This is a genomic window from Vibrio chagasii (assembly GCA_041879415.1).
GTDB lineage: Bacteria > Pseudomonadota > Gammaproteobacteria > Enterobacterales > Vibrionaceae > Vibrio.
The window spans coordinates 1-57,671 of sequence record CP090853.1; the positions used below are offsets into that span (position 1 = coordinate 1).

At 44.8% G+C, this 57,671-nt stretch carries 60 protein-coding genes, 1 tRNA gene and 1 riboswitch (1 of these 62 running past the window's edge); of the genes, 33 read left to right on the plus strand and 28 right to left on the minus strand.

Going from position 1 to position 57,671, the window contains the following annotated elements:
- Positions 1 to 336 precede the first annotated feature (336 nt).
- The 3 genes from L0991_22080 to L0991_22090 form a co-directional block, all read right to left on the minus strand.
- Entirely contained in the window at positions 337 to 1,590 is a 1,254-nt protein-coding gene (locus tag L0991_22080; GenBank protein ID XGB65471.1) for an HD-GYP domain-containing protein, read from the minus strand.
- Positions 1,591 to 1,673: 83 nt separating this feature from the next.
- On the minus strand, positions 1,674 to 2,081 hold the full coding sequence (locus L0991_22085; GenBank protein ID XGB65472.1) for a VOC family protein: 408 nt from the start codon (positions 2,079 to 2,081) through the stop codon (positions 1,674 to 1,676).
- 470 nt (positions 2,082 to 2,551) lie between these two features.
- A tRNA-Leu gene (locus L0991_22090) sits at positions 2,552 to 2,636 on the minus strand.
- A gap of 194 nt (positions 2,637 to 2,830) precedes the next feature.
- Between L0991_22090 and L0991_22095 the strand changes: the two genes are divergently transcribed.
- A complete protein-coding gene (locus L0991_22095; protein XGB65473.1) occupies positions 2,831 to 3,307 on the plus strand; it encodes an RDD family protein in 477 nt (158 codons plus the stop codon).
- Between the two features lie 60 nt (positions 3,308 to 3,367).
- Here the strand turns inward: L0991_22095 and lptG are convergent, their stop codons facing one another.
- The gene (gene lptG / locus L0991_22100) at positions 3,368 to 4,438 is read right to left on the minus strand and encodes an LPS export ABC transporter permease LptG (protein ID XGB65474.1); all 1,071 of its coding nucleotides are present in this window, start codon (positions 4,436 to 4,438) and stop codon (positions 3,368 to 3,370) included.
- A 3-nt stretch (positions 4,439 to 4,441) separates the two neighbouring features.
- Positions 4,442 to 5,542 carry an LPS export ABC transporter permease LptF gene (gene lptF / locus L0991_22105; protein XGB65475.1) on the minus strand — a complete coding sequence of 367 codons (1,101 nt, stop codon included), beginning with the start codon at positions 5,540 to 5,542 and terminating at the stop codon, positions 4,442 to 4,444.
- A gap of 192 nt (positions 5,543 to 5,734) precedes the next feature.
- Here lptF and pepA point away from each other — a divergent pair, with 192 nt between their 5' ends.
- The 5 genes from pepA to L0991_22130 all read left to right on the plus strand — a co-directional run bounded on the left by pepA (position 5,735) and on the right by L0991_22130 (position 12,445).
- Positions 5,735 to 7,255, plus strand: coding sequence for a leucyl aminopeptidase (gene pepA, locus L0991_22110; protein ID XGB65476.1), 1,521 nt, complete (start codon positions 5,735 to 5,737; stop codon positions 7,253 to 7,255).
- Between the two features lie 99 nt (positions 7,256 to 7,354).
- Complete coding sequence (locus L0991_22115; protein ID XGB65477.1) at positions 7,355 to 7,804, plus strand: DNA polymerase III subunit chi; 450 nt, start codon at positions 7,355 to 7,357, stop codon at positions 7,802 to 7,804.
- Between the two features lie 102 nt (positions 7,805 to 7,906).
- Positions 7,907 to 10,780, plus strand: a complete 2,874-nt coding sequence (locus L0991_22120) for a valine--tRNA ligase (GenBank protein ID XGB65478.1) — start codon at positions 7,907 to 7,909, stop codon at positions 10,778 to 10,780.
- Positions 10,781 to 11,011: 231 nt separating this feature from the next.
- A complete protein-coding gene (locus tag L0991_22125) occupies positions 11,012 to 11,410 on the plus strand; it encodes a DUF2061 domain-containing protein (GenBank protein XGB65479.1) in 399 nt (132 codons plus the stop codon).
- A 129-nt stretch (positions 11,411 to 11,539) separates the two neighbouring features.
- Complete coding sequence (locus L0991_22130) at positions 11,540 to 12,445, plus strand: bifunctional helix-turn-helix transcriptional regulator/GNAT family N-acetyltransferase (GenBank protein ID XGB65705.1); 906 nt, start codon at positions 11,540 to 11,542, stop codon at positions 12,443 to 12,445.
- An 8-nt stretch (positions 12,446 to 12,453) separates the two neighbouring features.
- Here L0991_22130 and L0991_22135 read toward each other — a convergent pair whose 3' ends face one another.
- Together L0991_22135 and rraB are read right to left on the minus strand one after the other, a co-directional pair.
- The gene (locus L0991_22135) at positions 12,454 to 13,248 is read right to left on the minus strand and encodes a hypothetical protein (GenBank protein ID XGB65480.1); all 795 of its coding nucleotides are present in this window, start codon (positions 13,246 to 13,248) and stop codon (positions 12,454 to 12,456) included.
- A gap of 124 nt (positions 13,249 to 13,372) precedes the next feature.
- Positions 13,373 to 13,789, minus strand: a complete 417-nt coding sequence (gene rraB, locus L0991_22140) for a ribonuclease E inhibitor RraB (GenBank protein ID XGB65481.1) — start codon at positions 13,787 to 13,789, stop codon at positions 13,373 to 13,375.
- A gap of 576 nt (positions 13,790 to 14,365) precedes the next feature.
- On the opposite strand from rraB, the gene arcA reads away from it, so the two are divergent.
- The 5 genes from arcA (at position 14,366) to L0991_22165 (ending at position 18,942) form a co-directional block, all read left to right on the plus strand.
- Complete coding sequence (arcA, locus tag L0991_22145; GenBank protein ID XGB65482.1) at positions 14,366 to 15,586, plus strand: arginine deiminase; 1,221 nt, start codon at positions 14,366 to 14,368, stop codon at positions 15,584 to 15,586.
- 157 nt (positions 15,587 to 15,743) lie between these two features.
- Positions 15,744 to 16,745 carry an ornithine carbamoyltransferase gene (locus L0991_22150; GenBank protein ID XGB65483.1) on the plus strand — a complete coding sequence of 334 codons (1,002 nt, stop codon included), beginning with the start codon at positions 15,744 to 15,746 and terminating at the stop codon, positions 16,743 to 16,745.
- Positions 16,746 to 17,014: 269 nt separating this feature from the next.
- Positions 17,015 to 17,944, plus strand: a complete 930-nt coding sequence (gene pyrB / locus L0991_22155) for an aspartate carbamoyltransferase (GenBank protein XGB65484.1) — start codon at positions 17,015 to 17,017, stop codon at positions 17,942 to 17,944.
- Between the two features lie 12 nt (positions 17,945 to 17,956).
- The gene (gene pyrI / locus L0991_22160) at positions 17,957 to 18,418 is read left to right on the plus strand and encodes an aspartate carbamoyltransferase regulatory subunit (GenBank protein ID XGB65485.1); all 462 of its coding nucleotides are present in this window, start codon (positions 17,957 to 17,959) and stop codon (positions 18,416 to 18,418) included.
- 134 nt (positions 18,419 to 18,552) lie between these two features.
- Positions 18,553 to 18,942 carry a RidA family protein gene (locus L0991_22165; protein ID XGB65486.1) on the plus strand — a complete coding sequence of 130 codons (390 nt, stop codon included), beginning with the start codon at positions 18,553 to 18,555 and terminating at the stop codon, positions 18,940 to 18,942.
- A gap of 107 nt (positions 18,943 to 19,049) precedes the next feature.
- On the opposite strand, the gene L0991_22170 is transcribed toward L0991_22165, so the two are convergent.
- From L0991_22170 to mlaF, 8 genes are all read right to left on the minus strand, one after another.
- Positions 19,050 to 19,775: a 1-acylglycerol-3-phosphate O-acyltransferase gene (locus L0991_22170; GenBank protein ID XGB65487.1), complete on the minus strand. Its 726-nt coding sequence runs from the start codon at positions 19,773 to 19,775 to the stop codon at positions 19,050 to 19,052.
- Positions 19,776 to 19,927: 152 nt separating this feature from the next.
- On the minus strand, positions 19,928 to 21,193 hold the full coding sequence (murA, locus tag L0991_22175; protein XGB65488.1) for a UDP-N-acetylglucosamine 1-carboxyvinyltransferase: 1,266 nt from the start codon (positions 21,191 to 21,193) through the stop codon (positions 19,928 to 19,930).
- 8 nt (positions 21,194 to 21,201) lie between these two features.
- A complete protein-coding gene (gene ibaG / locus L0991_22180; protein ID XGB65489.1) occupies positions 21,202 to 21,456 on the minus strand; it encodes a BolA family iron metabolism protein IbaG in 255 nt (84 codons plus the stop codon).
- Between the two features lie 13 nt (positions 21,457 to 21,469).
- A complete protein-coding gene (locus L0991_22185; GenBank protein ID XGB65490.1) occupies positions 21,470 to 21,778 on the minus strand; it encodes a lipid asymmetry maintenance protein MlaB in 309 nt (102 codons plus the stop codon).
- Positions 21,778 to 22,392, minus strand: a complete 615-nt coding sequence (locus L0991_22190) for a phospholipid-binding protein MlaC (protein XGB65706.1) — start codon at positions 22,390 to 22,392, stop codon at positions 21,778 to 21,780. The genes L0991_22185 and L0991_22190 overlap by 1 nt, the downstream gene beginning before the upstream one ends.
- A gap of 49 nt (positions 22,393 to 22,441) precedes the next feature.
- Entirely contained in the window at positions 22,442 to 22,933 is a 492-nt protein-coding gene (mlaD, locus tag L0991_22195; GenBank protein XGB65491.1) for an outer membrane lipid asymmetry maintenance protein MlaD, read from the minus strand.
- A 2-nt stretch (positions 22,934 to 22,935) separates the two neighbouring features.
- Positions 22,936 to 23,715 carry a lipid asymmetry maintenance ABC transporter permease subunit MlaE gene (gene mlaE, locus L0991_22200; GenBank protein XGB65492.1) on the minus strand — a complete coding sequence of 260 codons (780 nt, stop codon included), beginning with the start codon at positions 23,713 to 23,715 and terminating at the stop codon, positions 22,936 to 22,938.
- Position 23,716: 1 nt separating this feature from the next.
- A complete protein-coding gene (gene mlaF, locus L0991_22205; protein XGB65493.1) occupies positions 23,717 to 24,511 on the minus strand; it encodes a phospholipid ABC transporter ATP-binding protein MlaF in 795 nt (264 codons plus the stop codon).
- 265 nt (positions 24,512 to 24,776) lie between these two features.
- Between mlaF and L0991_22210 the strand changes: the two genes are divergently transcribed.
- The 12 genes from L0991_22210 to mgtE all read left to right on the plus strand — a co-directional run bounded on the left by L0991_22210 (position 24,777) and on the right by mgtE (position 34,049).
- Positions 24,777 to 25,742 (plus strand): calcium/sodium antiporter, encoded by a 966-nt coding sequence (locus L0991_22210; GenBank protein ID XGB65494.1) that lies wholly within the window; start codon positions 24,777 to 24,779, stop codon positions 25,740 to 25,742.
- Between the two features lie 34 nt (positions 25,743 to 25,776).
- Positions 25,777 to 26,748 (plus strand): arabinose-5-phosphate isomerase KdsD, encoded by a 972-nt coding sequence (gene kdsD / locus L0991_22215; protein XGB65495.1) that lies wholly within the window; start codon positions 25,777 to 25,779, stop codon positions 26,746 to 26,748.
- Complete coding sequence (gene kdsC / locus L0991_22220; protein ID XGB65496.1) at positions 26,748 to 27,305, plus strand: 3-deoxy-manno-octulosonate-8-phosphatase KdsC; 558 nt, start codon at positions 26,748 to 26,750, stop codon at positions 27,303 to 27,305. The genes kdsD and kdsC overlap by 1 nt, the downstream gene beginning before the upstream one ends.
- Complete coding sequence (gene lptC / locus L0991_22225) at positions 27,302 to 27,865, plus strand: LPS export ABC transporter periplasmic protein LptC (protein ID XGB65497.1); 564 nt, start codon at positions 27,302 to 27,304, stop codon at positions 27,863 to 27,865. The genes kdsC and lptC overlap by 4 nt, the downstream gene beginning before the upstream one ends.
- Complete coding sequence (gene lptA, locus L0991_22230) at positions 27,846 to 28,340, plus strand: lipopolysaccharide transport periplasmic protein LptA (GenBank protein XGB65498.1); 495 nt, start codon at positions 27,846 to 27,848, stop codon at positions 28,338 to 28,340. Before lptC ends, lptA begins: the two co-directional genes overlap by 20 nt.
- A 2-nt stretch (positions 28,341 to 28,342) precedes the next feature.
- Positions 28,343 to 29,068: an LPS export ABC transporter ATP-binding protein gene (gene lptB / locus L0991_22235; GenBank protein ID XGB65499.1), complete on the plus strand. Its 726-nt coding sequence runs from the start codon at positions 28,343 to 28,345 to the stop codon at positions 29,066 to 29,068.
- A 54-nt stretch (positions 29,069 to 29,122) separates the two neighbouring features.
- On the plus strand, positions 29,123 to 30,583 hold the full coding sequence (locus tag L0991_22240; protein XGB65500.1) for an RNA polymerase factor sigma-54: 1,461 nt from the start codon (positions 29,123 to 29,125) through the stop codon (positions 30,581 to 30,583).
- A 61-nt stretch (positions 30,584 to 30,644) separates the two neighbouring features.
- On the plus strand, positions 30,645 to 30,932 hold the full coding sequence (gene hpf, locus L0991_22245; GenBank protein ID XGB65501.1) for a ribosome hibernation promoting factor: 288 nt from the start codon (positions 30,645 to 30,647) through the stop codon (positions 30,930 to 30,932).
- Position 30,933: 1 nt separating this feature from the next.
- Positions 30,934 to 31,395 carry a PTS IIA-like nitrogen regulatory protein PtsN gene (gene ptsN, locus L0991_22250; protein ID XGB65502.1) on the plus strand — a complete coding sequence of 154 codons (462 nt, stop codon included), beginning with the start codon at positions 30,934 to 30,936 and terminating at the stop codon, positions 31,393 to 31,395.
- 1 nt (position 31,396) lies between these two features.
- Entirely contained in the window at positions 31,397 to 32,266 is an 870-nt protein-coding gene (gene rapZ / locus L0991_22255; protein XGB65503.1) for an RNase adapter RapZ, read from the plus strand.
- A gap of 3 nt (positions 32,267 to 32,269) precedes the next feature.
- The gene (locus L0991_22260) at positions 32,270 to 32,545 is read left to right on the plus strand and encodes an HPr family phosphocarrier protein (GenBank protein ID XGB65504.1); all 276 of its coding nucleotides are present in this window, start codon (positions 32,270 to 32,272) and stop codon (positions 32,543 to 32,545) included.
- 148 nt (positions 32,546 to 32,693) lie between these two features.
- Complete coding sequence (mgtE, locus tag L0991_22265) at positions 32,694 to 34,049, plus strand: magnesium transporter (GenBank protein XGB65505.1); 1,356 nt, start codon at positions 32,694 to 32,696, stop codon at positions 34,047 to 34,049.
- Between the two features lie 95 nt (positions 34,050 to 34,144).
- Here mgtE and pmbA read toward each other — a convergent pair whose 3' ends face one another.
- Positions 34,145 to 35,488 (minus strand): metalloprotease PmbA, encoded by a 1,344-nt coding sequence (gene pmbA, locus L0991_22270; GenBank protein XGB65506.1) that lies wholly within the window; start codon positions 35,486 to 35,488, stop codon positions 34,145 to 34,147.
- A 118-nt stretch (positions 35,489 to 35,606) separates the two neighbouring features.
- Here pmbA and L0991_22275 point away from each other — a divergent pair, with 118 nt between their 5' ends.
- A complete protein-coding gene (locus tag L0991_22275) occupies positions 35,607 to 36,131 on the plus strand; it encodes a ribosome-associated protein (protein ID XGB65507.1) in 525 nt (174 codons plus the stop codon).
- A 78-nt stretch (positions 36,132 to 36,209) separates the two neighbouring features.
- On the opposite strand, the gene thiQ is transcribed toward L0991_22275, so the two are convergent.
- From thiQ to mpl, 5 genes are all read right to left on the minus strand, one after another.
- Entirely contained in the window at positions 36,210 to 36,914 is a 705-nt protein-coding gene (thiQ, locus tag L0991_22280) for a thiamine ABC transporter ATP-binding protein (GenBank protein XGB65707.1), read from the minus strand.
- 10 nt (positions 36,915 to 36,924) lie between these two features.
- Positions 36,925 to 38,520 (minus strand): thiamine/thiamine pyrophosphate ABC transporter permease ThiP, encoded by a 1,596-nt coding sequence (gene thiP, locus L0991_22285; GenBank protein XGB65508.1) that lies wholly within the window; start codon positions 38,518 to 38,520, stop codon positions 36,925 to 36,927.
- A gap of 82 nt (positions 38,521 to 38,602) precedes the next feature.
- Positions 38,603 to 39,595, minus strand: coding sequence for a thiamine ABC transporter substrate binding subunit (thiB, locus tag L0991_22290; GenBank protein XGB65509.1), 993 nt, complete (start codon positions 39,593 to 39,595; stop codon positions 38,603 to 38,605).
- Positions 39,596 to 39,648: 53 nt separating this feature from the next.
- Positions 39,649 to 39,768: riboswitch (TPP riboswitch) on the minus strand.
- Positions 39,769 to 39,811: 43 nt separating this feature from the next.
- A complete protein-coding gene (locus tag L0991_22295; protein XGB65510.1) occupies positions 39,812 to 40,435 on the minus strand; it encodes a UbiX family flavin prenyltransferase in 624 nt (207 codons plus the stop codon).
- 38 nt (positions 40,436 to 40,473) lie between these two features.
- Positions 40,474 to 41,832 (minus strand): UDP-N-acetylmuramate:L-alanyl-gamma-D-glutamyl-meso-diaminopimelate ligase, encoded by a 1,359-nt coding sequence (mpl, locus tag L0991_22300; GenBank protein XGB65511.1) that lies wholly within the window; start codon positions 41,830 to 41,832, stop codon positions 40,474 to 40,476.
- Positions 41,833 to 42,103: 271 nt separating this feature from the next.
- On the opposite strand from mpl, the gene fbp reads away from it, so the two are divergent.
- Positions 42,104 to 43,114, plus strand: coding sequence for a class 1 fructose-bisphosphatase (gene fbp, locus L0991_22305; protein ID XGB65512.1), 1,011 nt, complete (start codon positions 42,104 to 42,106; stop codon positions 43,112 to 43,114).
- Between the two features lie 92 nt (positions 43,115 to 43,206).
- Here the strand turns inward: fbp and L0991_22310 are convergent, their stop codons facing one another.
- From L0991_22310 to L0991_22325, 4 genes are all read right to left on the minus strand, one after another.
- Entirely contained in the window at positions 43,207 to 43,563 is a 357-nt protein-coding gene (locus L0991_22310) for a DUF2799 domain-containing protein (protein XGB65513.1), read from the minus strand.
- A gap of 81 nt (positions 43,564 to 43,644) precedes the next feature.
- The gene (locus L0991_22315) at positions 43,645 to 44,001 is read right to left on the minus strand and encodes a gamma-glutamylcyclotransferase (protein XGB65514.1); all 357 of its coding nucleotides are present in this window, start codon (positions 43,999 to 44,001) and stop codon (positions 43,645 to 43,647) included.
- A gap of 74 nt (positions 44,002 to 44,075) precedes the next feature.
- Entirely contained in the window at positions 44,076 to 47,861 is a 3,786-nt protein-coding gene (locus tag L0991_22320; protein ID XGB65515.1) for a translocation/assembly module TamB, read from the minus strand.
- Positions 47,858 to 49,570: an autotransporter assembly complex protein TamA gene (locus tag L0991_22325; protein ID XGB65516.1), complete on the minus strand. Its 1,713-nt coding sequence runs from the start codon at positions 49,568 to 49,570 to the stop codon at positions 47,858 to 47,860. The genes L0991_22320 and L0991_22325 overlap by 4 nt, the downstream gene beginning before the upstream one ends.
- 193 nt (positions 49,571 to 49,763) lie before the next feature.
- Between L0991_22325 and msrA the strand changes: the two genes are divergently transcribed.
- On the plus strand, positions 49,764 to 50,393 hold the full coding sequence (msrA, locus tag L0991_22330) for a peptide-methionine (S)-S-oxide reductase MsrA (protein ID XGB65517.1): 630 nt from the start codon (positions 49,764 to 49,766) through the stop codon (positions 50,391 to 50,393).
- Positions 50,394 to 50,502: 109 nt separating this feature from the next.
- Here msrA and L0991_22335 read toward each other — a convergent pair whose 3' ends face one another.
- Positions 50,503 to 50,703 carry a DUF1107 domain-containing protein gene (locus L0991_22335; protein XGB65518.1) on the minus strand — a complete coding sequence of 67 codons (201 nt, stop codon included), beginning with the start codon at positions 50,701 to 50,703 and terminating at the stop codon, positions 50,503 to 50,505.
- Between the two features lie 252 nt (positions 50,704 to 50,955).
- Between L0991_22335 and L0991_22340 the strand changes: the two genes are divergently transcribed.
- The 7 genes from L0991_22340 (at position 50,956) to L0991_22370 (ending at position 56,554) form a co-directional block, all read left to right on the plus strand.
- Positions 50,956 to 51,507 carry a YtfJ family protein gene (locus L0991_22340; GenBank protein XGB65519.1) on the plus strand — a complete coding sequence of 184 codons (552 nt, stop codon included), beginning with the start codon at positions 50,956 to 50,958 and terminating at the stop codon, positions 51,505 to 51,507.
- A gap of 90 nt (positions 51,508 to 51,597) precedes the next feature.
- The gene (locus tag L0991_22345) at positions 51,598 to 51,888 is read left to right on the plus strand and encodes a DUF2607 domain-containing protein (GenBank protein ID XGB65520.1); all 291 of its coding nucleotides are present in this window, start codon (positions 51,598 to 51,600) and stop codon (positions 51,886 to 51,888) included.
- 41 nt (positions 51,889 to 51,929) lie between these two features.
- A complete protein-coding gene (locus tag L0991_22350; protein ID XGB65521.1) occupies positions 51,930 to 52,652 on the plus strand; it encodes a DUF2796 domain-containing protein in 723 nt (240 codons plus the stop codon).
- 140 nt (positions 52,653 to 52,792) lie between these two features.
- Positions 52,793 to 53,509, plus strand: coding sequence for an ABC transporter ATP-binding protein (locus L0991_22355; GenBank protein ID XGB65522.1), 717 nt, complete (start codon positions 52,793 to 52,795; stop codon positions 53,507 to 53,509).
- Positions 53,506 to 54,765 carry an ABC transporter permease gene (locus L0991_22360; protein XGB65523.1) on the plus strand — a complete coding sequence of 420 codons (1,260 nt, stop codon included), beginning with the start codon at positions 53,506 to 53,508 and terminating at the stop codon, positions 54,763 to 54,765. The genes L0991_22355 and L0991_22360 overlap by 4 nt, the downstream gene beginning before the upstream one ends.
- Before the next feature lie 13 nt (positions 54,766 to 54,778).
- Complete coding sequence (locus L0991_22365) at positions 54,779 to 55,294, plus strand: DUF3299 domain-containing protein (protein ID XGB65524.1); 516 nt, start codon at positions 54,779 to 54,781, stop codon at positions 55,292 to 55,294.
- Between the two features lie 351 nt (positions 55,295 to 55,645).
- Positions 55,646 to 56,554 (plus strand): TIGR03899 family protein, encoded by a 909-nt coding sequence (locus L0991_22370; GenBank protein ID XGB65525.1) that lies wholly within the window; start codon positions 55,646 to 55,648, stop codon positions 56,552 to 56,554.
- A gap of 146 nt (positions 56,555 to 56,700) precedes the next feature.
- Here L0991_22370 and cysC read toward each other — a convergent pair whose 3' ends face one another.
- A complete protein-coding gene (gene cysC / locus L0991_22375) occupies positions 56,701 to 57,321 on the minus strand; it encodes an adenylyl-sulfate kinase (GenBank protein ID XGB65526.1) in 621 nt (206 codons plus the stop codon).
- Positions 57,322 to 57,345: 24 nt separating this feature from the next.
- Positions 57,346 to 57,671 carry the 3' end of an SLC13 family permease gene (locus L0991_22380; GenBank protein ID XGB65527.1) on the minus strand. Its footprint extends 1,399 nt past the window's final position, so the window shows 326 of its 1,725 coding nt (coding positions 1,400-1,725); its start codon lies beyond the right edge, outside the window — the gene reads right to left on this strand; its stop codon occupies positions 57,346 to 57,348.

Genomic DNA, 57,671 nt, shown 5'->3' on the forward strand with positions numbered 1-57,671 from the left:
CTCTTCGTTGTGACTTGCGTCACTTCGTAAGAGGCGGCCATTCTAGCGACTTAATTCTCAGTGTCAAACACTTATTTTGAATTAATTTCTACTTTCTAAAAGTAGGAGTGAATTATCACTCAAAGCTAGTTGCCTTCACTAACATTCTTCGCTGAAGCCTTGTGGCGTCTGCCGTGTCAGTGAGGCGGCATTATAGAGACGCCGCTCATATTGGCAAGCATTAAATGCATTTTTTATTGAAAAAAGAGGTTAAGCGAAGACATTTCAACCAAGAGCTTATTTGTACCACTTTAAGCCCAACTTTCGAACAAATTACTCACAACACCCTGTGGATAACTACTCACCACTATCAAAGAAGTAAGACAATCGAGACCTAGGATTTAGATACTCTCTCACTTGTTCAGGCAGTTTGTTGGGATTAACCGCATTAACTATCTTTATATCTTTAGCAAGCAGGTCGATTACCGGTGCTTGTGTTCTTGGCACGCTAGGGTCATAGGTCAACACATTAGGATAAAGCATATGCTTGGCATTTACCGAAATCACAATACCAATTGAATCATTGGAAAGCTGGACCACTGTTCCTGGCGGGTACACTCCCATAAACTTAACCAATAGACTTAAGTTGTCTTGGCTATATAGGTGTTTGCAGTTCTTATATAAGTGGGAAAGCGATAAATAAGGGATCATTGGCTGTGACTGTGTTTTGCCATGGCACAAGTTATCGAATGCATTGGCCACCGCCACTATCTTGGCAAACTCATCAATCTCTTCTTCCTTTAAACCTTCTGGGTAACCAGAACCATCATTCATCTCATGATGCTGAGCAATTACCTTTTTAGCTGTTTCAGGAAAATCATCTATTGCAGAAACGATATCTGCACCATACTTAGTATGGAGCTTTAAGTAGTTCTCTTCTGGCACCGTCAATGCGCTCTGCTTTCTTAATATAGCTACAGGTATTTTGATTTTGCCCACGTCATGGAATAACGCAGCAAAAGAGAGATCTTTCAGTTGTTGTGTGTTGTAGCCTTTGGCCTTGCCGATCATCATGGCAACAACAGCAACATTTAATGTGTGGAAGTAGATATCTTCAAAGTCAGCTTTACCATTCATCAGATGAAGTGTGACGTTATCATCACATACTAATGTTTCGACGATATCATCAACGAGGGATTTCACCTCTCCTACCGCATCTAAAGGACGATTGCGAATTTTGGTCATGACTGAACGCATTCGAGCAAGTGAACGCTCAAACTCTTTCTCACAATTACTCACTCTGCGTCGGTAAGAACTTAAAGTTTCAATGCGATCATGCTTTTCTTTCCACATTTTTTCAGCTTCAAGACTAACCTGATTGTCATCACCTGATTCCAACTCAACCACATGGTTAACTGGCAAAGGTGAAGTATCACTTTGATTAAGGTTTATATAGACGTGTTTGATACCAAGATGTCGAATGATCTTAACCTGAGCATCGTCTTTTATTTTAAAGCTATTGAATAGAAACGGGTGTTCATTCCACTTGACGGGAAGTCGTATATGTAGACCGGGCTGAATGCGATCTACGGTAATTTTTATGCTGCCCATTTTTATATATAACGTTGATTAATAATCTCTATTTATAATTCTAATAAAACCAAGCAGCAATTTCACCATCCTATTTCACAGGTTCAGTTTAAAGAATCGCAATGCACCATCCATCTTATACCGAACTTATCTTCAACTTTGCCAAACCTAGCCCCCCAAAACGTGTCTGCAAGTGGCGTCATAATTCGCCCGCCCTGAGTTAGTTTTTCAAAGATCTGTTCTTGGGTCGCGGTATCATCTGTAACAAGAGAAAGTGCAAGGTTGTTCCCTTCAAGTTCTTTAGCTTTAACCCCATCAGACATCATCAGCTTCATACCAAAGGCTTCGAATTCAGCATGCATAACCCAATCAGGCTTCGCCCCCTCTATTACCTGTGGAGCATCACTAAAGAGTTGTTTCGATAAGACCACTCCACCAAAGCATCTATGATAAAAATCCAACGCCTCGCTACAACGACCATCGAAAAATAAGTAAGGGGTTACTGTCAGCATATCTTTCTCCTCTATTGCTACTTTAAACATAGACAATAGAAGTGAGAATTACAGGTAACAGGCTGATTTAAGATAATTAATTTATTGAAGGTTATTAACACGATGGGAATCAATGAGATTTATGAGTGAAACATCAAGATTTAACTGATTCGTAGCTTGCACTCAAGCCGACACGCTGGATTTCAAATTCACAAACGCCCAAAACGACGAAAGGTCGCTATAAAAGCGACCTTTCTTTATATGACACCGGTTTAGGCGGACTGATTGGACAAACATTCCTGCCGCTAGCACGAAGGCAACGCTTTCCGAACTCCAGACACAACAAAGCCCCAACTTTCGTTGAGGCTCTATCTTAAAATGGTACCGGTAGGTGACTTGACTGGGCTTGCATCCAAGCCGACACGCTGGATATTAAATTCACAAACGCCTAAAACGACGAAAGGTCGCTATAAAAGCGACCTTTCTATATATGGTACCGGTAGGCGGACTTGAACCGCCACGCCCGAAGGCAACGGATTTTGAATCCGTCGTGTATACCAATTTCACCATACCGGCATTATCGTGGGCATTGCCCTGTCGATGTTTGGCATTATACGTATGCAAGATGATGTGGCAAGTATAAAAACTTGAATTCACGTGTGTTTGCCGATAATTTCGCCACTAAGTCATAAGCTGTGCGTCATGTCTCTTTTCACGCTCAGCCTTAAACTATATTCTGACGCCTAAATTTTTGAAGAAGTAATAACACCATGACATCTACCAACACATTGCCACCAGCAGGAATGATGCGCCGATTCGGTGCTTTGTTCTATGACGCCCTTATCGTAATCGCTATTGAAATGATGGCGGCTGGCGTCATTATCGCTTTACTGCATGCGCTTATGGCTCTTGGCATTTTTGACCACAGTGGTTATGCCGATGTCAGTGACTTCCTAACCAACCATCCTATCTGGAGCCCGGTTTACACATTTTATCTAGTAGCTGTTTGGGTTTACTTCTTTGTGTTCTTCTGGACTAGAGCTGGTCAAACTCTGGGAATGAGAGCATGGAAACTTCGCGTTCAAAACAAAGATGGCTCTGCGATTACTGTCACTCAAGCTCTTATTCGCTTAGGAACTTCTGGTTTTGGTCTAGCCAATCTATGCGTTCCCTTAGATCCTCAAAAACGTGGCTTTCACGATATCTGGGCGAAAACAGAAGTGGTTGTATTACCTCAAGCGCGATAGCGTTTCTAAACAGCTTCAACCAAGATCAAAAAAGGAAGGCGTTATGCCTTCCTTTTTTATTTATAGTTTCCGCCTCAAGAGCATCACAGCTATTCCGAGGAATACCACACTTGGGGCTATTGCACCAAAGGCCGGAGGTATTTGATACACCAAACTCACAGGACCAAAGAACTCACTGGATATATAGAAGGTAAAACCAGCGATAACACCAGATAGGATCCTTGCCCCCATGGTCACACTACGCAATGGACCAAAGATAAACGACAGTGCCATCAGCATCATCACCGCGATAGAGATTGGCTGGGTTATCTTTCTCCACAACGCCAGTTCATAACGAGCCGCGTCTTGTTCTGACGCTTTCAGATAAGATACGTAATCATACAAACCACTTAATGACAGCTCTTCTGGTTTAACCGTCACGATCGCAAGCTTGTCTGGTGCGAGTGATGTTTTCCAAGTGTATGTTGGCAAATTCTCTTTGGTTATCTGCAGTTCATTTTCAAACGAAGTGACGACAACATCTTTCATCGTCCAAACGTTGTCTCCAACGTAATCAACCTCTTTAGAATAGATAGCGGTTTTCAAAGCCTTATTTTCATCAAAGCGCCACATGTTCATGCCATATAGCTTGTCATCGTCAATTTTGACAATAAAGATGAAATCATTGGCATCACGAGCCCAGACACCGCTTTGAGTGGAGATGATATTCCCCCCTGCAATCGATATGGTTCTTAAGTCACGAGCCATCTTTTGTGCTTGAGGTGCCCCCCACTGCCCTAATAGCGTCACCACTATCATTAATGGAATCGCAGTCTTAAGTACCGACAAACCGATATCTAACTTAGAGAAACCCGCCGCCTGCATTACTACTAACTCAGAGCTCGCCGCAAGCATACCCAATCCGATCAATGCACCAAGCAAGGCTGCCATTGGGAAGAACATTTCGATATCTCGCGGGATACTTAACAAAACAAAGTACAGAGCTTGAAGCAGATCGTAGGTACCGCGACCCACTTTTCTCAGCTGCTCTACATACTTGATAATCCCTGAGAGGCCAACAAACGTCACCAATACCAGTGACGTGGTTGCGATGATGGTTCTGCCTATATATAAATCGAGAATCTTAAACACGGCTTAAGCCAACCTCTTATTCTTGAATTTTTCTTTCAAACGCCTTACCGGCACGCTATCCATAAAGTTTGCACCAATCGCGACAATTAACAACAACGCATTGATTGGCCACATGCCGACTACTGCAGGGATACTGCCCTCTTCTATTGCTGATTTAGTTGCACTGATTGCCAAGAAGTAGGTCAGGTAAATCAAAATTGCAGGACCAATCTTAGCGAAGCGTCCCTGTCTTGGGTTTACCGCCGAGAGTGGCACAACAAGCATGGTCAACAATGGAATACAGAGTACCAATGAAATTCGCCATTGCAATTCAGCTTTTGCGCTGTTGTTTGGATTACCGACAAGATCAAGTGTTGGAATCGCTTCCCAATCACGACCTTTCTTCTCAACTTCTCGCTGACCAATCAAGCCTTCATACTCTTCGAAGTGTGTCACCATATAATCAAGACGAGTTGGAACACCTTCATGACGAGTACCATCGTACATCACGATAACTTGGCGACCGTCACTGAGCTCTTTTACATCACCCGATTTCGAGTACATCACACTTGGAAGCACTGAATCACGCGGACGCATTTGAGCAACGAACACGTTTTCTAGCTTATTACCGTCGATATCATCGATGAACACCACAGACGAACCATCTGGCGTTCCTTCAAACTTACCCTTTGGTAGCAAATCAACACTGTTCTCTGCTGCCACTTCTTCATACATCTGTTCAACCTTGTCTTGCGACCAAGGGGACAACCAGAATGAGTTAAAAGCGGCAACCGATGCGGTAATCAAAGCTAAGTACAGTGCCGATTGAATCAGGAATTTGTTACCGATACCGGTCGCGTTCATGACCACTATTTCACTTTCAGCGTAAAGACGACCAAAAGTGAGCAAAATACCAATATAGATACTGAGCGGAAGCATCAATAAGCCCATCGCAGGCATATTAAGGCTAACGATCGACAAGATTAGACTCGCAGGGATAGCACCATCAGAGGCGTCCGCTAACACACTGATGAATTTTTGGCTGAGAAACACGAGAAAGAGAACAAAAAAGATCGCAAATTGGCTCTTGATTGTCTCGCGGATCAAATATCTAACAATAATCACGCTCAAATTACCTATACAAAACTTGTTTTTTTGATTGAATCACTATAATTTCCCGTTGAACCTTTTATTTTTTTAAATTTTTAGCTAAGTGTTAGCGTTCTTCTTTAAGGTTAGTTCCATTATAGGATCCAACAAGTAAGAACTCATTATCTAACATTTAGTTCGATTTGTCTTCAGGATGTAGGAGTACGCATGGAGTTCAGTGTAAAAAGTGGCAGCCCAGAGAAACAACGCAGCGCATGTATCGTTGTCGGTGTATTCGAACCGCGCCGCCTTTCTCCAGTAGCCGAGCAATTAGATAAGATTAGCGATGGCTACATTAGTTCACTGCTTCGTCGCGGTGACCTAGAGGGTAAACCTGGCCAGATGCTACTACTGCATCAAGTACCTGGTGTACTTTCAGAACGTGTTCTACTTGTAGGCTGTGGTAAAGAGCGTGAGCTAGGCGAACGCCAATACAAAGAAATTATTCAGAAAACCATCAGCACACTAAACGAAACAGGTTCTATGGAAGCAGTATGTTTCCTAACAGAGCTGCACGTTAAAGGCCGCGATACTTACTGGAAAGTTCGTCAAGCGGTAGAAGCGACTAAAGATGGTCTATACACATTTGACCAATTCAAGAGCAACAAGCCAGAGACTCGTCGCCCACTACGTAAATTGGTATTCAACGTACCAACACGTCGTGAGCTGAGCCTAGGTGAAAAAGCGATTGCTCACGGTCTTGCTATTGCTTCAGGTGTGAAAGCATCTAAAGACCTTGGCAACATGCCACCAAACATCGCTAACCCAGCATACCTTGCATCTCAAGCTCGTCGCCTAGCTGACGACTTCGAAACCGTAACGACTAAGATCATCGGTGAAGAAGAGATGGAAAAACTGGGCATGACCTCTTACCTAGCGGTTGGTCGTGGTTCAAAGAACGAATCTATGATGTCTATCATGGAGTACAAGGGCGCACCAGATTCTGATGCAAAACCGATTGTACTTGTTGGTAAAGGCCTAACTTTCGATTCAGGCGGTATCTCACTTAAGCCTGGCGAAGGTATGGATGAGATGAAGTACGACATGTGTGGTGCTGCGTCAGTATTCGGTACAATGAAAGCGCTAGCTAAATTGAACCTGCCAATCAACGTTGTTGGTATTCTTGCTGGTTGTGAAAACATGCCAGGTAGCAATGCTTACCGCCCAGGTGACATCCTAACGACGATGTCAGGCCAAACAGTTGAAGTGTTAAACACTGATGCTGAAGGTCGCTTGGTTCTTTGTGATGCGCTAACTTACGTTGAGCGTTTCGAACCAGATTGCGTGGTTGATGTTGCAACACTAACTGGCGCGTGTGTTATTGCTCTAGGTCACCACATCAGTGGCGTTCTATCAAACCACAACCCACTGTCTCACGAACTTGTGAATGCTTCTGAGCAAGCAAGTGACCGTGCATGGCGTCTACCAATGGCAGACGAGTACCATGAGCAGCTAAACAGCCCATTCGCAGATATGGCAAACATCGGCGGCCGCCCAGGCGGTACTATCACTGCTGGTTGCTTCCTGTCTAAGTTCACTAAGAAATATCACTGGGCTCACCTAGATATCGCAGGTACAGCTTGGAAATCTGGCGCAGCAAAAGGCTCGACAGGTCGTCCTGTCTCAATGCTAGTCCAATTCTTATTGAACCGCAGCGGCCAAGAGACTGAAGAGCAATCTTCAAAATAGTAAAAAGGGCCTACGGGCCCTTTTTTAATAAGCGCTATTTGTTAGGGTCTATTGACCAAGTAAGATAAATAGCCGCGATTTTCAGTTCGAGTATTAAGTATGCAAACAGCTACGTTTTACATAGTTTCATCAGACAGCCCACAAGCGAGTGAAGAAGGTTTCGCTAACTATGTACTGTTTCTTGCTCAGCACTTTGCAAAACAAGGCGCTAAACTTTATCTCAACTGTAATGACAAAGCCCATGCCGAGCGTATCGCAGAAGTTTTCTGGCAAGTCGAGCCCAGTGAATTTATTGCACATAACTTGGTTGGCGAAGGCCCGAAGTATTCAACCAACATTGAGATTGGCTACCAAGGTGTTAAGCACAATTGGAATCGTCAGCTAGTAATTAATCTGGCCGATAATCATACAACCTTTGCGAACGCCTTTGCTCAGGTGATAGACTTCGTCCCTTGCGAAGAAAAAGCTAAGCAACTCGCTCGAGAAAGGTATAAAATTTACCGTCAGGCTGGATATCAGCTGCAAACTATCGAGATTCAACATCCATAGTCAAACCTCATAGATAAAGCTATCTTTGAATTTAGATTCAAGAAGCTTCACTTATGAAGTTTGACCACGATTAACTATTCACAGTATCCGTTTAAGAGCACTATGGAAAAGACATACAACCCAACATCAATCGAACAAGCTCTGTATCAGACTTGGGAAGAGAAAGGCTACTTTAAGCCACACGGTGACACATCAAAAGAAGCTTACAGCATCATGATCCCGCCACCGAACGTCACTGGTAGCCTACACATGGGTCACGCGTTCCAAGACACTATCATGGATACTCTAATCCGTGCTGAGCGTATGAAAGGTAAGAACACGCTTTGGCAAGTGGGTACTGACCACGCTGGTATCGCAACTCAAATGGTTGTTGAGCGTAAGATCGCGGCAGAAGAAGGCAAAACTAAGCACGACTACGGCCGTGACGCTTTCATCGACAAGATCTGGGAATGGAAAAACGAATCTGGTGGCACAATCACTAAGCAACTCCGTCGTCTAGGCGCATCTGTTGACTGGGACCGTGAGCGTTTCACTATGGATGATGGCCTATCTAACGCTGTTCAAGAAGTGTTTGTTCGCCTATACGAAGATGACCTAATCTACCGTGGTAAGCGTCTAGTAAACTGGGATCCAAAACTGCACACAGCAATTTCTGATCTTGAAGTTGAAAACAAAGACAAAAAAGGCCACATGTGGCACTTCCGCTACCCGCTAGCAAACGGTGTGAAAACCGCTGAAGGTAAAGACTACATCGTTGTTGCAACGACTCGTCCAGAAACCATGCTTGGCGATACTGGTGTTGCAGTAAACCCAGAAGATCCACGTTACAAAGATCTTATCGGTAAAGAGATCCTACTTCCTATCGTTAACCGTCTGATCCCTATCGTAGGCGATGAGCACGCGGATATGGAAAAAGGCACAGGTTGTGTGAAGATCACTCCTGCTCACGACTTTAACGATTACGAAGTTGGTAAGCGCAATAACCTACCAATGATCAACATCCTAACGTTCAACGCAGACATCCGTGATGCGGCTGAAGTATTCACCACTAACGGTGAAGCTAGCGATGTTTACTCTACAGAACTTCCTGCTAAGTACCACGGCATGGAGCGTTTTGCTGCTCGTAAAGCGATCGTTGCTGAATTCGAAGAACTTGGTCTACTAGACGAAATCAAAGATCACGACCTAACTGTTCCTTACGGCGACCGTGGTGGCGTGGTTATCGAACCAATGCTAACTGACCAATGGTACGTACGCGCTGCACCTCTTGCTGAGCCTGCTGTTAAAGCGGTTGAAGATGGTGATATCCAGTTCGTTCCTAAGCAGTACGAAAACATGTACTTCTCTTGGATGCGTGACATTCAAGACTGGTGTATCTCTCGTCAACTTTGGTGGGGTCACCGTATCCCGGCATGGTACGACAACGATGGCAACGTATATGTAGGCCGTACTGAAGAAGAAGTACGTGCAAACAATAACCTAGCTCCTGTAGTTGTTCTTCGCCAAGACGACGATGTACTAGATACATGGTTCTCTTCTGCACTATGGACTTTCGGTACTCAAGGCTGGCCTGAGCAAACTGAAGATCTGAAGACGTTCCACCCTTCAGACGTTCTAGTAACTGGCTTCGACATCATCTTCTTCTGGGTTGCGCGTATGATCATGATGACCATGCACTTCAACAAAGATGAAAACGGCAAGTCACAAGTACCATTCAAGACAGTTTACGTTACCGGCCTAATCCGTGACGAAAACGGCGACAAGATGTCTAAGTCTAAAGGTAACGTTCTTGACCCTATCGATATGATCGATGGTATCGACCTTGAGTCTCTAGTAGAGAAGCGTTGTGGCAACATGATGCAGCCTCAACTAGCGAAGAAGATCGAGAAGAACACGCGTAAGACTTTCGAAAACGGTATCGAACCATACGGTACTGACGCGCTACGTTTCACTCTTGCTGCTATGGCTTCTACTGGCCGTGACATCAACTGGGACATGAAGCGTCTTGAAGGTTACCGTAACTTCTGTAACAAGCTATGGAACGCAAGCCGTTACGTACTGATGAACACAGAAGAGCACGATTGTGGCATGTCGCTATCTGCAGAAGACCGTGCAAACATGGAATTCTCTCTAGCAGATAAGTGGATTGAATCTCAGTTTGAACTAGCAGCGAAAGAGTTTAACGCTCACCTAGACAACTACCGTCTAGACATGGCAGCAAACACACTTTACGAATTCATCTGGAACCAATTCTGTGACTGGTACCTAGAGCTAACTAAACCGGTTCTATGGAAAGGTACAGAAGCTCAGCAACAAGCAACTCGCTACATGCTGATCACTGTTCTAGAGAAGACACTACGTCTTGCTCATCCAGTGCTTCCTTACATCACTGAATCTATCTGGCAGAGCGTTAAGCCGCTAGTAGACGGTGTTGAAGGCGACACTATCATGACCCAAGCGCTTCCTCAGTTTAACGAAGAGAACTTCGACGCTGAGATCGTAGAAGACATCGAATGGGTTAAGACTTTCATCACTGCTATCCGTAACCTACGTGCAGAGTACGACATTGCACCTAGCAAAGGTCTAGAAGTAATGATCAAAGTTGCTAGTGAGAAAGACGCGGCACGTATCGAAGCAAACAAGGTAGTTCTAAACTCTCTTGCTAAACTAGATAGCCTAACGGTTCTTGCAGACGACGCTGAGACGCCAGCATGTGCGACTAAGCTAGTTGGTCAATCTGAGCTGATGATCCCAATGGCAGGCCTTATCGACAAAGATGCAGAACTTGCTCGTCTTGATAAAGAAGTGAAGAAAACGCACGGCGAAATCAAGCGTATCGAAGGCAAGCTGGGCAACGAAGGTTTCGTTGCTAAAGCTCCTGAAGCGGTTATCGCAAAAGAGCGTGAGAAGCTAGTGGGTTACCAAGAGACACTAACTAAGCTTGAAGAGCAAAAAGCGACTATCGCAGCTCTTTAATCCTCGCTTAATGAGAAGCCTTTAAACTTCTTACTACAGATAAAAAGGTTGGCCTTATGGTCAGCCTTTTTTATGCCATTGGGCTTATCACCTAATACCAGCACTTTCTAAACTCCGCCGACAGTTTGATATTTTTTACCTATCAAATTAATCTCTAATACCTATTTCATTTAATGATAATAATTCTCAATAATAGCCTTATCGAAACAATACAACGATTGAGTAATTATCATGAAAAAGACACTAACCTTTGCTGCATTACATTTTACTATCGCATTTAGTGTCGCTTACGTACTAACAGGCGACATCTTAATTGGTAGCTTAATTGCCATGATTGAGCCCTCTGTAAATACGGTCGCCTTCTATTTTCATGAAAAGGCGTGGGCTCAAGTTCCAGCGCTTAAAGCTCGTCAGTGGATGACCAAATTAAAAACCGCAAGCTTTGCGACCATCCACTTCAGTGTTGCTTTTACCGTGGTCTACTTGTTGACTGGTGATGCCTTTGTTGGTGGTGTGATGGCGATGCTAGAGCCTGCTCTAAATACAGTCGCGTACTACTTCCATGAGAAAGTGTGGTTACGTAAATCAGACGCTCAAGCCCCACAATTTTGCGTTCACCAACATGCTTAAAATAGAGCGAGTCACCTCCTCTATTTTATAACTAACGAGTTCTCACCATTGACAATGTTGCGCACCGCAATTAAATTAATTGCGGTGCGCAACTTTATTTCAAGGTGCAAGGAAACAAGGTAAGTGATGATGAATGCTCGACAACTAAGACACTACTCCCGCCAAGCCGTTCGCTTACTGGGTATGCTCGATAAGCAATGTGGCGAAATCGCCCTAACCCCTGTCCAAGCTCATGCATTAGGAGAAATCCAACTCCAACCGCTCACGATCAACCAACTCGCACAACGATTGAGTGTCGACAAGTCGAATGCCAGTCGTACTGTCGCAGGGTTAAACAAGTTAGAGTTGACCGACAGTATCGAGAATCCGAATGACAAGCGCAGTCAAAAGGTCACACTCACTACTCGAGGACAGCAGGTGCTGTCAGAGCTAGACCAACAGCAAAATGCCTTCTTCGACAATATGCTAGAAGCCATGAGCGAGGATGAGCAGCAACAGTTAAAGATTGGGTTAGAGGTTTACCTCAAAGGGCTAACTAAAGTCTGCCAAGCTGACGAGTTTGTATTGCGCCCACTCACTCAAGCTGACAACGAACAAGTTGCCGATGTCATTCGACAAGTCTCTGCTGAACATGGCCTAACCGCAGACAAAGGCTATGGTGTGTCTGACCCAACACTTGATGACATGTACTCTGTGTATAGCCAAGAAAATGCGATGTACTGGGTGATTGAGTATCAAGGTGAGGTTGTGGGCGGCGGCGGCTTTGCCCCACTAGCAGGCCGACCAGAGGTATGTGAGCTACAAAAGATGTATTTCTTAAAACAGACTCGCGGACAAGGGCTGGCAAAACGCATCGTCGCTTTAAGCTTAAAGCTTGCCAAGCAACTGGGTTATCAACAGATGTACTTAGAAACAACAGAGTGTTTGGGAGCTGCGATTAAGCTTTATGAAGCGTTAGGCTTTGAGCATCTAGAGAGTGCTTGGGGAGAAACAGGCCACGACGCTTGTGAAGTGGTCATGGCCAAAACGTTATAGTGCAGCTTCTAGCGTAAAAAATTACTCACACAAGATGCAGGATTAAGAGCAACAAAAGAACTCTCTTTTTGCCCATCGAGCTCAACCTCTAATTGATATAAATGCTTAGGGTTGGGCTTATCAACATTAAAGACAATCGGAGCTTCAACTTGGAACACAACACCAGTGTGTTCTGCACGTACATCTATCGGCATCACCAGTGTCATACCATCGAACTTAATTGATGCCGATACCAGCCCAGCTTTAAGCGTCTGGTAGATCACATCCACTTTAAACTCACAACCACCGCCGTGGTGCCAAATCTGCTCAGTGACAACTTGGTCCAGCTTCACATTGCGAACAAACTGCAGGTAAGGAGCTTGCCAAACACCCATTCGAGAGTCTGATTTAGCAATGTTTGGCGAAGATGATGGCTCATCCATATCTTCTTCGAGCAACAACCCTTCCTCTTCTTCAAGAAACAGGATCTCAAAGCGGTTTCGACCAGACTGCATGTAAGGGCGAATGTCTTTACGGTACTCTTCTTGGCTGCCATCACAATCAAAGACTGCCACACCATTGAGTCGCACTTCAGCAAAGTAATCCACACCCGCGACGACTAGCTCAACAAAAGGGCAAGCTAGCATCGCATCATCGACTTCAATGTCGTGCATTAAATGCCACTCTTGCTCTGCGATTTGCTCTTCACTCAAGCTATCAGGGAGCTTTGAACTCAATGGAGCCGGAAAGGTAATGTCATCTTGTGGAATAGAAAGATCCGTCAATGGCGAAATTTGCCAAAGACCATCGAGAAGTAACCGCATATCATTCCTTGAGCCAGATCAATTTTGACCGCATTATAATGAATGAATGCATTTAAAGACATTTATTTTTCTGAGGATAAAAAAATGCCAGCTCAAGGCTGGCACTTTTCAAACTGGGAAGAAATTACTCTTCGCCTTCATCATCTTCTTCAGGGTAGATAGCATCTTCACCTTCGTAGTAAGTGCCCCAACCGTCGTAGATAATGTCGAATTTCTCTGCAAGATTCACAAGCTTCTCAACTTGCGCATCGATCGCTTCTGCGTCTAGAGCTGACTGCATAGTCGCATCACAACAAAGTAGCTTGTTGCCATCTTCGTCTTCTGTCTCTTCAGCTTCAAGTACTTCAAAGCCCATTTTGAATGCTTCAACAACAGCTTTCTCAAGCACTTCGAAATCTTCAGCAAATAGGTGATGCTCGATATCGTATAGAGCTTCAGGATCGCTACCATCTTCAATTAGTGCTTCAATGATGTCGCGAGTCTCTTCCTTTTGAAATTCAATTAATTCCGCTACTGATAGATATTCATCTTCGTGAGACATGTGTCTGCTCCAGAGTGTTGACTATGAAAAGATCAAATTTGATTGCCACGAAATATGGCACGGATCGTCCAGAAAAGCCACCCAGATCAGGCCTAGAAAGATAAGTTTATCGCTAGATAGCGGAGGTAATATCAATTCAAAAGTGAAACCAAAATCACAGAAACAAATTTTCAACATTTTATTAACTGACGACTATTTCAGCATTTCGTCTCTATTATCACTTTTGAACATATTAAATAGAAATTGCGTGCTTAGTCATGGTGAATGCATACGATGAACTGGTTTTGAGATGCATAAAACCTCAAGTTGCTTTCAAAAAGTGCATAATAGTGAATAAAAAATCATTAATAATAAGCAAAATAGATTTCAGGCAGAGCGCAGATTGAGCATAGATCCGCAAAAATGTTGTTCCATGCTAAACGCATTCAATTAGAATTTAATGCCTATTTTTTATTTAAAATTGGTTTTTAGCTCGGATAATTTCAAAAATACTTCACTTTTACACGAACTCTAAAACTTGCATATTACGATCAAGCTTGTCATAAATAGACGCTGGATTAAAAGTAAGGATGCAAAATGAGTAAGCTGTACGTTGGCTCCGAAGTCGGTCAATTAAGACGAGTTCTCCTAAATCGACCTGAAAGAGCACTCACCCACCTCACCCCTTCTAACTGTCATGACCTTCTATTTGATGATGTATTGGCTGTGGAAGCTGCCGGTGAAGAACACGATGCCTTTGCAGAGACACTACGTAATCAAGATGTAGAAGTACTGCTACTGCACGATTTATTGGTAGAGACGCTTGCCGTACCTCAAGCTCGCGAATGGCTGCTAAACACTCAAATCTCAGATTTCCGTTATGGGCCTACTTTTGCCCGTGACCTAAGAAACTATCTTGCTCAAATGGATAATGAGCATCTAGCAACAATCTTACTAGGTGGCTTGGCGTATTCAGAGCTTCCTATCAAATCATCATCGATGCTTCCTAAAATGCATCGCCCACTAGATTTCGTTATCGAGCCACTGCCTAACCACCTATTTACACGTGATACTTCGTGTTGGGTTTATGGCGGTGTGTCGCTAAACCCAATGATGAAGCCTGCACGTCAACGTGAGACAAACCACCTGCGTGCTATCTATCGCTGGCACCCAGTGTTTGCAGGACAAGACTTCATTAAGTACTTTGGTGATGAGGACCTTCATTACGACAACGCCAACATTGAAGGCGGCGACGTACTGGTTATTGGTAAAGGCGCAGTACTTATCGGTATTTCTGAGCGAACCAAGCCACAAGGTGTTGAGAACTTAGCGGCGAGCCTATTTAAGTCAGGGCAAGCTACAGAAGTCATCGCTATCGATCTACCGAAGCACCGTTCATGTATGCACCTTGATACGGTGATGACACACATGGATATCGATACCTTCTCTGTGTATCCAGAAATCGTTCGTAAAGATTTAGATACATGGCGCCTAACACCAAAAGAGAATGGTGAAATGCGCGTAGAGAAAGCGGAAAACTACCTGTCCGCGATTGAAGGTGCGCTTGGCCTTGATCAGCTTAAGATCATCACCACAGGTGGTGACAACTACGAAGCTGAACGTGAGCAGTGGAATGACGCCAACAACGTACTAACCGTGAAACCAGGCACAGTTATCGGTTATGAACGTAATGTTTACACCAACGAGAAGTACGACAAAGCAGGTATCGAAGTTCTAACGATTCCTGGCAATGAACTGGGGCGTGGCCGTGGTGGCGCTCGTTGTATGAGCTGCCCTATCGAAAGAGACGGTATCTAAGCCGATAGCTCAATAGAGTAAAAATACAATAACTCAACTAGGCCAGTACCATTGTACTGGCCTTTTTCATGAAATAAATAAAATAAATATTCACAAATATAGCATTTTTATGTTTAACTAAGCTCTTCATTGATTCTATATACGCAAGGAGCGAAAGATGGCCTTTAATCTTCGCAATCGTAACTTTCTAAAACTACTCGACTTTACTCCTAAAGAGATTCAGTTTTTACTCGACCTGTCAGCTGACCTTAAAAAAGCTAAGTATGCAGGTACTGAGCAGAAGAAGCTTACTGGTAAAAACATCGCTTTGATCTTTGAAAAGGCATCAACACGAACTCGATGTGCGTTTGAAGTCGCCGCTTTTGATCAAGGTGCTCAAGTGTCTTACTTGGGTCCTTCTGGCTCTCAGATCGGTCAAAAAGAATCAATGAAAGATACTGCACGCGTATTAGGTCGTATGTACGATGGCATCGAGTACCGTGGCTTTGGTCAGAGCATCGTCGAAGACCTTGGCGCTTATGCTGGCGTTCCAGTGTGGAATGGCCTTACTGATGAATTTCACCCAACTCAGATCTTGGCTGACTTCCTGACCATGCTAGAACACGGTCGTGGTAAACAGCTGCATCAAATCAGCTTTGCTTACCTGGGTGATGCTCGTAACAATATGGGTAACTCTCTATTAGTAGGAGCTGCCAAGATGGGCATGGATATTCGTCTTGTCGCGCCAAAAGCCTTCTGGCCAGAAGAACAACTTGTCGAAGAGTGCCAAGCTATCGCTCAAATTACCGGCGCTAAAATCACGCTGACTGAAGACGTTGCTGAAGGCGTAAAAGGCTGTGACTTCCTCTACACCGATGTTTGGGTATCGATGGGCGAAGCACCAGAAGCTTGGGATGAACGTGTGGCAGTGATGAAACCATATCAAGTGAATATGGATGTGATTAAGCTGACGGGCAACCCGCAAGTTAAATTCATGCACTGCTTACCCGCTTTCCACAATAATGAGACCGTTATCGGTCAGCAAGTGGCTGACAAATATGGGATGAACGGTTTGGAAGTGACGGATGAAGTGTTTGAATCTGACTACTCTATTGTGTTTGATGAAGCAGAAAATCGCATGCACACCATCAAAGCCGTTATGGTCGCAACACTCGGTTAATTGAGAATAGTGAAAGTAAACAAAAGCTTGATGTAATCGCTTGCGCTCACAAATTGAAAGCGTATAATTCTCGGCAATTTGTCTGAGAGTAGTGAAAATGACGCCAACCAATATTGTGATCACACATAATAAGATTGTGAAAACACCTAATATTGCTCGCAAGCTAGCATGCTTGCCAGGCGGTCTATTCTGCTTTTCAGCACTTTTTTAAAGCCTCCCATTATGGGGGGCTTTTTTGTGGCCAATACATTATTGTGGGGAAGAAGATCATGGCGAATTCGCTCTATCAAAAGCACATCATCTCAATTCCAGAGCTTTCTCGTGAAGAGCTAGAATTAATTGTTCAAACGGCTGGTCAGCTTAAAGCAGAACCAAACCCAGAACTTATCAAGAACAAAGTTGTGGCGAGCTGCTTCTTCGAACCTTCAACACGAACTCGTCTCTCATTTGAAACTGCGATTCAACGCATTGGTGGTGATGTGATTGGTTTCGACAGCGGCGGTAACACCTCACTGGCGAAAAAGGGCGAAACGCTAGCAGACTCAGTACAGGTTATCTCTTCATACGTTGATGCTTACGTAATGCGTCACCCTCAGGAAGGTGCAGCGCGCCTAGCATCAGAGTTCTCAAACGGTGTACCTGTCATCAACGCTGGTGATGGTGCTAACCAACACCCAACACAGACTCTGCTTGATCTTTTCTCTATCGCGGAAACACAAGGCCGCCTAGACAACCTTAATGTGGCGTTCGTTGGTGACCTAAAATACGGCCGTACGGTTCACTCTCTCACTCAAGCATTGGCTAAGTTCGAGAACATCTGTTTCTACTTTGTAGCGCCAGAAGCATTGGCTATGCCTGATTACATCTGTGAAGAGCTTGATGAAGCTGGCATCAAATACCAACTACTGACCGATATGGAAGATGTGATTCCTGAACTAGATATTCTATACATGACTCGCGTACAGAAAGAGCGTTTTGATGAGTCGGAATACGCGCACATCAAGTCAGCCTACATCCTAACGGCTGCACTATTAGAAAATGCACGTGATAACTTGAAGGTACTGCACCCACTTCCTCGCGTTGATGAAATCACTGTCGATGTCGATAAAACGCCTTACGCTTACTACTTCCAGCAAGCTGAAAATGGTGTTTACGCGCGTGAAGCACTGCTAGCCCTTGTTCTTAACGAAACGCTGTAGAGGAGAGATATCATGTCTAAAGAGACTCAATTAAAAGTTGAAGCAATCAAGAACGGTACCGTTATCGACCATATCCCAGCAAACATCGGGATCAAGGTGCTAAAACTGTTTGATATGCACAACTCTCATCAGCGTGTCACTATTGGTTTGAACCTGCCTTCTTCAGCACTTGGCGGCAAAGACTTACTTAAAATTGAAAATGTGTTTATCACCGAAGAGCAAGCAAACAAGTTAGCACTGTACGCACCTCATGCGACGGTAAACCAAATCGAAGATTACGAAGTAGTTAAGAAGCTAGCGCTTGAACTGCCTGAGCAAATCAACGATGTGTTTGAGTGTCCAAACACCAACTGCATTACTCACAACGAGCCAGTTGAGAGCAGCTTTAAGATCTTTGAAAAGAATGAAGATATTCGCCTGAAATGTAAGTACTGCGAAAAAGTCTTCGCTCGCGAGATCGTGACAGAAAGATAAGCTTCGCGTAGCACGCAATAAATGTAAAAACTATGAAATACCTCGCCTGGGCGGGGTATTTTGCGCTTTACCTAGCTACGGTTTGTAGGCACACTGAAAAACGATTTTTATCTAATAACTGATGGAATAAACCAATGACAAAAGTACTTCACACAGAATCGGCTCCAGCTGCAATCGGCCCATACGTACAAGGCGTTGACCTTGGCAACATGGTACTGACTTCTGGTCAAATCCCAGTAAACCCAGCAACTGGTGAAGTATCTGCTGATATCGCAGAGCAAGCACGCCAATCTCTAGACAACGTTAAAGCGGTTGTAGAAGCTTCCGGCCTGACTGTAAAAGACATCGTTAAGCTAACTGTATTCGTTAAAGACCTAAACGACTTCGGCACAGTAAACGAAGTTTACGGTAAGTTCTTTGATGAGCACGGTGTTGCAAACTACCCTGCACGTTCATGTGTTGAAGTAGCTCGTCTACCAAAAGATGTTGGTATCGAGATCGAAGCTATTGCAGTTCGCAAATAGGTTTCACTCTATTTAGTCAGTGGCTTAGTGCTGAACTAAGCACTGATGAGATACAAAAAGGTTGCCAACTAGGCAACCTTTTTTATTATTCGTTTTCTGCGTTTAAGCTACTTCTTATTAAGCTCAATCACTTCTTTGTCTAGCTCTTCCAACTTAGCCGCCATCTGTTCACGAGTTAGGTTTGCTAATTCGCGAACGTTCGACTTGTCGTAGCCTTCAGTATTAATTGGGTCTAGCATTTCCACAATCACGTGGCCATTATTCCAACGGTTCAGCTTAACGCCACCTGTAGAACTACATACGATAGGGATAATTGGTAAGCCTGCACCAATTGCAGCATGGAAAGCACCAGTTTTAAACGGCAACAGACCACGGCCTCGTGAACGCGTTCCTTCAGGGAACATCCATACCGAAACATCACTGTCTTTCAGGTTATCAACTACTTGATCGATCGTACCAACCGCTTTGCTACGGTTTGCACGGTCAATTAGGATATTACCCGTCAACCAGTAAAGCTGACCAAACAGAGGCATCCACGCTAGGCTTTTCTTACCAACGGTTACCACTTTAGGTGTCACAGCCGATGATACCGTGAACAGGTCCCAGTTATTCTGATGGTTCGCAACATAAACATGTTGGCCACGAGAGTAAGCATCTTCAGGGATACGTAGCTCTAGCTTGATACCAAACACTTTCGACATACGACCGAAATAACGACCAAAGGTAAATACATGCTTCGGGTTACGTGGGCTAAGTAAACAGTAGCCACAGCCGAATACAAACATAAGAATCGCAAAGATCGCCAATGCGAAAATACGTAATATTGCTATCATTTTGTTCCTCACAACCGCAGAGCTCACCCACCTATTCACTTTAAAATAAGCAAACAGATTCACTTGCGGTAAATACAACCATAAAAAAGCCGAAACCAAGGTTCCGACTTTTCTGTTTTCATTTTACTGATTCATGAATTTACTAACCTAAGTTAGTTTGAGTCACGAAATCGGGTAATGTTTGCGCCTAGCGCTGAAAGCTTATCTTCAATCTTATCGTAGCCACGATCGATGTGATAGATACGATCAACGATGGTTTCGCCTTGTGCGATACAACCAGCAATAACAAGGCTCGCAGATGCACGAAGATCCGTTGCCATTACTTGAGCACCGCTCAACTGTTCGGTTTCACCACAGATAGCTGTATTACCTTCAATCTCCGCTTTTGCACCCATTCGCTGAAGCTCAGGAATATGCATGAAACGGTTTTCGAAGATAGTTTCAGTGATCACACCACTGCCCTTCGCCATCATGTTTAGCAGAGTAAACTGAGCTTGCATGTCAGTTGGGAAGCCTGGGTGAGGTGCCGTTACGATTTTCACCGCTTTAAGCTCACGACCTGTCATATCAAGACTGATCCAGTCTTCGCCCGTTTCAACCTTCGCACCCGCTTCTTCAAGCTTCGCTAGGGCAGCTTCAAGAAGATGAGCGTTAGTGTTACGACAAACGACTTTACCGCCAGAAACTGCTGCTGCAACAAGGAAAGTACCCGTTTCAATACGGTCTGCAACCACAGAGTGTTGACCACCACCAAGGCGTTCAACACCTTCGATAGTAATTGTGTCTGTACCTGCGCCAGAAATCTTCGCACCCAGTTTGTTAAGGAAGTCTGCCGTATCAACAATCTCAGGCTCACGCGCTGAGTTGTCTAATACGGTTTTACCTTCTGCGAGTGTTGCTGCACACATGATAGTGATCGTAGCGCCTACGCTTACTTTATCCATCACGATGTGCGCGCCTTTCAGACGGCCATCAACACTTGCTTTCACATAACCATCTTCCAATGTAATAGTTGCACCTAGTTGCTCTAGGCCATGAATATGCAGATCAACAGGGCGAGCACCAATTGCACAACCGCCAGGAAGTGACACTTGGCCTTCACCAAAACGAGCAACTAGAGGACCCAAAGCCCAGATAGAAGCACGCATTGTTTTTACTAAATCGTAAGGCGCACAAAATTCATTAATTTCGCTGCCATCAACGTGAACGCTACCGTTACGTGATACTTTCGCGCCTAAACGCTTTAGCAGTTCCATCGTAGTATCGATGTCACGTAGGTGAGGAACGTTACTTACTTCTACTGGCTCTTCAGCAAGGATTGAAGCAAATAGGATTGGTAGCGCAGCATTTTTTGCGCCAGAGATCGTCACTTCACCGCTTAGCGGCTTGTCTGATCCAATAACTCGAAACTTTTCCATCATAAACCTTAAAGTGACATCAGTTTCTTATCACGTTCCCACTCTTCCGGCGTGAATGCCTTAATAGAAAGAGCATGGATGTCATTGCGTTGAATGTATTCCATTAGTGGGCCGTAGATTAGTTGCTGCTTCTTAACTCGATTCATGCCGTCAAAACATGGATCAACCGCAACAACTTCGTAATGACTGCCTTCACCTTTCACGATAATCTCTTGAAGGTTCAGTGCCTCTGCTAATAATTCTTGTACTTTTGTGCTGTCCACAAATAGCTCCTGCCTAATTTTTTATGTGTTCTGCCATCATTGGCTGGATATTGCTCAATTGGAACAACGTTCGTAATTGTTCTGGCACGAAACTGAGCATTATATGACAGTTTTGATTTTTTGCATGCTCTAATAAGTGAATTAGCATCACCATTCCTGCTGAATCGACTCGATTTATATGGCTAAGGTCAATTTCAACACTCGATTCCGTTGTTTGCCACTTTTCCAATATACGCCAGATTGCAGGAACGCTGTCTCGGTCGATATCTCCGAGAAGCTGATACTCTTTAGAGCTTAGCGCTTGCCATTGAGATTGGCTCATTATTTATTACTCTCAAAGCGAATCGGCTGTGCAGCCAGTTTCTCTAGCTCGTCAGCAACCGCTAAGATACCGTCTTGACGAATCTTAGTATTCCACTCTGATTGCTTGCTCGACAGCAGGCTAATCCCTTCCGCTACCATATCAAATGCTTTCCACTCGCCAGACTTTTTGTCTTTACGAAGTTTGAATTCCAATTTGATGTTAGGTCTTGGCGTATCAATGATATCAACCTTGATACTGGTGATACGGCTGTCCGCTTTGATTTTTGGTTCAGGGCCAAACTCGATAGTTTGGTTTGTATATTGAGTTAACACTTGTGCGTATGAAGACACTAGGTACTTGCGAAATGCATCGATAAATACACGCACATCTTTTCTATCCGCGCCTTTCAAGTTTGGCCCCAGCAACTTAAGTGCTGCATATTGAGCATTCACATAAGGCATCAACTCTTCTTCCACGATCACTTTGAGTAATTCTGGAGCTTTGTGGATATTGTCTTGTTCGCTCTTCAAACGCTCAAATGCCACCTCAGCGACTTGTGTCATCATTTGGTAAGGCTGCGTTTTATCAATAGTCGCATTCGCAAAAGCTTGAGTAGAAATCAACAAGGCCATCACAGCGAAAAACCCTATTTTCAAGTGATTCATCGTTTTCAACATCATCTTATTCCTCAGCTTTATTGTCATCAGAGCCACCAACGCTATACAGCACTTGGCCAATCAAGTCTTCGAGTACCAATGCCGATTTAGTGTCTTCAATCGAATCACCATCAACCAACATCTCTTCATCGTCAAAAATGAAGCCCGGAACTAAGCTGATGTACTGCTCACCGATTAAGCCTGACGTTAAGATTTGAGCACTAGAGGTATCAGGAAAATGTGAGTACTTCGCATCAATCGACATTTCAACCACAGGCAGATAGCTCTCGGTATCAAGCTCAATGCTTTTAACACGACCAACAACCACGCCACCAACCTTAACTGGAGAACGAACTTTTAGGCTACCAATGTTGTCAAAGGTCGCTTTTAGATTGTAAGTATGGTTTGAACCCAGCCCTTTTACGTCAGCGACTTGAAAGATCATGATTAAGATTGCGCAAATTCCGGCTATAACAAAGGTGCCGACCCATAATTCTAACTTTCGAGTTTGTTGCATGATTAATTCCCAAACATCAATGCGGTAAGAACAAAATCTAGCCCTAATACCGCTAGAGAAGAGTGTACTACTGTACGTGTGGTTGCTTGACTAATACCTTCAGAGGTCGGCACCGCATCATAACCATTGAAAAGAGCGATCCAAGTTACGGTGATAGCAAAGACCATGCATTTGATCATGCTGTTACCGATATCTCGACCTAGCTCAACAGAAGACTGCATTGCAGACCAAAAGCTGCCGTGATCTATGCCTTTCCAATCAACACCGACTAACTGGCCGCCCCAAATACCGACCGCCATAAAGATCATCGCCAGTAGAGGCATAGAGATAAGTCCAGCCCACAAGCGTGGTGCGATAATGCGTTTTAGAGGGTCTACCGCCATCATTTCTAAACTGGAAATCTGCTCCGTTGCTTTCATCAAACCAATTTCAGCCGTCAGCGCTGAACCAGCACGACCTGCAAATAGCAATGCTGTGACCACAGGACCAAGCTCACGTAACAATGAAAGCGCGACCATTTGGCCAAGGTTGCCCTCAGCGCCGTAATCAATTAGCACAACATAACCTTGCAGGCTCAATACCATGCCAATGAACAAACCCGAAACTAAAATAATAGCCAATGACTGAACGCCAACGCTATAAAGTTGTTTAACTAATAAAGGGAAGTTTTTTAGTCGCGGGATGCCAAACAAAGCCCCGAATAACATCAGGCTTGCTCGACCAAATGACTCACAGATCGCAAGTGTTCGCTTACCGACACCTGCAATAGTTTTACCAATCATATTAAAACAAATCCTTTTCAAGACTTTGCGCCGGGAACCTAAATGGCACAGGGCCATCCGCCTCACCTTGCAAAAATTGCTGAACTCTCGGATCGTCATTGTTGTACAGCTCTTCAGGTGACCCAGCAGCAATGATTTTGCCATCTGCGAGTAGGTAAACCCAATCAGCAATACTCATCACCTCAGGAACATCATGAGAAACGACGATAGACGTCAAGCCCAGCGCTTGATTGAGGTTGCGAATGAGCTCGACCAATACACCCATTGTTATAGGGTCTTGGCCCACAAAGGGTTCATCGTACATGATCAACTCAGGATCGAGGGCAATAGCACGCGCCAATGCGGCACGCCTTGCCATTCCGCCAGACAACTCACTCGGCATCAATTGCGCAGCACCACGTAACCCTACCGCCTCAAGCTTAAGTAACACGATAGTACGAATGAATTTTTCGTTAAGTTCAGTGTGCTCACGCAGTGGAAACGCCACATTATCAAACACATTGAGGTCCGTAAAAAGTGCACCCGATTGGAAAAGCATGCTCATTTTTTTACGTGCTTGATACAGTTTTCGACGAGATAAGGTCGGGATGTTGTCGCCATCAAACCAGACTTCACCGCTATCTGGTGGCAACTGCCCGCCAATCAAACGCAGTAATGTCGTTTTACCGATCCCCGATGGCCCCATGATTGCGGTTATTTTGCCTTGAGGCACCTCTAAACTGATGTCGTCAAAAATAACGCGATCACCGCGTGAGAAGCTAAGGTTCTTAACTTTTACAAGTTCAGTATTCGACATACTCTTGTAGTTTCCTTGCTTTAAAAAACGCCAATTATGGCTGCAATAATAATGAGTCTACTTTAGAATTAAAAGCACTGTTCAATTAATTCATATTAAACAGGAATGTATGCAGAGGTTTGAAAGCATTAGAAAATTATCTATTCAGCTCTCTTTCTTGGTGACTAACTGGTAATTAATTTGCCGAGTGACTTCCCTTTTACCTACCAACAGGTCAAAATTAGCGGTTAATTCTCCGTTTTTTATTAATTTTTTAGGAATCATCATGCTTGAAGCGATTGCGTTTCTTATTATCGGTCTAGGTTTTTTGGTGTGGAGTGCAGATAAGCTGGTTTACGGCGCCGCAGCTCTTGCTCGCAACTTCGGTATCTCACCATTAGTTATCGGTATGACGATTCTAGCAATGGGCTCTTCAGCTCCTGAAATGATGGTTTCAGCAACGGCTGCGCTTGACGGCAAAACAGATACCGCGGTCGGTAATGTTCTAGGCTCAAACATCGCCAATATTGCGCTGATTTTAGGTATCACTGCGCTAATCAAGCCGCTATCAATCAGCTCAGCTGTGATTCGCCGTGAACTACCACTCATGATTGGTGTCACTTTACTTGCTGGCGCACTGCTTTGGGATAACCACTTAGGTTTCTACGAAGGCGTATTATTATTTGTTCTGTTCGGTGCATTTTTGTTTGCCATGCTGCAAATCAGCCGCAGTGAGAAAAAGAACGGCGATGCGTTTCTTGATGAACAAGAATCAGAGATTCCAGAGGGCGTAAGTAACCCGAAAGCTGCGATGTGGGTGGTAATTGGTCTAATCATTCTTCCTTTAGCTGCTGATATGCTGGTTGATAATGCAGTTATCATCGCTAAGTTCTTCGGGATGAGCGACCTTGTTATTGGTTTAACCATTATTGCTGTTGGTACTAGCCTACCTGAGCTTGCTGCATCACTTGCTGGTGTAATGAAAGGCGAAGACGATATGGCGGTGGGTAACATCATTGGCTCAAACGTATTCAATATTCTGGCTGTTATGGGTATTCCTGGCATCCTAAACCCTTCTATCTTGAGCGAATTTGCGATGGGTCGTGACTTCTGGGTAATGCTAGGTGTATCTCTGCTGCTTGTTGTGATGGCGCTAGGTAAATCGCGTAGTGTGAATCGTATTGAAGGTGGCGTGTTAATCGTGACGTTCGTGGCTTACCAAAGCTACCTGCTAATGAACATGTCGGCTTAATTGTTGACTTAACTTTCCGTACTTGGAGTATTTGATGTCTCAGCCATTTGATTATCGCAGTGTTGCCAAACAAGTTTTGGAAACCGAAGTTGCAGGTCTCACTCAATTGGACCAATATTTTAATGATGATTTTTGCAAAGCTTGCGACCTAATCCTAAACAACAAGGGTAAAGTGGTTGTGATGGGCATGGGTAAATCCGGCCATATCGGCAACAAAATCGCAGCAACGCTAGCAAGTACTGGTACATCAGCTTTCTTTGTACATCCAGGTGAAGCAGCACATGGCGACTTAGGCATGATCGAACCGGGTGATATTGTGATTGCAATATCGAACTCAGGTGAGTCTGGTGAAATCCTTAGCCTGTTCCCAGTATTAAAGCGTTTGAACATCAAGATCATCAGCATGACAGGTAAACCTGCGTCGAATATGGCGACCTTGTCTGATATCCATTTACAGATTTCTGTGCCGGAAGAAGCGTGCCCGCTAGGTTTAGCACCAACAACCAGCACCACAGCTACCTTAGTGATGGGTGATGCATTAGCCGTTGCACTTTTACAGGCTCGAGGCTTCACAGCTCAAGACTTCGCCCTATCTCACCCAGGTGGCGCTTTAGGTCGTCAGCTACTATTGAAACTAGACGACATCATGCACACGGGCGATGCACTCCCTGTTGTCGCTCCAGATGCATTAGTAAGAGATGCTTTACTAGAGATCTCTCAGAAAGGCTTGGGCATGACAGCCATCGTTGATCAAGATGGTCAAATGGCCGGTATTTTTACCGATGGTGATTTACGCCGCATCTTGGATAAGCGTGTTGATATTCATAGTACTCAAATTGGCGATGTGATGACGCTAAACCCTACGGTTGCCGATCCGAACATGCTTGCAGTCGAGGGGTTAAACTTAATGCAAGCCAAAAGCATCAATGGCTTGATGCTATGCCAAGATGGCAAACTAGTTGGTGCTCTAAACATGCACGATTTATTGAAAGCTGGAGTAATGTAATGACACAGACAGTCGAAACTCTATACGGCACTGTTGACTCAGATGTTTTTGCAATCGCAAAAGACATCAAACTCCTAATTTGCGATGTAGACGGCGTGTTCTCTGATGGCCGTATCTACATGGGCAACAATGGTGAAGAGCTGAAAACCTTTCACACTCGTGACGGTTACGGCATCAAATCACTGATGAACGCGGGCATTGAAATCGCAATCATCACAGGTCGCAAGTCTCAGATTGTTGAGAACCGAATGACGGCTCTCGGCATCAAACTTATTTATCAAGGCCAAGACGATAAAGTTAAGGCTTACCAAGATATTTGCGATAAGCTTTCAGTTAACCCTGAAAACACAGGTTATATCGGTGACGATCTCATCGATTGGCCGGTAATGGAAAAAGTTGGCTTAAAGGTTTGTGTGGCAGATGGTCACCCACTACTCGCACAGCGAGCAAACTACGTGACAACCATCAACGGTGGTCATGGTGCAGTTCGTGAAGTCTGCGACCTGATTTTACAAGCAAGAAATGAACTCGACGTGCACAAAGGTTTAAGCATATGAGTTTTACTCGTATTATCTATTTAATACTAATATTTATTGCCTCTTGGTCGACCTACTACTTGTTCGACAAAGAGCAAACATCGACGATACAAGTGGCTCCAAATTTGGAGCTACCTGCTTTTAGCGGCAACAGCCTAAACAACATCAGTTACGATGAGTCAGGTATTCGCAGCTACCAAGTTGAGTCGACATATTTAGAACACTTCTCAGTGGTTGGCGACACGCACTTTCAAAACCCGGTTCTTTCGGTCTTCCGAGAAGGACATACGATTGAATGGCAAGTCACCGCTGATCGCGCGATTATGGATGAAAATCAAGTTGTCACTTTTTATGACAACGTTGTGGCAAAGAATCTACTGCCAGGGGCAAGCTTCGATACAATGACTACTGACAAAATGGTTGTTGAGCTGAAAAGCCGAGATTTTTATTCAGATACTCCGGTCCATATGATCGGTACATTTTTTGAAAATGAGGGTCAAGCAATCAAAGGTAACTTCGGTACCAACAATGCGACTCTCTTTAATTCTGTTCAAGGTAGATATGAAACTCTTACACCTTAGTTTATTCGCTTTGACTCTTGCGGCACCAAATGTCTACGCCCTATCTTCTGATAGCGAGCAACCTGTCTACATTGACTCAGACAGCCAGCAATTGGATATGAAAAGTAACCAAGTAACCTTCATTGGTGATGTAAACCTGAAACAAGGCAGCATCAATATCAATGCAGATAAGGTTATTGTTACCCGCAACGCCGTGAATGGTGAAATTGAAGAGATTCAAGGCTTCGGTAAACCGGCGACCTTCTCTCAGCTGACTGATGACGGAAAGACGCTCTACGGTGAAGCGGACGACCTGCATTACCAGCTTGTTGCTGACAAACTGATCATGACCAAGAATGCAATGCTATCTCAAGATGGCAGCATCATCCGTGGCTCTAAGATCACTTACCAGATTGGCTCTCAAAAGCTAGTCGCTGACAGTGGTGAGAACAAACGAGTATCAACGGTTTTACAACCAACGGAAGTGAATAAGTAGCCATGGCCGTTCTTAAAGCGCAAAACCTAGCGAAAACATACAGCAAACGTAAAGTAGTGACTGACGTAAGCCTACAGGTTGAGTCAGGCCAAATCGTCGGTTTGCTTGGTCCTAATGGTGCTGGTAAAACGACATCCTTCTACATGATTGTAGGCTTAGTTGCTCGTGACGAAGGTACCATCAGCATTGATGACCGAGATATCAGTATCTTGCCAATGCATAGCCGTTCGCGTCTTGGTATCGGCTACCTGCCTCAGGAAGCATCAATCTTCCGTAAGCTGTCTGTTGAGAACAACATCATGGCGGTTTTGCAGACCCGTGATGAGATGACTAATGAACAGCGTCAGGATAAGCTAGAAGACCTTCTAGAAGAGTTTCACATTCAACATATCCGTCACAGCAATGGTATGGCTCTATCGGGTGGTGAACGTCGTCGTGTGGAAATCGCGCGCGCTCTTGCAGCAAACCCTCAGTTTATCTTGCTTGACGAACCGTTTGCTGGTGTTGACCCGATCTCTGTTATCGATATCAAGAAAATCATCGAACACCTGCGCGATCGCGGTTTGGGTGTTTTAATTACCGACCACAACGTTCGTGAAACATTAGACGTGTGTGAAAAGGCCTACATCGTGAGTCAAGGGCACCTGATCGCAGAGGGTACTCCTGAAGATGTTCTCAATAACGAACAAGTTAAACAAGTTTATCTAGGCGAACAATTCCGTCTATGATTATATAGAGAGTATCGAGAGTTCTAAGAATAATAACTAGGTAAGTAACACTGAATGAAACCCTCATTACAACTTAAGCTAGGCCAACAGTTAGCAATGACTCCTCAATTGCAGCAAGCGATTCGTTTGCTGCAATTGTCTACTTTAGATTTGCAACAAGAGATCCAAGAAGCACTTGAATCTAACCCATTACTCGATGTCGAAGAAGGCAATGAAGAAACGCCTTCATCGGAAGAAAAGCCTAGCAGTGACGAGAAAGAAACAGTTGAAGCCGCAGAGCAAGACTTACCTGACAGCTCAGACTTAATCGAAAAATCAGAGATTGGTAACGAACTCGAGATCGACACCACTTGGGAAGATGTCTACAGCGCAAATACAGGTAACACTGGTATTGCTATTGATGACGATATGCCTGTATATCAAGGCGAAACAACCCAAAGCCTGCACGATTACCTACTTTGGCAACTTGATCTCACACCTTTCACAGAAACCGACCGAAGCATTGCCTTCGCACTAATCGATGCCATTGATGACTATGGCTACCTCACCGTATCTTGTGAAGACATCCTTGAAAACTTCGACAGTGAAGACATTGAGCTTGATGAAATCGAAGCAGTACGGAAAAGAATCCAACAGTTTGACCCATTGGGTGTTGGTTCACTAAACCTTCAAGATTGCTTGCTGCTGCAACTGGCGACTTTCCCACAGGACACACCTTGGCTTGAAGAAGCTAAGTTAGTACTTACTAGCCATATCGACCAACTCGGTAACCGTGATTACAAACTTGTGATCAAGGAAACTAAGTTGAAAGAAGCAGAGCTACGTGAGGTTCTGCAGCTCATTCAACAACTGGACCCACGACCAGGCAGCAAGATTACGCCAGACGAAACCGAATATGTGGTTCCTGATGTGTCGGTATTTAAAGACCTCGGCAAATGGTTAGTAACCATTAATCCAGACAGCGTGCCAAAGCTGAAAGTTAATCAGCAGTACGCAGACTTAGGCAGTAAAGGCAACAGCGCTGATAACCAATACATTCGCTCGAACTTGCAAGAGGCGAAGTGGTTAATCAAAAGCTTAGAAAGCCGAAATGAGACGCTACTCAAAGTTGCGCGATGCATTGTTGAACATCAGCGCGATTTCTTCGAACATGGCGAAGAAGCGATGAAGCCGATGGTACTCAACGATGTAGCTTTAGCCGTTGATATGCACGAATCCACGATCTCTCGTGTGACGACTCAAAAGTTCATGCATACCCCTCGTGGCATCTTCGAACTGAAATACTTTTTCTCGAGCCATGTCAGTACTGACAATGGCGGTGAATGTTCATCGACAGCAATTCGAGCACTCATTAAGAAGCTTGTTGCGGCAGAAAATACTGCTAAGCCTCTCAGTGATAGCAAGATAGCTGCTTTACTGGCTGACCAAGGAATTCAGGTAGCTAGACGTACGATAGCGAAATACCGTGAGTCTCTGGGCATTGCCCCATCGAGTCAGCGTAAACGCCTACTATAAGCAAATTGAGTCACTCTTAACTCAATCGCTATTATCGGGCACCAACTGAAAAGGAAAGTCTATGCAAATCAATATTCAAGGCCATCACGTTGATCTTACCGATTCAATGCAAGACTATGTTCACACCAAATTCGACAAGCTTGAACGCTTCTTTGATCATATCAATAGTGTTCAGGTTGTTTTAAAAGTTGAGAAAATCAATCAAATTGCAGAAGCGACCCTTCACGTAAACCAAGGCGAGATTCATGCAACAGCAACAGATGAAAGCATGTATGCTGCGATTGATGCGTTGGTTGATAAACTCGTTCGCCAACTCAACAAGCACAAAGAAAAGCTAAGTAGTCACTAACATGCAATTAAGCGAAGTACTTTCATTGGACTGCACCAAAAGTGCAGTCCAATGCACAAGCAAAAAGAGAGCTCTTGAGCTCATCAGTCAAATCGCAGCAGAGAGCTGTGGTCAAGATTCAACAGAGCTATTCGAATGCATGTTGAGCCGCGAGAAGATGGGCAGTACTGGCATTGGTAATGGTATCGCCATTCCCCATGCTCGTATGAATGTCAGTGATAAAGCGATAGCTGTATTACTGCAATGCCAAGATCCGATCGAATTTGATGCGATTGATAACCGTCCTGTCGACCTACTATTTGCTCTACTGGTTCCTAGCGAACAATGTAAAGAGCATCTAAAAACCCTTTCTTGTATGGCAGAACGACTAAACGACAAGCAGACTCTAAAACAGCTGCGTAATGCTCAGAGCGATCAAGAGCTTTACGACATCATGATTCAAGTGCCAACTTGCGAGCAATAAAATGCGATTAATCGTGGTTAGTGGCCAATCAGGGGCCGGTAAAAGTGTTGCGTTACGAGTCTTAGAAGACTTGGGGTATTACTGTGTCGATAATCTGCCGGTAAACCTGCTCAACAACTTTGTCGAATCGGTACGCGAAAGCAACCAAAACGTTGCGGTAAGCATTGATATACGTAACCTACCGAAAGAGCCTCAGTTAGTCACCGACACGCTTGAGCAACTCGAGTCCGCTACCAACATCGATGTTGATGTATTGTTCCTCGATGCCAGTAAGCAGACGCTCCTCAAGCGCTACAGCGAAACCCGCAGAATACACCCTTTATCAATTGGCCAGGAGAAACTCTCTCTGGAACAGGCAATTGATTTAGAAAAGACACTTCTCAGCCCTCTAGCAGGACAAGCCAGCATTGTGATTGATAGCAGTGACTGCAACCTCTACGAGTTGAGTGAAAAAGTGCGCTTTAAAGTCGAAGGCAAAGAGAAGCAAGAGCTGATCATCGTCTTTCAATCTTTCGGCTTTAAATTTGGTCTACCAAGCGATGCCGACTACGTGTTTGACGTTCGCTTCTTACCAAACCCTCATTGGGAACCTGACTTACGACCAATGACAGGCCTTGATGCCCCAATTCACTCCTTCCTTGAACAACATCAGGAAGTAATTGAACTCAAGCAACAGATTCAAGGCTTTGTTGAACAGTGGCTGCCAATGTTAGAGAAAAACAATCGCAGTTACCTAACGGTAGCCATTGGTTGTACTGGTGGTAAACACCGCTCGGTGTATCTAACGCAGAAAATTGGCGAATACTTCGAACAACTTGGTCATCAAGTTCAAATCAGACATGCCTCTCTAGAGAAGCACCAACAGGGCTAACCCATGGAATTAACTCGAACTGTACTGATCCAAAACCGCTTGGGTCTTCACGCTAGAGCGGCCGTAAAGTTGGTTGAGCTTGCCCAAAGCTTTGATGCCACTATCACAATTCATAGTGAAGAAGATAAAACTGCCACCGCAGACAGCGTGATGGGACTATTGATGCTGGAATCGGCACAAGGCCAACACATCACGATTCAAGCTTCGGGTACTGATTCACAACAAGCACTTGATGCCGTTTGCCACCTTATCGAAGATAAATTTGATGAGGGTGAGTAGCCAAGACGCTTAACTCGTAACGCCGCAAACTCAAACGGTGAACCAACCTATATTAAATCTTAGTTCTACCTAAGTTTATGATTTAAATAAGCCCTAGAATTAAGTTACTATTCCAAGCATTGTAAGAATAATGAGATAGGAGGAAAATATGGCAGAGCAATTAGAATTCGACCAAGCTCACCAAACCCTCCAAGAAGTCAGCGAAGCCCTAGAAAACGGCCGATTTGTACACGTACGCCGACAACTTCAGGACATGGAGCCTGAGGATATTGCACACCTTTTAGAAGCCTCCCCTCGCAAAAGTCGTGACGTACTCTGGCAACTCACCGATCCAGAAGACTACGGTGAAATTCTTGATGAACTAAACGAAGACGTCAAAGATGCTCTTGTGTCAAAAATGGCGCCAGAGACCTTGGCCGAGGCGACCGAGGGCATGGAAACGGATGACGTCGCGTACGTACTTCGAAGCCTACCTGACGATGTTTCTCGCGAAGTCCTTTCTCAAATGGACTCCGCCGATCGTGCACTAGTTGAAACCGCCCTGTCGTACCCAGAAGATTCTGCCGGTGCGATCATGAATACCGACGTAATCACGATTCGTGGTGATGTCGATGTTGATGTTGTACTGCGTTATTTGCGTATGCGTGGCGAACTGCCTGATGCAACCGATGCTCTGTATGTCATTGACGAAGAAGAGCGTCTGATTGGTAACTTGTCACTGACGACACTGATTACGACTCAGCCTGATATTGCCGTTTCAGAAGTGATGGACGATGCAGATGAAGCCATCTCCGTAGAAACCAGTGCGTCAGATATCGCGAGCCTATTTGAACGTCGTAACTGGGTTTCAGCACCGGTTGTCGACAGCAACCAACATCTCGTTGGTCGTATCACCATCGATGACGTGGTTGATGTTATCCGTGAAGATGCCGAACACTCAATGATGAGTATGGCGGGTATGGATGATGACGAAGATACCTTCGCACCAGTCGTAAAATCGGCTCGTCGTCGTAGCGTATGGCTTGGTGCTAACGTTCTAGCAGCGCTTGCTGCCGCATCTGTTTCCAACATGTTTGAAGCAACGCTCGACCAAATGGCTGCGATTGCGGTTCTGATGACGATTGTACCGTCGATGGGTGGTGTTGCTGGTAACCAAACCGTTGCTCTAGTGATTCGTGGTTTAGCACTTGGTCACATCGGTGACAGTAACAAACGCGAACTACTATTCAAAGAAGCGGCTATCGGCTTCCTCAACGGCGTTCTATGGGCCGTTATCATTGGTGGTATTGTGGTAGCTTGGAAAGGCAACTGGATACTGGGAGGCATCATCTCAGCAGCAATGATGACCAACTTGATAGTGGCTGGTATTGCCGGTGTAACCATTCCAGTAATGCTGAAGAAGATGAATATCGACCCAGCCTTAGCCGGTGGTATGGCACTCACAACAGTAACCGATGTTATTGGCCTATCAGTATTCTTAGGCTTAGCGACCATACTTATCTAAGTTGCAGTCATAAACCGCTTTAACAGCGAAACACTGCATACAAAAAGGGAGCCATCGGCTCCCTTTTTTAGTTCATCAATATGGCGTTAAGTGAATTACTCGCCTGCCACTTTCATAGACTCAAGCAGGATAGAACCCGTTTGAATTTGCGAGCGTGTTTCAACGTCGTTACCGACTGCAACGATCTGATTGAACATGTCTTTTAGGTTACCCGCGATCGTCACTTCCGATACTGGGTATTGAATTTCTCCATTCTCAACCCAGAAACCTGCCGCACCACGAGAGTAATCACCCGTTACAGTATTCACGCCTTGGCCCATCACTTCAGTTACGAGGAAACCAGTGCCCAACTCTTTAAGCATCTGCTCAAAGTTTTGGCCTGTCGATTTCACGAACCAGTTATGAATACCACCAGCATGTCCCGTCGGAGTCATATCCATTTTACGTGCTGCGTAACTCGTTAGTAGGTAAGTGGCGAGTACACCATCAGTGATGATTTCACGATCTTGAGTAAGCACACCTTCACTATCAAATGGGCTCGACGCCAAACCGCGTAAGATATGAGGGCGCTCAGAGATGTTGAACCAATCCGGCAAGATTTTCTGACCTAGATGATCCAATAGGAAAGACGCTTTGCGGTATAGGTTACCACCACTGATCGCCATCACTAGGTGACCAATAAGACCAGTCGCTACATCATTGGCGAACATGATCGGGTATTGACCTGTTGCTAGCTTTTTCGCATCTAAGCGGCTAATGGTCTTTTCTGCTGCTTCTTGACCCACTCGCTCAGGCGTCCATAGCTCGTCACGGTGACGTGCTACGGTATAGCTGTAGTCACGCTCCATTTCACCGTTAGTACCCTGACCAATCACACAACAGCTCGTGCTATGGCGGCTTGATGCATAACTTGCTAGTAAACCATGGCTATTACCATAGACCTTAACACCGTAGTGGCTGTCGTAGCTTGCGCCATCACTTTGTTTGATTTTATCGCTGTAAGATAGTGCCTGTTTCTCAGCTGCAATCGCTATCTCAGTCGCGTAGTCTGGGTTTGGTTCATCAGGGTGGAAAAGGTCCAAGTCTGGAATCTCTTTCACCATGTATTCTTTTGCTGCAGGACCAGCGAACGGGTCTTCTGAAGTATACTGAGCGATATCAAGTGCCGCTGCGACGGTTTGAGCAATCGCTTTTTCACTCAGATCAGATGTAGATGCACTGCCTTTTTTCTGGCCGCGATAAACAGTAATGCCTAGCGCACCATCACTATTAAATTCAACGTTTTCCACTTCACACATGCGTGTTGAAACACTCAAACCCGTTGACTTAGTAATAGCGACCTCAGCGGCGTCGGCACTCACAGAGGCCATGTCCAACGCTTTTGCAACTGCGGCTTCTAGATCAACTCTTTGCTGGGCGACTTGCTGTTTTACATCCATATCTATTCTAATTTTGTAGGTCAATATTACGTAGGATAACAAGAATTTCGCTTTCTCCCCAAGATTCTTGCTAAAATAGGCAATATATTCGTTTGAGATAGTGACATAGGCAGAAAAGATGGCTCGCAAAAACCAAAAAGCTCCATGGGAACCAGAAGAAGAAATCATCTGGGTAAGTAAAACCGAAATGAAAACGGACATGGAAGCCCTACAGAAACTAGGGGAAGAACTTGTTACCCTAAAGCCATCAGTATTAGAGAAATTCCCTCTGTCTGAAGATTTGGCACTCGCGATTAAAGACGCACAACGCTTTAAGAACGAAGCAAAACGTCGCCAGCTTCAATACATTGGTAAGATCATGCGTAACATCGACCCAGAGCCGATTCAAGCGGCTTTGGATAAGGTCCGTAACAAGCACTCACAAGCAACAGCAGAGCTGCACAAGCTTGAGCAACTGCGTGACCGTATCGTTGAAGAAGGTGATGCTGCTATTTCAGAAGTCATGGAAATGTACCCTGAAGCAGACCGTCAACGCCTTCGTCAACTGGCTCGCCAAGCTAACAAAGAGAAGAAAGCAAACAAGCCAGCAAAGGCTTTCCGTGAGATCTTCCAAATCCTGAAAGAGCTAAAACAAGAGGACTAATCCGTCATCGCTTTATCAGTTACCAAAAAAAGACCTAGCACACGCTAGGTCTTTTTTGATTCTGTTGGTAATTGAGTGCTACTCGCCAGCTCTTACAAATGAGCTCAACTCTGACTGCGGATGGTCAACAGTTAGCATTTCTATCGAGTCCTCGACTAACACCTTACCTAACGCGACGAACACAAACTTATTCGCAATACTACGCGCATCACCTAAATGGTGCGTCACCATCAAAACAGTAATATTGCGTTCTGCTGCTAACCGCTTCACAAGGCAAAGCATCTCTTCTCGTAATAATGGATCCAGCGCCGAGAAAGGTTCATCAAGTAACCAGATGTCGTGAGGTTGAACGAAACAACGTGCTAATGCGACACGCTGACGCTGACCACCAGATAACTGTTCAGGCAACCTATCCAAATACTCAGCGACGCCAACTTGGGCAGCCGCTTGCTCCACCGCTTGCTTTTGGGTTGCAGTAAGCTTTAAGCCTGGGTGTAACCCTAAGCCAATATTTTCACGCACCGTGAGATGAGCAAACAGGTTATGCTCTTGAAACAGCATTGCCAATGGGCGCTGATGCGCTTCTTTACCAATCAGCGATTCCCCAGCAACAGAAATCTCTCCAGATGTCGGCTCAATAAAGCCCGCCACTAAAGCGAGCAGAGTTGACTTACCCGCACCACTTGGTCCCATCAAGGCAACAATATCGCCCTGCTCTGCTTGGAAATCAAAACTAAACAACTCTTGGTGATAGTGGTAATCCACATCTTTCATCACTAACATCATCGGTTCCTTAACTCTTTAGCTTTGAGCTTCGAGTAAACAAAAATTCAATAAGGCTAAAGCTGCCAACACTCAACAACAATAGACTCACTGACACCACTGCCGCAGCTTCCATTTGATAGCTACCTAACAATTGGAATAGATACAAAGGCAAGGTTCTAAAGTCTTGGCTACCAAACAAAGCAATCGCGCTCAGATCGCCCATCGCCAACATAAAGCTGATAGAGAAAGCCTGCGCCATCGGTTTACGCAGTGCACGCCACTCCACTAACCTAAAGCGAGTAAAGCCGGTCATACCTAAACTGGCACACACATATTGATATTGCTGAGACAAATGCAACATAGGTTGGGCAAGTGTCTTAATCACATAAGGCAGCGCCATTAGGCTATTTACGGCAATCACAATAAAGAAAGCCAAGCTGAACACATCGGTAAATGAACGTAACAATAAGAAAATACCTGTGCTGATCACTAATCCCGGCGTCACCAAGATAATAGTGCCGATCAACTCGATCTTATCAGCTCTGATCGTCTTGTTTTGTAAGCGCCATGCACGACTGGTGAGTAATATCGCGATACCTATACCGACTGCAATAACACTCGCCAATAAAGCGACTCTTACCGAAGTCATCAACGCCGCCCAAAACGGCTCACTGACCAGCACTGTCAAGGCTTGAGCGTTAATACCACTAACAAGCACCATCAACAGTGGCGGTAATACGAGTATTGATACCATGATGATCCAAAAGCTATCCCAAGCTTTTGACCACCAGCTGTCCTTAACCAAATACTTATCTTCCGACAGCTGACTTGCGGTCACTGAGATAGGCTTAGACAGGCGCTGGATACTCACCGCTAACACGCCGCACAACAGCATTTGCCATATCGCCAGCAAAGCCCCAGCTTGCAGATCAAAGTCAAATTTAATCGCCTGATAAATAGCAAGCTCGATAGTGGTTGATTTAGGGCCACCGCCTAGCGCCATCACGGTAGCAAAACTGGTAAAGCACAGCATGAAGACTAAGCCACATACATGAGGTAACTGTTGCCTTAAGCGAGGCCATTCAACCCACCTGAATTTGTTCCAATGACTCATGCCTAAATGTGCGCATAACTTGTGCTGCTCAGCAGGTACGGTATCTAACGCTTGCAGAAGTAAGCGACAGGAATAAGGCAGATTGAAGAAGACGTGTGCCAACAAAATACCATTCAGGCCATAAATCGAAAATGGTAACTCAATGTCGAAGTTCGCCAAGAACTTAGCTAACCAACCACTGTTGCCGTAAATAGCCAGTAAGCCAAAGACGCCGACTAATACAGGCAGAACCAAGGTCGACGCAAAGAGCCTTAACAGTAGCGCTCGTCCAAAGAACTGTCTGCGGCACAAAGCGTGTGCAACAGGTATAGCAAAGCCAACACTCAGCACCGTTGAGAGTGTCGCTTGATAAAAACTGAACTTCGTTACATGCCAATAGTAGGGATCGGACCATACTTGGCTGATATCAAGAGAAGGGGCATTGCTAAGCAATGCCCCTACTGCTGAAACCACGAAGGCGGTAATGAGTATCGCGACCCAAATACCGACCTTAGGCGTTTTCTTTATCATAAATTGATTATTACCGTAAAAAGTCCATTCCAAACATAAAGAATGGCTTTAAATACAGGTCGTTCATTCTTTTAAAAGTAAATTAAAAAGTAAGTGCACTCTGCCATTCACGAATCCAAGGCTTACGCTTCTCGGCGATCTCTTCAGAGCTAAAGCTTAACGCTTGCTGAGGTACCGTCAGTTGTTCGAAACCTTTAGGTAGCTCAACATCTGTCACAGGGTACATCCAGTTACCTGTTGGCATCGCCGATTGGAATTCATCACTTAGGATAAACGCCATAAACTCATCAGCAAGCTTTTCATTCTTACTGCCTTTGACCTTTGCTGCGACTTCCACTTGAGTGTAATGCCCCTCTTCAAAGTTAGCAGCTGCGTACTTAGAATCGTTCTCTGCAATGATGTGGTAAGCCGGAGAAGTGGTGTAAGACAATACTAGATCAGATTCACCCTCTAGGAACATAGAGTAAGCTTCAGACCAGCCTTTCGTTACCGTCACCGTTTTCTGAGCTAGCTTCTTCCACGCCGCTGTCGCTTCATCACCGTATACCGACTTCATCCAAAGCATCATGCCTTGGCCAGGTGTTGATGTACGTGGATCTTGGTAGATAACCTTCAGGTCTTCACGTTGCTCAACCAACTCTTTCAGACTTTTCGGTGGATTTGCTAGCTTCTCTGTGTTGTAGACAAAAGCGAAGTAGCCAAAGTCGTACGGGACAAATGTATTATCGTCCCAACCATTTGGCAGTGTTACCGATGATGTATCAACATTGTGCTCAGCCAGTAAGCCAGTTGCTTTCGCTTCAGCCATCAGGTTGTTGTCTAAGCCCAGAACAATGTCAGCTTTGCTGTTGCCACCTTCAAGACGTAAACGGTTAAGAATAGATACGCCATCTTCGAGCGCGACAAAATTCACATCACAGCCACACTTTTCTTCAAATGCTTTCTCTACGGCAGGACGAGGGCCCCAATCCGCAGCAAAAGAGTCATAGGTGTATACGGTTAACGTATCGTCTGCAGCAAAGGCAGAAAAAGAGATAGCTGTAGTAACAGCAAGGGTAGTTAATGTGAATTTCACTGGACGCTCTCCATGGTCTGAGCGGCACAGGTTTGAGGGAGGAGAACGATAGAGGTTGTTCCTAACTCAATTCCTACGCCAGCATTATCTGGTTCAGGTTTACGGGTCCCAAGCTCCTGCTTGATCTCAGCTCGCATTCACTATTTGAATGGTTTGCTCCCCGATGAGTGTCCGGAATTGTAATTCGATTTTTAACAATAAGCTATCAAGTTTGGATCAATTACGTTGATCGTAGCCCCATCTAGGCACTAAACCTTGGTCAATACCTAGATGGTCCAGAATGCGCGCCACCATGAAATCGACCAGGTCTTCTATTGACTTAGGTTGATGATAAAAACCTGGAGCGGCTGGCATGATGGTCACGCCCATCGTCGATAGCTTGTGCATGTTCTCTAGATGTAGCGTTGAGAATGGCGTTTCACGAACCACCAATAACAGCTGACCTCGCTCTTTCATCACCACATCTGCTGCGCGCTCAATCAGGTTATCCGATAACCCATGAGCAATGGATGCCAAACTGCCCGCAGAACATGGGCAAACCACCATCTGCTTCGGCGCTGCAGATCCTGATGCAACTGGAGAGAACCAGTCATCTTTACCGCACACCACTAGCTTTTCTGGATCGCAGCCCAAGTGCTTAACCAAGGCTTGCTTTGCCGCATCCGGCCCAGCAGGTAACTTGAGCTCATGCTCTGTTGCCAACACCACTCGTGCTGCCGACGAAATTAGCAGGTAGACTTGATAGTCTGCTGCCAGCAAGCATTCAAGCAAGCGCAGTCCGTAAGGCGCACCAGATGCGCCAGTGAAGGCAAGAGTTATCGCTTTATCGTGTTTTGTCATGTTCTCAGTTACTTCAAATTATAAAGTCGTGGATTGGATTAACCTTTAAGGGCTAACGCATCCAACAATTTCTGGTGAATACCACCAAAGCCACCATTACTCATTACCAGAATTTGGTCGCCCGCTTGCGCCTCTGAGACAATTTTAGCAACAAATACATCCATATCATCACTAACATGTGCAGGCTGATGACAAGCATCTGCGACATCCTGTACCGACCAATCAATGTTGTCCGGTTGGAATAAGTAGGTGGAATCCGCTTGTTTGAGCGAATCAGCCAAGGTTTCTTTATGCACACCACGCTTCATGGTGGCGGAACGAGGCTCTAAAACGGCAATGATTTTTTTCGAGTCGACCTTATTACGTAAACCACCGAGCGTAAGTTCAATCGCCGTTGGGTGATGGGCAAAATCATCATAAACAGACACACCAGCAACCTCGCCTTTAAACTCTAGACGACGTTTAGTATTGATGAATTTCGCTAACGATTCGCACGCTAAATCTGGCGTCACACCCACATGCCTTGCCGCAGCAATCGCCATAAGAGCATTGTTGACGTTGTGATCACCAACCAGGTCCCAATCTACCGTACCTACACACTCACCTTGGAAGTAAACTTCAAATTGAGAGCCATCTTTAACTCGCTTTTTGGCATCCCAATCGCCAGCTTCGCCACTCGATTCTGTCTCACTCCAGCAGCCACGTGATAGAACATCTTGAATAGCGGTATCTTGCTTAGGTGAGAAAATACGACCATTGCCTGGCACAGTTCGCACTAAATGGTGGAATTGACGTTTGATCGCTTCAAGATCGTCAAAAATGTCGGCATGATCGAACTCAAGGTTATTCATTACCAAGGTTCTTGGATGGTAATGAACGAACTTAGAGCGTTTGTCGAAAAAAGCACTGTCGTATTCGTCAGCTTCTACGACGAAGAACATGCTTTCACCCAAGCGAGCAGATATACCAAAGTTACCCAATACCCCACCAACTAAAAAGCCGGGAGCATAACCGCAATCTTCCAAGATCCAAGCTAGCATGCTGGATGTCGTGGTTTTACCGTGAGTACCGGACACCGCAAGAACCCAGCGGTCGTGCAGCAAGAACTCTTGCAGCCATTGTGGGCCAGATGTGTATCTAAGGTTGTTATCCAAGACATACTCAACACATGGGTTACCGCGGCTCATCGCATTACCGATAACCACCAGGTCAGGCCTAGGCTCTAGTTGGCTTGGGTCGAACCCTTCAATAATTTCAATCCCTTGCGACTCCAACAAAGTACTCATTGGAGGATAAACATTCGCGTCACTACCGGTAACCTTGTGACCTAATTGACGAGCCAATACCGCAGCACCGCCCATGAAGGTGCCACAAATTCCTAAGATATGAATATGCATAAATTGCTTCCAAACGCTTGGCTAATATAAACAGTGCCTAATTAAAACGGCTTGTACTCATTATCATTAAATGAAGATTAAAAGCGAGCGGCAATGCAAAACAAATTGAGTCGACATAGTAAGTGAGATCTGTGTCGCTTAGTTCATTACCATTAAAAAGATCTAAGCCTTAGAATTTAGGTAAGCGTCTAGATGAATAAAGCCCACTTAAGAGGCAAATTCTATGGTGCTCAAATCCCCCCTAATATTCAGAGAAGTTTAAGGAAATAACATGTCTGAGATGCGCACCCTTGGTGAGTTCATTGTTGAGAAACAGAGTGACTTCCCCCATGCAAGTGGTGATCTATCATCCCTTTTGTCATCAATTCGTCTTGCTGCAAAAATTGTTAACCGTGAAATCAACAAAGCAGGTCTTGTCGACATTACTGGCGCTGTTGGTACAGACAACGTTCAAGGTGAAGAGCAGCAGAAGCTAGACCTTTATGCGAACGACAAATTTAAAGCGGCTCTAGAAGCTCGTGACCAAGTTTGTGGTGTAGCAAGTGAAGAAGAAGACGAAGCCGTTGCCTTCAATAAAGAGCTCAACAAAAACGCAAAATACGTCGTGCTGATGGATCCACTAGATGGCTCTTCAAATATCGATGTAAACGTATCGGTTGGTACGATTTTCTCTATCTACCGCCGTGTGTCTCCAATCGGAACTCCACCGACTCAAGAAGACTTCCTACAACCAGGTCACAAACAGGTAGCTGCCGGTTACGTGATTTACGGCTCTTCAACCATGCTGGTTTACACAACTGGTGCTGGCGTAAATGGTTTCACCTACGACCCATCTCTGGGTACTTTCTGTCTATCTCATGAAAACATGATGATTCCAGACGAAGGTAAGATCTACTCGATCAACGAAGGTAACTACATTCGCTTCCCAACCGGTGTGAAGAAGTACATCAAGTACTGCCAAGAGAGCGAGCCAAGTGATAACCGCCCTTACACGTCACGTTACATTGGTTCTCTTGTATCAGATTTCCACCGCAACCTACTAAAAGGCGGCATCTACTTATACCCAAGTACAGAGAGCCACCCTCAAGGTAAACTGCGTTTGCTTTATGAGTGCAACCCTATTGCCTTCATCATGGAGCAAGCAGGCGGTATCGCTTCTGATGGTGTACAACGTATCATGGACATCAAACCAACTGAGCTACACCAACGTGTACCTTTCTTCGTTGGCTCTAAGAATATGGTTCGTAAAGTCGAAGAGTTTCTTGAGCAGAACCCAGACTAACCCTCTCGTTTCTTCCTCAACTTAACTTCATTAAAAAAGCCAGCATCGAAATGCTGGCTTTTTGTTGTTCATCGAGTTAATCAACCACTGGGTTATCGAATATCAAATTTCGACTCCGCGCCTCTCTCGTAGTTGAAGCGGAACCACTTATCGATATCATCACAAATACCAAGATAAGTCTCACCGCGGCGTCCTAAAGCTCTTGGGTTCTGAGAACAGTATTGCGCCTTACCAACCTCATAACCTTGGTCATAAGCGGCATACAAATTAGCGTCAATTGACGGTGACGAGGCAGCTTCTGCCAAGCTAGCTTCCGTCTGCTTGGTTTTTCCTTTGAGTGCCATTTCTTCACCAAAACTCTGCCAATCGGTTGTGTTCATAGACGTTGGTGGCGGAGTTTGCGCACAACCAAATAACATTACTGATAGCACCAATAATAGATATTTCATAATTTCCTCCTGATGGAAAAGACTAGCCTGTACATTAAGACTTCTAGCTATTACGTCAGAATGCTTTCAGTAGTTCATTTACTATAGCGGGTTGTTCCGCTTACACCAGTCACCCGAAAGTATTTCTTTATTAGCTGTTAGATCAAGCTGATACAAATATACCCATGCTAATCCAAATATAGTCTCTATTTGCTCGCGACGATACTCGACAGGCACATCTTCTAGCCGATCGAGCGACTCCAAAACTTCGTCGTTAATCATATAGACCTCCCCAGCGACACTTTTATTTCCAAAAATCATCGCGGGATAAGCATCTAGGTCAAAAAGCGCGTATTCCTTTGGAGTATCAAACCTACCTAGTGATTTACAGCCCTTTAAATAATGGTGATTAGATTGGCCTTGTCTCAAGGTTCCATAGACAAAAACAAGATGCTTCATAAATCCTCCACACGCCATTCACACGAGCACGGTAATGAATGGCTGATGTATTACCTAGGTGACTTCAAATAGCTTTATTCGAACTCAAATTGATAAAGGAGGTCTACCGCACTGTCTAAACCAGAAACGGCTTCAACGTAGAGATCCTGCATCAATCGATAACGCACGGTAAACTCGCCAAGCGAATTAAAGATACCCACGCCATACTTAACCTGTAAGCCTGGAAGGATGTAACCACTTACCGTTACTTGTGAGTCGTCACCAGAGCCCGCGGTATCCAGCTGTAAATCTTGTACACCAAAGGCTTCACCTATCTCCCCGACTACCTTACCGCTCTTCGCTAAGCTCAAACCAATTAAAGTGGTTGTCATTGAGCCGCTCGACTCGCCATCAATATCTTGACCACGCAAGATGTATGAAAGAGCATTTGCTTGCGGCATCGCAGGGTCCGAATAAATCTCAATAGCTGGCTCTGTCGCTGGGCCAGTCACTCGAATACCCGCCGTCACATCATCCTGAGTATTGTCAGGATTACGGATCGCATTGATCGCTACGTATGGCTGATCCGGTGGTCCATTCATTAAAATCTTACCTTCTTCGATCAACAAGTCTTGGCCGAACGATTGGTAGGTACCGTTAACGATGTTGACCTCACCGGTCACAAATGGACCTTGGTCTTTTTGAGCAACATTCAGTTTACCGACCAGCTCACCCTCTAGGCCAAAAGCAGACAGCTTAAAGTCATCGCCAATTGAGATATTAATGTTCGTCACGACATCAAATGGAATGGCCGATTCGCCCTCAGGTTGCAGGTCTTTATTCAAAATAACCTGATCAGAAGAAACACCTACCGCAGAAGGCGGCAAGTCTTCAACCACAATACGTCCCCACGGTAATGCAATATCACCGGTAATTTTTGCAAGCTCAGGCGTAACATCAATGGTCATGTCAGGAACGACCTTCACCTTAACCATAGGTGGTACATCCACCATCAATTCATCGGCAAATACTCTAACGTTCGAATGCCATGCTTGAAGATCTTGCCACTCACCAGAGCCTTCAATATCAAGGTGTCCATCTGGCGTTTCTACATTGGCATCCAGCTTTGCACTATAGCCATCAAAGTCGAGGTCAATACGGCCATCTTTCACATCAATCGGGGTGACGTCGCCTTTAACTTGAATGCCGTCCACTGAGAATTGACCGAATACTTGAGGATGCATCAAAGAGCCTTTCACCTGAAGGTCACTCGCAAGGTCTGCTTTCAACAAGCTGTATTCACCCAAAATAGGCTGCAAGAAGTCCAAATGGAAAGTCGTCAACTTAATCGCAGCATCGACCATTTTATCTTGTGCAAGAATATCAGGCAGCGACACCGTACCAGACAGATCACCGTTATCAGACACATCCAATTTGAAGTCTGCATCGAGCTTGTTGTCTTTCAGTTGAGCGTTTAGGGCAACGCTCTCCCAACCGATTGTGATTGGTTCACCCACTTGCTGTACAGCCTGACCTTTTGGCATATCAAGGCTTAATGTGACTTCTGGCTGACCTTGTTCCGACCATTTTGCGTGAGCTTTAACATTCACTAAGCCTTGTAGCTCAGTCTCTTTAGGAACAAAGGCTTTAATCTGATCGAAGTCGAACTGATTAATTGCAATCTTGGCCTCACCCGATTTTCCAGCACGGATGTCTTCGTCCAAACAGACACTCGAACCAGCTTGCTTCCAACAGTGCGCTTGAACATTAGCAAACTGCTTGTCGACATCGGCCTTAATCGAGACAGGTTGATCAAGCACCCAAGGGCCCTGTTGAGTGGTGATTTTCACTCGGTCTAACGAGCCATTCCAAACAAGAGAAGGCTTTTGAATCAACTCACCAGAAATCGCTAAACTTGTCGATACGATGTCGGATATGACATCTAACGTCACAGTGTGCTTTTTCTCACCGCCACTTACCGTCAAGTCGATGCTTTCTACGTTTTGTTCTTGATAGCTCAAGTTCTTGGCTTTCAACACCAGGTCGGCTTGCGCTTCAGGTAATGGCAATGGAACCACTGAACCATTAAGAGATAGCGACTCCAGTGTTGCTTCGCTATTCCAATCCACCTTATTAACGTTCAGTGTTAGGTCGACCTTGGGCTCTTGAGTAGGGCCACTAAGTTGGATGTTACCAATCACTTGCCCTTTCAAGTCTGGAACACTTTTCACAAGCTCAGGGAAGTAGATATCAACGCCCATATCCCATTGCTTATCAAGCTGTCCCTGTGCCTTAATCGAATTCACACCGTGAGCTAAGCTCAAGCCACTGGTTTTCAGTTTAGGCTCACCACTTGCACTACGATCGGACGCCGACAACTGACCTTCAATATCCAGTGGGTAATCACGCAAGATACCCTCGATATCAAGCTTAGGTAACTCAATCGCCCAGCCACCAGCCTCAGTCAATTCACCCGAGGTCACTAAGCTACCGCTGATTTTACCTTCCGCTTCAGGCCACTGTAGACCCAGTTGAATGTCTTTTAGGGATACATCCGCTTGCCAGTTAACAAGCTTTGCCCAGTTAGCTTTGACCGTACCATTAAGCTCACCGCCCAAGGTATTCAATTTCAGTCGCTCAAGCTCTATTTGTTCAGTGGTACCTTTACCCTGAAAGTCGATGGCTAGAGCTGGAATCTCCTTACCGTCCGCCTCACCTTTAAGCTGAACATTAAAGCCATCTAATGAACCATCGGCTTTAAAGCGTTCAATTTCGGCTTGATAATCGCTTTTACCAGTTAGAGGCCATTGCGCTTGCCCATCTTCTAGCAGTAAATCAAATGGCAGCGTCGGCTCTAAAGGTTGCAGTTCTCCAGAGAGCTTGGCTTCTATCAAATCAGAAAACTGCGAGTCGAGCTGTAGCTTAGCCACACTGCCTTGTGCTTTTAGTGATAACTTCTGACCAGCAAGGTCGGTTTCCTTCACCTTAGCGTCCAATGAAAGCTCTAATGGGTAGCCATCTTTCAGCTCTACCTTAGTAGAAAGGTTCGCGCTCGCCTGTGGCATGTCTAGTTCAAGAGTGGATACATCAACAGTGTTTTTTCCAGCTCGCACTTCAAGCCCAAGGTGATTAACAACGATGGGCGTCTCTTGCTCTAAAGTGAAACGATTGAGATCAAAGCGCTCTAGTACAACCTGTAATGGAATCCAAACCTCAGGCAGCTCTATCGCGGTTTTAACGGCAGGTTCAGGCTCTACGACTTCTGGTTTTGGCTCTTCAGCTGATTCAGCTGATTCAGCTGATTCAGCTGATTCAGCAAGTTTAACTTTTAGGTCGTTGAACAAGGTTGGCGATACTGTCAGCCTTTCACCTTGCATACTCAAAGCCGTTGAGAACAAACTCCATTCAATCTCATTACCCAATATGTTTAGCTTAATATCAGATAAAGCGATGCGATTGATGGTGATTGGAAGTGGCGTTTTTACCGACTTAAGAGGTGGCGTTGGCTCAGCCTCTTCTGTAGAGGCAGGAGGAAGCTCCGTAAAAGCAAAATCTAGCCCCTGAATTGCAATGCGATCAACACACAACTTAGGATCGAGTAAACAACGAGGATTAATAGCCAATACCAGTTTTTCCACTTTGGTATCGACATGGAGGCTATCATCTTTGAATTGAACATTATTGAGCGTAAAGCTCGGGAATAAAGCACCTTTTGTGCTCCCCACTTTAAGTTGTGGAAGAGCTTTTTCAGCCCCCCACAACACAGTGTTTAAGCCAGGGTTTGTAAACAATACAAAACCTAACAGGGCTATTAACAACAGCAAAATGGACGTCAGTGAAATCGACGTCCATTTTATGCACTTGCCCATCACTTTGATCATAACTCTGGTCCTAAACTAAAGTGCAATTGGAACTCATCACCTTTCTTCGCATCTAGACCCCATGCAAAGTCGAGGCTGACTGGCCCAACAGGCGACGCCCAGCGTACACCAACGCCAGTACCATGTTTCCACTCTGGTTTGTCGTTGAACGCATCACCAATATCGTAGAAGGCTGCGCCCCACCAATTTCCAACGAGACGGTATTGATATTCAACCGAGCTGGTTGCGATGAACTTAGCACCGGTTAATGCACCACTTTCATCTCGAGGAGAGATCGATTCGTAGCCGTAACCGCGGATACTGTTGTCACCACCGGCGAAGAATCTTAGTGAGGGAGACAGTTTCTCAAATTCATCAGCAAAGTTACCACCAAACTGCAGACGCGTTAGGCCACGGTGGTTGTTACCGATACTTCTGATCCAAGCCGTCTGTCCTTGAAAACGTACCACTTTGGTTTCAGACAGTAAGGTGTCATCAGCTGCCTCAACCATAATGGTTTGTTTATCGCCCCACATAGGCATCGAACCACCACGCGTTCGCGTTCGAGAGAAAGAGATACCCGGCAACACGAATTGCGCTAAATCATCCTGCAAACCTTGCTCATAGTTTTCAACCAAGTATCGAATGAAGACAGTACGCTGCCAGCCATTATCAAGGCGCCAATATCTCTCTAGCGCTAAGTTAGATTCCAAACTCTTGGTATCACGGTTATCTAGGTTCTTCATCCCATACTTAACTTGGTAATAATCATTAAGCACATCATCTAATGGGATTTTATAAGTCGCAGTAATCGTCTGCTCAGGTTTGGATATCGACAAACTACTATTAAAGCTATGACCAAGTTCGTTAACCCAAGGTTTCTTCCATTTGAGCGTACCTTTAACACCAAGGTCAGTAGAAACACCAATACCCGTTTCAATCTGGTTACGAGCTTGAGGAGCAAGGCTAACCTTCATCGGAATTTCTCTACCTTCACCTAACTGGCTCAAATCAGGCTCAACAAAAACCGAAGAGAACCAATCGGTATTGGATAAGTTCTGGTTGTACTCACCCACTTTAGTAATCGAATAAGGTTCACCATCTTCAAAAGTCTTGAGAGATTGAACCTTGTCGTCCTCGATTTGGCTTCCGGCCACTGTGGTTTTGCCGAAGTGATAACGAATACCACTGTTGTAATGAAGGCGGACATAAGCACGATTCAGTTCAGGCGCAACCTCTAGCTTGCTAACCTCATATGTACCATCGAAGTAACCTTTAGCTAGACCGAGATTACGTATCGAAGACTTCAAAGAATCGTAATTACCATGATTCAAAATCATACCTTTAGAGAGCTTACTCTTGGCAATTAAGGCTAAAAAGTCTGGATCATCTTTGGCTTCACCGCTCAGTACGATGTCTGATTCATAGATACGAACAGGCTCTCCCTGCTCAACCGTCACCGTGAGCTCAGTTTCATCTTCAGAGTGGGAAAAAGTAATGGTGGGTTGGTAATAACCTAACGCATTGAGGGCTTCTTTAATCATAGACTCCAAGCGAGACTGGAATCTTAGTGATACCGCATACTCTTCTTCAGGCACAGCACTCAGATAAGCATCTACGTTATCTTCAAGCGCTCCATCAAGCCCTTTAATTTCAAGGGAAACGTCAGCAAAAGCGAGCGTCGATGACAATAGAGTGCCAATCAGAACTGGTAAAGTTTTTCTTATCATGCTTAATTGGTGAAGAAGTTATCAATACGTTAATAATCAAAAAGAAATAATACCGCTAAAAAGGCATTGAGTCTGTAAGTAATCCTGCAATAACACGGTCTAATTTAAAGACTTATTTAATATGAACCAAGCGTTAATACGCCCACAGTTCACAAAAGCCAACGTGGTCAACGTATGCGAAAAGGAATATGACATGCTAAACAAACAACAACTGGTTTCCGCAGCCACCGCATTACCGGGAAATGCTGCTCCAATTCAAATCACTGAGCGCCATTACGTTAATCAAACTGACTTGCTGGCTGCCCCTGTGGGCTCCCAACAACAAGTGTTGTTAGGCATGGGATGTTTCTGGGGAGCTGAACGTCTGTTTTGGCAATTAGACGGTGTGGTATCTACATCAGTGGGCTACGCAGGCGGCTACACAGTGAATCCAACCTATGAACAAGTATGTACCGGACAAACTGGCCATACAGAAGTCGTTCGTGTCATTTTTGATAGCGAGCAAACTTCTCTAGCACAAATACTTGAGACATTCTGGGAGCGTCATGACCCAACTCAGGGCATGCGCCAAGGTAATGATTTAGGCACACAATACCGCTCTGCTATCTACACCTTTAGTGAAGAACAACAGACCATTGCTGAACAATCTCGACAAAATTATCAAAGAGCGATTACTGCCTCTTTAGGCAATGAGATTACGACAGAAGTTCTACCTGCTGGGAAATATTTTTTCGCGGAAACCTATCACCAACAGTACTTAGCTAAGAACCCTAATGGTTACTGTGGGTTAGGCGGAACTGGTGTTTGTTTCCCTCCGCAATAACGCATAGCGAGAGACGAAATTCAGAATAATCAAAACTAAAAAAGGGCTTTCGTTAGGAAGCCCTTTTTACGTTTAATCGTTCAAGGTGAGAGCGATTTACAAAAATCAATTACACCGGAAGCGCTGCAATTTTGCCGTTCACTTCTTTAAAAATGGTGAGCTTTTGTTTATCTGAAACTTCAGGAAGCAGTACTTTGCCTTGGTCGAAGCGAAACTCTCCAACACCCTCAATAGCAAACTGACCTTTGAATAGGACTTTAACGAAACGCGCCACCTGATGTGGGCGGTAAGTAGAAAATTTTCTTAACATATTACAACCTCAATTCCATTTGAGTACTACAGCCACGTACCTGAACACTGGCGAGTTCGAAGCACATTTAATCGCTAATTCCTTTAGCAAACAGCAAGATAATCTGTTGTTTATCTTGATATTGTTGCATTATACCTTTTGGTAACAAGCCTGCAACTTATTTCTACATCGTACGATAAAAAAGTTAAAGAGGCATTTTTCAAATTTCATATTATACTTCCAATGCAAACCAACAAGCGGAACAAAAATATAATGAAAAACAAAACTCTACTGGCTTTATTAGCCGCAGCCTCTCCACTCTTCGCCAATGCTCACAACTTATCTGTAGGTTCAACTCTGCCTGCCGTTGATGTTAGCAACTATGGTGAAATCGTTCTAAAAGACGGAGCTACAGAATATCAAGCTTGGGCAACCAAGGATCTTCTGGGTAAAGTTCGTGTCGTTCAAGCTATCGCAGGCCGCAGCAGCTCTAAAGAGCTTAATGCACCACTGATGGCTGCGATTACAGCATCGAAGTTTTCTGAAGACAGCTACCAAACCACGACCATTATCAACCAAGATGATGCAATTTGGGGCACAGGCTCTTTTGTAAAATCATCAGCTGAAAGCAGCAAAGAAGAATTTCCATGGTCTTCTATGGTTCTTGATGAAAGTGGCACCGTTGCTTCATCATGGGCTCTAAAAGAAGAAAGCTCAGCGATTATCGTGCAAGACAAACAAGGTAAAATCTTGTTTGTAAAGGAAGGCGCACTTAATGAATCAGAGGTAACGCAAGTTATTGAATTGATTAAAGCCAGCCTTTAATCAGATATTCGCGTCTTTTTAGAGACCTTATCAAAGGATATTGTTATATTGTAACAGTATCCTTTTTTAATTCTGTGGTTAATCATCCTCATGTGGTACAACACACCTAACAATGTGAAATGCAAATCAGGCTTCTTGCTTGGGCTTATGCTCATGCTAAGCGTGTTAGCAGCAACACATATGGTGGATATAGCCCCAGAGCATCATACATCACATCATTGTGAACTGTTTTCAATAAACCAGCTCATTACCTCGCACTCTCTGCCACAAATTCCAGAACTCAATTCAGAATTTACAGCCGCTCCCACAGAGTCAGTAACCACGCTACAACGGCTCTACTTTGCCTATTTGGCGCGTTCTCCTCCTGTCAATATCGCTTAATTACCACTACTTTTTAATTAACTTTTATTCAGGAAAAAAACATGAAACCTTCTATTTTAGCCGTTGTTATCGGTATGACTGTCTCTACTACTGCTCTAGCTAATGAGGAGTTCCGTTCTCACGGTGCGCACGTACATGGCCAAGTTGAAGTAAACATCGCTCAAGATGGGCAAGAACTGCTTGTTGAAGTAACAGCGCCAGGTGCCGATGTGGTTGGCTTTGAGCACGCTCCAGAAACAGCAGAGCAAAAGAAAGTATTTGAGCAAGCTATTGCGCAGCTGAACAAGCCAGACGAGCTATTTAGCTTTAACAACGCGAACTGTACGCTGAAATTTAAATTAGTGTCGAACACGTTAGAAGGCGATCATGATGAGCATGAAGGCCATGACCACGCTGAACACGATCATCACGACCACGAAGGCCACGACCATGCAGAACATGATCATGACGACCACAAAGGCCATGACCATGCTGAGCACGATCATGACGACCATAAGGGCCATGACCATGCAGAACATGATCATGACGACCACGAAGGTCACGACCACCACGATCATGAAGGTCATGACCACTCTGAAGGTGGCCACGGTGAGTTCACTGTTGAGTACCACTACCAATGTTCAGATGTAGCTAAGCTAGACACAGTTAGCACTCAGTGGTTCTCGAAGTTCAGCAACACCGAAAAAATGACGGTGAACCTACTAACAGATACAGCTCAAGTACAAGAAGTACTTAACGCAGAGCGTATTAGCTTTCGATTCTAATCACTCCTAGATCGGATTAAACGTAAAATAAACAGCCAAGTAAATGCCTACTTACTTGGCTGTTCAAATCGGTGTGCTATGGGAATTTATGTCACTAACTGCTGTCCAGTAGATACACCGCTTTAATTATTGGAGCTAGCATGTCTTTTGACAGTTCATCACTTGTGGTCAAACTCGAAAATATCAGCTTTCGTTGGAAACCAGAATTACCCCCAACTCTAGAGATCCCTTCTCTGCATATCCAAGCCCAAGAACACCTCTTCATAAAAGGGCCAAGTGGCTGTGGCAAGTCAACACTGTTAGGGTTATTGACTGGCATAAACCAGGCAGAGCAAGGCGAAGTCTCTATTCTAGGTCAAGATTTGACTCAGCTAACACCTCGCCAAAGAGACACCTTTCGAGCCGATCACATTGGTTATATTTTCCAACAATTTAACCTTCTTCCTTATTTATCAGTGATCGATAACGTCACGCTTCCTTGCCAATTCTCGAAAACACGTAAGCAGCAAGTCACTGATAGTAAAAACAGTTTGCAAGAAACAGCTCAAGAACTACTGCTCCGATTGAAGCTACCCCAAGCTTTAATGGATAAGCCAGTGACTGAGCTCAGTATTGGCCAGCAACAGCGTGTTGCCGCTGCCCGTGCTCTTATGGGGCAACCTAAAATCATCATTGCAGATGAACCTACTTCAGCACTCGATCATGACAACCGAGAAGCTTTTATCGAGCTATTGCTAGAGCAAGCCAATCAAGCGGGCTCAACCCTAATCTTTGTCAGCCATGACCCAACACTCGAAAAACTGTTCACTCGAACCATAGATCTAAAAACCGTTAACCAAGCTAAGGTTGTCGTATGAAAGTAATTACTCACTTAGCCCTAAAAAGCGTTCTCAATCGTAAGGCCACGGCTATCCTCACCATTCTGACTGTGGCAGTGTCAGTTATTCTATTACTTGGTGTAGAACGTGTTAGAACCGAAGCCAAGAGCAGCTTTGCCAATACCATCTCAGGCACTGACCTTATCGTTGGTGGTCGCTCAGGTCAGGTAAACCTTCTGCTCTACTCTGTATTTAGAATCGGTAATGCGACTAACAATATCGACTGGAAAAGCTATCAAGAATTTAGCCAGCACAAAGCCGTAAAGTGGGCGATCCCTATTTCATTGGGTGATTCTCATAAAGGTTTCCGTGTGATGGGTACTAACCATAGCTACTTTGAAAACTACCGCTATGGAAGTAAGCAACCACTTACTTTCCAGCGAGGTAAAGAGTTTAATGAGCTATTTGATGTAGTGATTGGTGCCGATGTCGCGAAAAAGTTAGATTACAAGATTGGCGATCAAATCATTCTTGCACACGGTATCAGTGATGTGGCGTTCAGCCGACACGATAACCTACCCTTCAAGATTGTTGGAATACTCGCACCAACAGGGACGCCAGTAGATAAAACCGTGCATGTATCGTTAGAAGCGATCGAAGCGATTCACGTTGGTTGGGAGTCGGGTGCCAACCTAGGGCATACCCCAGATGCCGAAACCTTGAAAACCTACGATTTCCAACCTCAGCAAATCACAGCAATGATGCTTGGACTGAAATCGAAGATTCAAACCTTCGCCCTGCAAAGAGAAATCAATAACTACCGCCAAGAGCCTTTGAGCGCAATCATGCCAGGTATCGCTCTACATGAATTATGGGGCATGATGTCTGTAGCAGAGCAAGCGCTGTTAATTGTATCAGGGTTTGTGGTTGTTGCTGGTTTACTGGGGATGCTCAGCAGCCTACTGACTAGCTTACAAGAGCGACGTCGTGAGATGGCTATTCTGCGTGCGATGGGCGCAAGGCCTCGCCATGTGTTTGGTCTATTGATTAGTGAAGCCAGTGCCCTGACCTTCTTAGGCATCACATTGGGCGTTGCAGTATTGTTTGCTCTGATCGCAGTAGTTGCTCCTATTGTGCAACAAAGTTATGGTATCAACATCTCGATATCTGCAATCACACCGCATGAGTGGAAACTACTTATGCTGGTACAAATTGCCGGAATCATTATCGGCTTTATTCCCGCTTTCAGGGCTTACCGTCAGTCATTGTCTGATGGCATGACAATTCGAATCTAAATAGGAAACTACGATGCAACGCAAATTCCTACTGATATTTGGGCTACTTATGTTCCCATTTATGAGTACAGCTCACGCTGAAACACCTCAGAATGAGGAATCAGTATTAACACTCGAATGGATTGATTTAATTCCAGAATCAGAGCGTGCTCAACTTGATTCGTTTGGCATGCCAATGGTTGACCATAACAGCACGGAGAAACCTCAACAGTCGACTCTGGGCGCAGTTCGCCCCGAGCTAAACGGCAGTAAGGTAAAGATTCCCGGCTTTGTGATTCCATTGGAAGGCGATGAGAGTATGATCACTGAGTTTCTGTTAGTGCCGTACTTTGGTGCATGTATCCACGTGCCACCACCGCCACCAAACCAAATCATCTACGTTAAGTTTCCTAAGGGAGCGCCAATACAGCAATTGTGGGATGTTATCTATTTGGTAGGTACGCTGAAAACAGAATCGATCAGTCACGATCTAGCGCAAACGGGCTATCTGATTGAAGGGACTGCGATAGAAGAATACGACGACATGTAGTCGTTGGGAGGGTGGCTCAGCAATGAGCCGCCGTCACTGAATAAACAAAATTATTCAATAACAGTTTAATAACGATATTGTTCCTCTAAATTACGCAATGTAATTAGATAAATAAGCTAGCACACCCACATAAGTCGCGAGTAATAAACCTATACCAAGCTGCTTTTTCAGCTTGTTATCATTGACTTGATTCATAACTCCTCCTTGATAATTACAACAAATTTAACATTTTATTATCATTATCAAAAGTAAAATTTTGTTGAAGTCTTCAACTCTGCACGCAAAATCTAGCCACCAATAAGATAAAGAGTTACATTTTAGACAGTTAAGTCGTTTCCTAACGGTACTCTTATGTCAGAAACCAAACAGCCAGTGATCATTGAGCATGCTAGCGATACACAGCATAAGCATGAGAAAAAGCCTCATATTGCCGATAGTGCTAGTCGAATGCTGCACATTGCCCAAAGCTTCGGTTTAGACTCCTTAATTAGCCACAGTGAAAAAGCGAGCGATAAAGCCGCCAGCACTCTGATTGAGCGAGCGCTATTGCGAGAGAAAAAACGCAAGGAGCTGCGCCAGAAGAACTTAGAGCAGATCCTGAAGCTAGCTCACTCTTCTTGTAAAGATGAAGCCGCTGGCGACCCAGATCAGGACTGGTTATATCGCTTTTTCGATATGGCACAAGAGATCCACAATACGTCGATGCAAAGGCTCTGGGCTCAGGTACTGAAAAGAGAGGTCACCAACCCAGGTTCAACCTCGATGAAGGCGCTACAAATCCTAAAAGATATGACACCAAAGGAAGCACTAACCTTACAAAGAGCTGCTTCACTGGGTTGTAGCTTTGGTAGCGACAACAGTAAAAAGCTATTGCTTGGTTTTAAGTCTCACGCAGGTCTGTTTAGTTTTGGTAAAAGAGACACTACCAACACCATTAACCTTGGTGGGCATAACCTTCCCTACTCTAGCCTTCTCCACTTGATTGAACTTGGCATTATTCTGGGCACAGAATTAGAATCTGGAGAGATCGACTTCGACCCAGCATTACATCTAACGTATCAAGGTAAGAGCATGTCACTGGCGCCGCTATCAAAAGGCGTTAAGTTGGTGTACTACCGATTCAGCCCTACTGGTAATGAGCTATGTGCGCTACTAGGCAATAAACCTAACATGCCTTATTACGACCAATTGATTGCCCTATTGAGCCAGAAATTCACGGTACAAACCGAAGTGAAAAGCAGTGTGAATTACACCGTCTAGATAATAGAGTCTAGGAAGTAGACGGTGTAAAAATTGAAAAGCATTGAGAAGAATGAAGATAATCTAGAGGATAGGTTTCTTGTCTCGGTAGAGTAAGGCTGCACTGCTTTTAGCGGACATGCGCAGCCTTAGTCATACCAGCGGTCTCAATTAGCTAAAATGTTACGCTTCTCTAACGCATCAATACACAGCTCGACCAATTCATCGATCGTCTTCTCTCCTGCAGGTAGATCGATCTCAGGGTTCTGTGGCGCTTCGTAAGTCGAGCTAATTCCGGTGAAATTAGGAATCTCTCCCGCACGTGCTTTCTTATACAAACCTTTAGGGTCACGCTGCTCGCAAACCTCTAATGGCGTATTCACAAACACTTCAAGAAACTCTCCTTCAGGCAGTAAGTCGCGTACCAGTTGTCTTTCCGCTTGGTGAGGAGAAATAAACGCAGACAGTACAATCAAACCAGCATCTGCCATCAATTTAGCTAACTCACCGATACGACGAATATTCTCTCGGCGATCTTGTTCAGAAAAGCCAAGGTCACTACACAAGCCATGACGGACATTATCTCCATCCAGCAAATAGGTATGGTAACCGAGCTGCGCTAAGCGGTTCTCTAGCGCACCTGCCACTGTCGACTTACCAGAACCAGACAGCCCAGTGAACCAAAGTACAGCTGGCTTTTGTGATTTCAGATCCGCGCGGAATGCTTTATCAATCGAGTGTTGATGCCACACAACATTCTCATCTTTGTGTTTGAGTACTGCGGTCATAAATAGTCCTTTAAATAAACAGCATTAAAATGGGAAAAAGTAAGGAATTAGGGTGAGTACCAAGCCCGAATAAACAATCGAGATTGGGATACCGATGCGCAGATAATCTGTGAGGTGATAATTACCTACGCTATAAACAAGTAAGTTAGTCTGGTAGCCGTATGGCGAAATGAAGCTGGCACTCGCACCAAACAATACAGCCATGATGAATGGCATTGGGTCGACGCCATAGCCTACCGCCATGCTGTAGCCGATCGGGAACGAGAGCGCCGCAGCAGCGTTATTGGTGACTAACTCTGTCAAAATCAGAGTCATCAGATAAGTCGCGGCCAAGGCACCAAATACGCCCC

Bases quoted from the DNA above. Each gene is read 5' to 3' on its own strand.
- pyrI (XGB65485.1), top strand. From the start codon at position 17,957: ATGTCTAAAGAGACTCAATTAAAAGTTGAAGCAATCAAGAACGGTACC.
- L0991_22345 (XGB65520.1), top strand. From the start codon at position 51,598: ATGTGGTACAACACACCTAACAATGTGAAATGCAAATCAGGCTTCTTG.
- L0991_22130 (XGB65705.1), top strand. From the start codon at position 11,540: ATGAATGCTCGACAACTAAGACACTACTCCCGCCAAGCCGTTCGCTTA.
- L0991_22165 (XGB65486.1), top strand. From the start codon at position 18,553: ATGACAAAAGTACTTCACACAGAATCGGCTCCAGCTGCAATCGGCCCA.
- L0991_22325 (XGB65516.1), bottom strand. From the start codon at position 49,570: ATGATAAGAAAAACTTTACCAGTTCTGATTGGCACTCTATTGTCATCG.
- mlaF (XGB65493.1), bottom strand. From the start codon at position 24,511: ATGTCGAATACTGAACTTGTAAAAGTTAAGAACCTTAGCTTCTCACGC.
- murA (XGB65488.1), bottom strand. From the start codon at position 21,193: ATGGAAAAGTTTCGAGTTATTGGATCAGACAAGCCGCTAAGCGGTGAA.
- L0991_22120 (XGB65478.1), top strand. From the start codon at position 7,907: ATGGAAAAGACATACAACCCAACATCAATCGAACAAGCTCTGTATCAG.
- L0991_22320 (XGB65515.1), bottom strand. From the start codon at position 47,861: ATGATCAAAGTGATGGGCAAGTGCATAAAATGGACGTCGATTTCACTG.
- rapZ (XGB65503.1), top strand. From the start codon at position 31,397: ATGCGATTAATCGTGGTTAGTGGCCAATCAGGGGCCGGTAAAAGTGTT.
- L0991_22340 (XGB65519.1), top strand. From the start codon at position 50,956: ATGAAAAACAAAACTCTACTGGCTTTATTAGCCGCAGCCTCTCCACTC.
- lptC (XGB65497.1), top strand. From the start codon at position 27,302: ATGAGTTTTACTCGTATTATCTATTTAATACTAATATTTATTGCCTCT.
- lptB (XGB65499.1), top strand. From the start codon at position 28,343: ATGGCCGTTCTTAAAGCGCAAAACCTAGCGAAAACATACAGCAAACGT.
- thiQ (XGB65707.1), bottom strand. From the start codon at position 36,914: ATGTTAGTGATGAAAGATGTGGATTACCACTATCACCAAGAGTTGTTT.
- L0991_22360 (XGB65523.1), top strand. From the start codon at position 53,506: ATGAAAGTAATTACTCACTTAGCCCTAAAAAGCGTTCTCAATCGTAAG.
- L0991_22240 (XGB65500.1), top strand. From the start codon at position 29,123: ATGAAACCCTCATTACAACTTAAGCTAGGCCAACAGTTAGCAATGACT.
- L0991_22170 (XGB65487.1), bottom strand. From the start codon at position 19,775: ATGATAGCAATATTACGTATTTTCGCATTGGCGATCTTTGCGATTCTT.
- L0991_22350 (XGB65521.1), top strand. From the start codon at position 51,930: ATGAAACCTTCTATTTTAGCCGTTGTTATCGGTATGACTGTCTCTACT.
- L0991_22210 (XGB65494.1), top strand. From the start codon at position 24,777: ATGCTTGAAGCGATTGCGTTTCTTATTATCGGTCTAGGTTTTTTGGTG.
- lptA (XGB65498.1), top strand. From the start codon at position 27,846: ATGAAACTCTTACACCTTAGTTTATTCGCTTTGACTCTTGCGGCACCA.
- L0991_22095 (XGB65473.1), top strand. From the start codon at position 2,831: ATGACATCTACCAACACATTGCCACCAGCAGGAATGATGCGCCGATTC.
- L0991_22355 (XGB65522.1), top strand. From the start codon at position 52,793: ATGTCTTTTGACAGTTCATCACTTGTGGTCAAACTCGAAAATATCAGC.
- L0991_22275 (XGB65507.1), top strand. From the start codon at position 35,607: ATGGCTCGCAAAAACCAAAAAGCTCCATGGGAACCAGAAGAAGAAATC.
- mpl (XGB65511.1), bottom strand. From the start codon at position 41,832: ATGCATATTCATATCTTAGGAATTTGTGGCACCTTCATGGGCGGTGCT.
- pmbA (XGB65506.1), bottom strand. From the start codon at position 35,488: ATGGATGTAAAACAGCAAGTCGCCCAGCAAAGAGTTGATCTAGAAGCC.
- mlaD (XGB65491.1), bottom strand. From the start codon at position 22,933: ATGCAACAAACTCGAAAGTTAGAATTATGGGTCGGCACCTTTGTTATA.
- mlaE (XGB65492.1), bottom strand. From the start codon at position 23,715: ATGATTGGTAAAACTATTGCAGGTGTCGGTAAGCGAACACTTGCGATC.
- L0991_22115 (XGB65477.1), top strand. From the start codon at position 7,355: ATGCAAACAGCTACGTTTTACATAGTTTCATCAGACAGCCCACAAGCG.
- pepA (XGB65476.1), top strand. From the start codon at position 5,735: ATGGAGTTCAGTGTAAAAAGTGGCAGCCCAGAGAAACAACGCAGCGCA.
- L0991_22150 (XGB65483.1), top strand. From the start codon at position 15,744: ATGGCCTTTAATCTTCGCAATCGTAACTTTCTAAAACTACTCGACTTT.
- kdsC (XGB65496.1), top strand. From the start codon at position 26,748: ATGACACAGACAGTCGAAACTCTATACGGCACTGTTGACTCAGATGTT.
- cysC (XGB65526.1), bottom strand. From the start codon at position 57,321: ATGACCGCAGTACTCAAACACAAAGATGAGAATGTTGTGTGGCATCAA.
- L0991_22365 (XGB65524.1), top strand. From the start codon at position 54,779: ATGCAACGCAAATTCCTACTGATATTTGGGCTACTTATGTTCCCATTT.
- mgtE (XGB65505.1), top strand. From the start codon at position 32,694: ATGGCAGAGCAATTAGAATTCGACCAAGCTCACCAAACCCTCCAAGAA.
- L0991_22260 (XGB65504.1), top strand. From the start codon at position 32,270: ATGGAATTAACTCGAACTGTACTGATCCAAAACCGCTTGGGTCTTCAC.
- L0991_22135 (XGB65480.1), bottom strand. From the start codon at position 13,248: ATGCGGTTACTTCTCGATGGTCTTTGGCAAATTTCGCCATTGACGGAT.
- hpf (XGB65501.1), top strand. From the start codon at position 30,645: ATGCAAATCAATATTCAAGGCCATCACGTTGATCTTACCGATTCAATG.
- L0991_22125 (XGB65479.1), top strand. From the start codon at position 11,012: ATGAAAAAGACACTAACCTTTGCTGCATTACATTTTACTATCGCATTT.
- kdsD (XGB65495.1), top strand. From the start codon at position 25,777: ATGTCTCAGCCATTTGATTATCGCAGTGTTGCCAAACAAGTTTTGGAA.
- msrA (XGB65517.1), top strand. From the start codon at position 49,764: ATGCTAAACAAACAACAACTGGTTTCCGCAGCCACCGCATTACCGGGA.
- L0991_22085 (XGB65472.1), bottom strand. From the start codon at position 2,081: ATGCTGACAGTAACCCCTTACTTATTTTTCGATGGTCGTTGTAGCGAG.
- L0991_22185 (XGB65490.1), bottom strand. From the start codon at position 21,778: ATGAGCCAATCTCAATGGCAAGCGCTAAGCTCTAAAGAGTATCAGCTT.
- fbp (XGB65512.1), top strand. From the start codon at position 42,104: ATGTCTGAGATGCGCACCCTTGGTGAGTTCATTGTTGAGAAACAGAGT.
- arcA (XGB65482.1), top strand. From the start codon at position 14,366: ATGAGTAAGCTGTACGTTGGCTCCGAAGTCGGTCAATTAAGACGAGTT.
- ptsN (XGB65502.1), top strand. From the start codon at position 30,934: ATGCAATTAAGCGAAGTACTTTCATTGGACTGCACCAAAAGTGCAGTC.
- L0991_22370 (XGB65525.1), top strand. From the start codon at position 55,646: ATGTCAGAAACCAAACAGCCAGTGATCATTGAGCATGCTAGCGATACA.
- L0991_22335 (XGB65518.1), bottom strand. From the start codon at position 50,703: ATGTTAAGAAAATTTTCTACTTACCGCCCACATCAGGTGGCGCGTTTC.
- L0991_22310 (XGB65513.1), bottom strand. From the start codon at position 43,563: ATGAAATATCTATTATTGGTGCTATCAGTAATGTTATTTGGTTGTGCG.
- L0991_22080 (XGB65471.1), bottom strand. From the start codon at position 1,590: ATGGGCAGCATAAAAATTACCGTAGATCGCATTCAGCCCGGTCTACAT.
- thiP (XGB65508.1), bottom strand. From the start codon at position 38,520: ATGATAAAGAAAACGCCTAAGGTCGGTATTTGGGTCGCGATACTCATT.
- pyrB (XGB65484.1), top strand. From the start codon at position 17,015: ATGGCGAATTCGCTCTATCAAAAGCACATCATCTCAATTCCAGAGCTT.
- rraB (XGB65481.1), bottom strand. From the start codon at position 13,789: ATGTCTCACGAAGATGAATATCTATCAGTAGCGGAATTAATTGAATTT.
- L0991_22315 (XGB65514.1), bottom strand. From the start codon at position 44,001: ATGAAGCATCTTGTTTTTGTCTATGGAACCTTGAGACAAGGCCAATCT.
- L0991_22295 (XGB65510.1), bottom strand. From the start codon at position 40,435: ATGACAAAACACGATAAAGCGATAACTCTTGCCTTCACTGGCGCATCT.
- L0991_22190 (XGB65706.1), bottom strand. From the start codon at position 22,392: ATGGCCTTGTTGATTTCTACTCAAGCTTTTGCGAATGCGACTATTGAT.